At 75.1% G+C, this 43471-nt stretch carries 49 protein-coding genes; 25 read left to right on the top strand and 24 right to left on the bottom strand.

The features are described 5' to 3' along the window. The coding region (locus ACFQ80_RS15310; protein WP_430564258.1) for an alpha/beta fold hydrolase at positions 1-836 on the top strand (836 nt) is incomplete at its 5' end. Between the two features lie 19 nt (positions 837-855). Here ACFQ80_RS15310 and ACFQ80_RS15305 read toward each other — a convergent pair. Continuing rightward, entirely contained in the window at positions 856-1686 is an 831-nt protein-coding gene (locus ACFQ80_RS15305; RefSeq protein ID WP_430550487.1) for an ROK family protein, read from the bottom strand. 30 nt (positions 1687-1716) lie between these two features. Here ACFQ80_RS15305 and truA point away from each other — a divergent pair, with 30 nt between their 5' ends. Beyond that, complete coding sequence (gene truA, locus ACFQ80_RS15300) at positions 1717-2619, top strand: tRNA pseudouridine(38-40) synthase TruA (protein ID WP_430564257.1); 903 nt, start codon at positions 1717-1719, stop codon at positions 2617-2619. A gap of 32 nt (positions 2620-2651) precedes the next feature. Here truA and ACFQ80_RS15295 read toward each other — a convergent pair whose 3' ends face one another. Beyond that, positions 2652-3065 carry a DUF5709 domain-containing protein gene (locus tag ACFQ80_RS15295; RefSeq protein WP_430550485.1) on the bottom strand — a complete coding sequence of 138 codons (414 nt, stop codon included), beginning with the start codon at positions 3063-3065 and terminating at the stop codon, positions 2652-2654. Between the two features lie 136 nt (positions 3066-3201). Here ACFQ80_RS15295 and ACFQ80_RS15290 point away from each other — a divergent pair, with 136 nt between their 5' ends. From ACFQ80_RS15290 to ACFQ80_RS15265, 6 genes are all read left to right on the top strand, one after another. Next, positions 3202-3801 carry a DUF937 domain-containing protein gene (locus tag ACFQ80_RS15290; RefSeq protein ID WP_430550484.1) on the top strand — a complete coding sequence of 200 codons (600 nt, stop codon included), beginning with the start codon at positions 3202-3204 and terminating at the stop codon, positions 3799-3801. A gap of 244 nt (positions 3802-4045) precedes the next feature. Next, entirely contained in the window at positions 4046-4495 is a 450-nt protein-coding gene (gene rplM, locus ACFQ80_RS15285) for a 50S ribosomal protein L13 (protein WP_429764738.1), read from the top strand. Between the two features lie 32 nt (positions 4496-4527). Then, positions 4528-5016, top strand: coding sequence for a 30S ribosomal protein S9 (gene rpsI, locus ACFQ80_RS15280; protein ID WP_380243297.1), 489 nt, complete (start codon positions 4528-4530; stop codon positions 5014-5016). Between the two features lie 169 nt (positions 5017-5185). Next, complete coding sequence (glmM, locus tag ACFQ80_RS15275; protein ID WP_430550764.1) at positions 5186-6550, top strand: phosphoglucosamine mutase; 1365 nt, start codon at positions 5186-5188, stop codon at positions 6548-6550. Then, a complete protein-coding gene (locus ACFQ80_RS15270; protein WP_430564256.1) occupies positions 6547-7227 on the top strand; it encodes a peptide deformylase in 681 nt (226 codons plus the stop codon). Before glmM ends, ACFQ80_RS15270 begins: the two co-directional genes overlap by 4 nt. Before the next feature lie 144 nt (positions 7228-7371). Continuing rightward, positions 7372-8058, top strand: coding sequence for a DedA family protein (locus ACFQ80_RS15265; protein ID WP_430550482.1), 687 nt, complete (start codon positions 7372-7374; stop codon positions 8056-8058). Between the two features lie 13 nt (positions 8059-8071). On the opposite strand, the gene coaA is transcribed toward ACFQ80_RS15265, so the two are convergent. Next, positions 8072-9031: a type I pantothenate kinase gene (gene coaA, locus ACFQ80_RS15260; RefSeq protein WP_430547513.1), complete on the bottom strand. Its 960-nt coding sequence runs from the start codon at positions 9029-9031 to the stop codon at positions 8072-8074. Positions 9032-9230: 199 nt separating this feature from the next. On the opposite strand from coaA, the gene ACFQ80_RS15255 reads away from it, so the two are divergent. Continuing rightward, complete coding sequence (locus ACFQ80_RS15255) at positions 9231-9788, top strand: 2'-5' RNA ligase family protein (protein WP_430564255.1); 558 nt, start codon at positions 9231-9233, stop codon at positions 9786-9788. A 32-nt stretch (positions 9789-9820) separates the two neighbouring features. Next, positions 9821-10168 carry a pyrophosphatase gene (locus ACFQ80_RS15250; protein WP_430564254.1) on the top strand — a complete coding sequence of 116 codons (348 nt, stop codon included), beginning with the start codon at positions 9821-9823 and terminating at the stop codon, positions 10166-10168. Between the two features lie 19 nt (positions 10169-10187). On the opposite strand, the gene ACFQ80_RS15245 is transcribed toward ACFQ80_RS15250, so the two are convergent. Next, the gene (locus ACFQ80_RS15245; protein ID WP_430564253.1) at positions 10188-11009 is read right to left on the bottom strand and encodes an alpha/beta fold hydrolase; all 822 of its coding nucleotides are present in this window, start codon (positions 11007-11009) and stop codon (positions 10188-10190) included. Positions 11010-11090: 81 nt separating this feature from the next. On the opposite strand from ACFQ80_RS15245, the gene ACFQ80_RS15240 reads away from it, so the two are divergent. Then, positions 11091-11441 carry a holo-ACP synthase gene (locus tag ACFQ80_RS15240; RefSeq protein ID WP_429727874.1) on the top strand — a complete coding sequence of 117 codons (351 nt, stop codon included), beginning with the start codon at positions 11091-11093 and terminating at the stop codon, positions 11439-11441. Positions 11442-11448: 7 nt separating this feature from the next. Here the strand turns inward: ACFQ80_RS15240 and ACFQ80_RS15235 are convergent, their stop codons facing one another. Continuing rightward, entirely contained in the window at positions 11449-12282 is an 834-nt protein-coding gene (locus ACFQ80_RS15235; protein WP_430564252.1) for an alpha/beta fold hydrolase, read from the bottom strand. A gap of 3 nt (positions 12283-12285) precedes the next feature. Continuing rightward, a complete protein-coding gene (locus ACFQ80_RS15230; RefSeq protein WP_430550476.1) occupies positions 12286-13341 on the bottom strand; it encodes an LLM class F420-dependent oxidoreductase in 1056 nt (351 codons plus the stop codon). A 69-nt stretch (positions 13342-13410) separates the two neighbouring features. Between ACFQ80_RS15230 and ACFQ80_RS15225 the strand changes: the two genes are divergently transcribed. After that, positions 13411-14964 (top strand): NAD(P)H-hydrate epimerase, encoded by a 1554-nt coding sequence (locus tag ACFQ80_RS15225; protein ID WP_430564251.1) that lies wholly within the window; start codon positions 13411-13413, stop codon positions 14962-14964. Positions 14965-14984: 20 nt separating this feature from the next. On the opposite strand, the gene ACFQ80_RS15220 is transcribed toward ACFQ80_RS15225, so the two are convergent. Continuing rightward, positions 14985-15467, bottom strand: coding sequence for a glutathione peroxidase (locus ACFQ80_RS15220; RefSeq protein WP_430550474.1), 483 nt, complete (start codon positions 15465-15467; stop codon positions 14985-14987). A gap of 33 nt (positions 15468-15500) precedes the next feature. Here ACFQ80_RS15220 and ACFQ80_RS15215 point away from each other — a divergent pair, with 33 nt between their 5' ends. The 7 genes from ACFQ80_RS15215 (at position 15501) to ACFQ80_RS15185 (ending at position 21892) form a co-directional block, all read left to right on the top strand. Then, positions 15501-16559, top strand: coding sequence for a pseudouridine synthase (locus ACFQ80_RS15215; protein WP_430564250.1), 1059 nt, complete (start codon positions 15501-15503; stop codon positions 16557-16559). 8 nt (positions 16560-16567) lie between these two features. After that, a complete protein-coding gene (gene alr, locus ACFQ80_RS15210) occupies positions 16568-17902 on the top strand; it encodes an alanine racemase (RefSeq protein ID WP_430564249.1) in 1335 nt (444 codons plus the stop codon). Next, positions 17899-18453 (top strand): tRNA (adenosine(37)-N6)-threonylcarbamoyltransferase complex ATPase subunit type 1 TsaE, encoded by a 555-nt coding sequence (gene tsaE, locus ACFQ80_RS15205; protein ID WP_430564248.1) that lies wholly within the window; start codon positions 17899-17901, stop codon positions 18451-18453. Before alr ends, tsaE begins: the two co-directional genes overlap by 4 nt. A 69-nt stretch (positions 18454-18522) precedes the next feature. Next, positions 18523-19257 carry a tRNA (adenosine(37)-N6)-threonylcarbamoyltransferase complex dimerization subunit type 1 TsaB gene (gene tsaB / locus ACFQ80_RS15200; RefSeq protein ID WP_430550470.1) on the top strand — a complete coding sequence of 245 codons (735 nt, stop codon included), beginning with the start codon at positions 18523-18525 and terminating at the stop codon, positions 19255-19257. Further along, a complete protein-coding gene (gene rimI, locus ACFQ80_RS15195) occupies positions 19254-19862 on the top strand; it encodes a ribosomal protein S18-alanine N-acetyltransferase (RefSeq protein WP_430564247.1) in 609 nt (202 codons plus the stop codon). Before tsaB ends, rimI begins: the two co-directional genes overlap by 4 nt. Then, on the top strand, positions 19859-20761 hold the full coding sequence (locus ACFQ80_RS15190; RefSeq protein WP_430550468.1) for a sulfurtransferase: 903 nt from the start codon (positions 19859-19861) through the stop codon (positions 20759-20761). The genes rimI and ACFQ80_RS15190 overlap by 4 nt, the downstream gene beginning before the upstream one ends. A gap of 81 nt (positions 20762-20842) precedes the next feature. Further along, positions 20843-21892 (top strand): zinc-binding dehydrogenase, encoded by a 1050-nt coding sequence (locus tag ACFQ80_RS15185; RefSeq protein ID WP_430564246.1) that lies wholly within the window; start codon positions 20843-20845, stop codon positions 21890-21892. 69 nt (positions 21893-21961) lie between these two features. Here ACFQ80_RS15185 and ACFQ80_RS15180 read toward each other — a convergent pair whose 3' ends face one another. After that, positions 21962-22585: a malonic semialdehyde reductase gene (locus ACFQ80_RS15180; protein ID WP_430550466.1), complete on the bottom strand. Its 624-nt coding sequence runs from the start codon at positions 22583-22585 to the stop codon at positions 21962-21964. A 65-nt stretch (positions 22586-22650) separates the two neighbouring features. After that, positions 22651-23706, bottom strand: coding sequence for a substrate-binding domain-containing protein (locus ACFQ80_RS15175; RefSeq protein WP_430564245.1), 1056 nt, complete (start codon positions 23704-23706; stop codon positions 22651-22653). An 86-nt stretch (positions 23707-23792) separates the two neighbouring features. Here ACFQ80_RS15175 and ACFQ80_RS15170 point away from each other — a divergent pair, with 86 nt between their 5' ends. Beyond that, positions 23793-24212 carry a MarR family transcriptional regulator gene (locus tag ACFQ80_RS15170; protein WP_430564244.1) on the top strand — a complete coding sequence of 140 codons (420 nt, stop codon included), beginning with the start codon at positions 23793-23795 and terminating at the stop codon, positions 24210-24212. Here ACFQ80_RS15170 and ACFQ80_RS15165 read toward each other — a convergent pair. The 12 genes from ACFQ80_RS15165 to urtA are packed head-to-tail and all read right to left on the bottom strand — an operon-like array spanning position 24153 to position 34872. Then, on the bottom strand, positions 24153-25121 hold the full coding sequence (locus ACFQ80_RS15165) for a HoxN/HupN/NixA family nickel/cobalt transporter (protein WP_430564243.1): 969 nt from the start codon (positions 25119-25121) through the stop codon (positions 24153-24155). The two genes, ACFQ80_RS15170 and ACFQ80_RS15165, sit on opposite strands and share 60 nt — an antisense overlap. After that, positions 25118-25948, bottom strand: a complete 831-nt coding sequence (locus ACFQ80_RS15160; protein WP_430564242.1) for an urease accessory protein UreD — start codon at positions 25946-25948, stop codon at positions 25118-25120. The genes ACFQ80_RS15165 and ACFQ80_RS15160 overlap by 4 nt, the downstream gene beginning before the upstream one ends. Continuing rightward, positions 25926-26708 carry an urease accessory protein UreG gene (gene ureG, locus ACFQ80_RS15155; RefSeq protein WP_430550461.1) on the bottom strand — a complete coding sequence of 261 codons (783 nt, stop codon included), beginning with the start codon at positions 26706-26708 and terminating at the stop codon, positions 25926-25928. Before ureG ends, ACFQ80_RS15160 begins: the two co-directional genes overlap by 23 nt. Further along, positions 26701-27495: an urease accessory protein UreF gene (locus tag ACFQ80_RS15150; RefSeq protein WP_430564241.1), complete on the bottom strand. Its 795-nt coding sequence runs from the start codon at positions 27493-27495 to the stop codon at positions 26701-26703. Before ACFQ80_RS15150 ends, ureG begins: the two co-directional genes overlap by 8 nt. An 8-nt stretch (positions 27496-27503) precedes the next feature. Continuing rightward, positions 27504-29207, bottom strand: coding sequence for an urease subunit alpha (locus ACFQ80_RS15145; RefSeq protein ID WP_430564240.1), 1704 nt, complete (start codon positions 29205-29207; stop codon positions 27504-27506). After that, entirely contained in the window at positions 29207-29581 is a 375-nt protein-coding gene (gene ureB / locus ACFQ80_RS15140) for an urease subunit beta (protein ID WP_430564239.1), read from the bottom strand. Before ureB ends, ACFQ80_RS15145 begins: the two co-directional genes overlap by 1 nt. 22 nt (positions 29582-29603) lie before the next feature. Then, complete coding sequence (locus ACFQ80_RS15135) at positions 29604-29906, bottom strand: urease subunit gamma (protein WP_430550457.1); 303 nt, start codon at positions 29904-29906, stop codon at positions 29604-29606. Positions 29907-29961: 55 nt separating this feature from the next. Further along, positions 29962-30663: an ATP-binding cassette domain-containing protein gene (locus ACFQ80_RS15130; protein WP_430564238.1), complete on the bottom strand. Its 702-nt coding sequence runs from the start codon at positions 30661-30663 to the stop codon at positions 29962-29964. Beyond that, entirely contained in the window at positions 30660-31520 is an 861-nt protein-coding gene (gene urtD / locus ACFQ80_RS15125; RefSeq protein WP_430564237.1) for an urea ABC transporter ATP-binding protein UrtD, read from the bottom strand. Before urtD ends, ACFQ80_RS15130 begins: the two co-directional genes overlap by 4 nt. Further along, entirely contained in the window at positions 31517-32674 is a 1158-nt protein-coding gene (gene urtC / locus ACFQ80_RS15120; RefSeq protein ID WP_430550454.1) for an urea ABC transporter permease subunit UrtC, read from the bottom strand. The genes urtD and urtC overlap by 4 nt, the downstream gene beginning before the upstream one ends. Next, entirely contained in the window at positions 32671-33555 is an 885-nt protein-coding gene (gene urtB, locus ACFQ80_RS15115) for an urea ABC transporter permease subunit UrtB (protein ID WP_430564236.1), read from the bottom strand. Before urtB ends, urtC begins: the two co-directional genes overlap by 4 nt. A gap of 21 nt (positions 33556-33576) precedes the next feature. Then, positions 33577-34872 (bottom strand): urea ABC transporter substrate-binding protein, encoded by a 1296-nt coding sequence (urtA, locus tag ACFQ80_RS15110; RefSeq protein ID WP_430564235.1) that lies wholly within the window; start codon positions 34870-34872, stop codon positions 33577-33579. Between the two features lie 204 nt (positions 34873-35076). Here urtA and tsaD point away from each other — a divergent pair, with 204 nt between their 5' ends. Both tsaD and ACFQ80_RS15100 read left to right on the top strand, forming a co-directional pair. Next, on the top strand, positions 35077-36138 hold the full coding sequence (gene tsaD, locus ACFQ80_RS15105) for a tRNA (adenosine(37)-N6)-threonylcarbamoyltransferase complex transferase subunit TsaD (RefSeq protein WP_430564234.1): 1062 nt from the start codon (positions 35077-35079) through the stop codon (positions 36136-36138). Positions 36139-36205: 67 nt separating this feature from the next. Next, entirely contained in the window at positions 36206-37162 is a 957-nt protein-coding gene (locus tag ACFQ80_RS15100) for a class I SAM-dependent methyltransferase (RefSeq protein WP_430564233.1), read from the top strand. Here ACFQ80_RS15100 and ACFQ80_RS15095 read toward each other — a convergent pair whose 3' ends face one another. Next, positions 37163-38314, bottom strand: coding sequence for a glutamate--cysteine ligase (locus ACFQ80_RS15095; RefSeq protein WP_430564232.1), 1152 nt, complete (start codon positions 38312-38314; stop codon positions 37163-37165). A gap of 87 nt (positions 38315-38401) precedes the next feature. Further along, positions 38402-39637: an SAM-dependent methyltransferase gene (locus tag ACFQ80_RS15090; RefSeq protein WP_430564231.1), complete on the bottom strand. Its 1236-nt coding sequence runs from the start codon at positions 39635-39637 to the stop codon at positions 38402-38404. Positions 39638-39845: 208 nt separating this feature from the next. Between ACFQ80_RS15090 and groES the strand changes: the two genes are divergently transcribed. Then, a complete protein-coding gene (gene groES, locus ACFQ80_RS15085; RefSeq protein ID WP_079572552.1) occupies positions 39846-40142 on the top strand; it encodes a co-chaperone GroES in 297 nt (98 codons plus the stop codon). Between the two features lie 53 nt (positions 40143-40195). Here the strand turns inward: groES and ACFQ80_RS15080 are convergent, their stop codons facing one another. Continuing rightward, positions 40196-40486, bottom strand: a complete 291-nt coding sequence (locus ACFQ80_RS15080; RefSeq protein ID WP_166845770.1) for a WhiB family transcriptional regulator — start codon at positions 40484-40486, stop codon at positions 40196-40198. 203 nt (positions 40487-40689) lie between these two features. Here ACFQ80_RS15080 and ACFQ80_RS15075 point away from each other — a divergent pair, with 203 nt between their 5' ends. Beyond that, positions 40690-41811 (top strand): MerR family transcriptional regulator, encoded by a 1122-nt coding sequence (locus ACFQ80_RS15075; protein WP_430564230.1) that lies wholly within the window; start codon positions 40690-40692, stop codon positions 41809-41811. A gap of 97 nt (positions 41812-41908) precedes the next feature. Beyond that, positions 41909-43426 carry an IMP dehydrogenase gene (gene guaB / locus ACFQ80_RS15070; RefSeq protein ID WP_430550446.1) on the top strand — a complete coding sequence of 506 codons (1518 nt, stop codon included), beginning with the start codon at positions 41909-41911 and terminating at the stop codon, positions 43424-43426. The last annotated feature ends 45 nt before the right edge of the window (positions 43427-43471 follow it).

Here is a 43471-nt window from a genome sequence, read left to right as displayed (position 1 = left end):
CCACCCGAGAGGTGGCGCGGGGCCTCGTCGTTCCTAGGCTGGGGATCATGGTCGCCCGCCCCGAAGCGCCGTCCCGCTCCCTCCCGCCCGTGCCGGTGGTGCTCGTGCACGGCTCCCGCACGTCCGCGACCATGTGGCGGCGCCAGCTCGAGGCGCTGGGGCGCGCCGGGGTCCCCGCCGTCGCGACGGACCTGCCGGGCCACGGCACGCGCCGGGGCGAGCCGTTCACCCTCGACGGCGCGGTGGAGGCGGTGCGCCGCGACGTCGACGCGCTGGGCGGGCGCGCCATTGTGGCGGGCCTGTCCCTCGGCGGCTACGTCGCCATCGAGCACCGCGCACGTCGTCCCGGGCAGTGCGCCGGCCTCGTCGCCGCGTCCTGCTGCACGGTGTCGTCGTCGTCGCTGCGCCCTGCGTGGCTGTCGCTCGCCCGGTGGATCGAGGGCTGGCCCGACCACGGCGCCCGGCTGAACGACACGTTCGTCCGCCTCGCCCTCGACGGCGAAGGGGCGGAGGACCTGGGGGCCGGCGGGTACGCCCTGCGCGCCATGACCGAGGTGCTGCGGGAGCTGGGCCCGACCGACACGCTCGGCGCCCTCGCGGCCGCGAGCAGCCCCGTGTGGTTCGTCAACGGGCGCTACGACCACTTCCGCGGGCAGGAGCGCGCGTTCGTCGCCGCGGCCCGGGCCGGCGGCGCGCCGGCCCGGCTGGTCGTGGTGCCGCACGCCCGCCACCTCGTCAGCCTCGACGCCCCGGTCGCCTTCACCCGGGCCCTCCTCGAGGCCGAGGCGGTCGTGGCCGCGGCGGAGGTGGACCGCAACGCGGCACCCGTCGTCTGAGCGGGACCGCCGGCGCCGGTCAGGTGAGCGTCAGGTCCCACGCCCGCGCACCCCCGACGAGCGCGGCGGAGTTGGGGACGACCACGACGTCGTCGCCCAGGCGGTCGAGGGCGGCCGGCGTGATGCGGCGGGAGTTGCCGCCGCCCAGGTACAAGCGGTCCCAGCGGAACACCGGGCGCAGCCCGTCGACCGTCGCGACGACCCGCCGCGACCACAGCCCGTCGCCCAGCCGCCGTCGCTCCGGCTCGCCGACGTACTGGTCGTACGTCGCGCCGCGGCGCACGGGGGCGTGCGACCACTCCAGGTGCGGGGCGAGCAGACCGCCGTCGAACAGCGCCGACCCCAACCCGGTGCCGAGGGTGAGCACCAGCTCGACCCCGGAGCCCGCGACGACGCCGGCGCCGTGCACCTCGGCATCGTTGAGCACGAGGGCCGGCACGCCGAGCCGTCGGGCGAGCGCGCCGCGGACGTCGAAGCTGGCCCACGCCTCCACGAGCTCGGGCAGCACCCGCGAGCGGGGGCCCGAGCGGGTGACGTAGTGCGGGGTGTGGACGACCACGCCGTGGCGGATCATGCCCGGCATCCCGAGGGTGACCCGGTGCGCGGCGGGGAGACGCTCCGCGATGCCTGCCACGGTGTCCAGGAGCAGGCTCGGGGGCAGCGGGTAGGGGGTGGGGACGCGCACCGGCGACGCGTGCGCGGTGCCCGCGGAGTCCAGCACCGCCGCCTTGATGCCCCCGCCGCCGCAGTCGACGGCGAGGGTGAGCACGTCGGAGGGCGCGGGCGCTCGGGAGGTACCGCCGCCGGGGCCGGGTTCGGGGGTGCGCGCCGTGGCGCCTGGGTCGACCATCACGGGACATCATCCGGCCACAATGGGTCCGTGAGCACGCCGACACCTCCCGCCGACGCCCTCCGGGTGCGGCTCGACCTCGCCTACGACGGCACCCACTTCGCGGGCTGGGCCACCCAGCCGCGGCTGCGCACCGTGCAGGGGGTGCTGGAGGACGCCCTCGCGACCGTGCTGCGGACCGGACCCCTCGGCATGCCCCGCCCGCGGCTGACGGTGGCGGGGAGGACGGACGCGGGGGTGCACGCCCGCGGCCAGGTGGCGCACGTCGACGTGTCGCGCGAGCGCTGGGCGGAGATGCCCGGGCGGTCCGACCGGGAGCCCGGCGTCGCCCTCGCCGACCGGCTGGCCGGCGTCCTGCCGCCCGACGTCGTCGTGCACCGGGCCGCGGTGGCACCGGCGGGGTTCGACGCGCGGTTCTCCGCGCTGCACCGCCGCTACGCCTACCGGGTGGCCGACCGCCCGGACCTGCGCGACCCGCTGCGTCGTGACTGGGTGCTCTGGCACCGCCGCCCGCTCGACGTCGAGGCGATGCACCGGGCGATGCAGCCGTTGGTCGGGCTGCACGACTTCGCGGCCTTCTGCAAGCCCCGCGAGGGCGCCACGACCATCCGCGAGCTCACGCACCTGTCGTGGGACCGCCCCGCGGACGGGCCGGACGCCGGGCTCGTCGTCGCGACCGTGCAGGCCGACGCGTTCTGCCACTCGATGGTGCGCGCGCTGGTCGGCATGTCGCTGGCCGTGGGGGAGGGGCGCCGCGGCCCGGACGAGCCCGCCGCGGTGCTGGCGGGGCGGTCCCGCTCCGCGGCGTCCGGCGTCGTCGCGGCCCGGGGGCTGACTCTCGAGCGGGTCGCCTACCCGGACGACGACGCGCTCGCCGCGCGCGCCGAGCGCGTCCGCGCCCGGCGGGACCCGGGCGAGGTCGACGCCGGCTGAGCCCGAGGGGCCCCGGCGGCGGCTCGTCGACGCTACGGTTCCTCCACCCAGTGGACGGCGGCCTCCTCGGCGCTGGCACCCGCGCCGTCGATGCCGGCGTCCTCGCCGTAGACGTCGTTCTCGCGGTCGCCGTCCTCCCCGGGGTCGGCGAAGGGGTCCTCCGCGAGCCGACCGGCACGGGTCGTGTCCGGGCGATCCAGCGGGTCGCGTTCCCAGACGTCCGGCTGCTCCTCGGCGAGGCGCTGGTCCAGGGGCTCGCCGGCGGACTCCTCCCACGCCGTCTCGCCCCAGTGGTTCGACCGCGACCGCTCCAGCGGGGAGTAGCCCTCGTCGAGGACGTCGTCGAGGTCGGGATCGAGGAGCGTGTCCTCCTGGGGCAGCTGGTCCTCGTCGCCCTCGGCGCCGGTCTCGGGGTCCGGGGAGGTGCCGGGTGTCTCCTGGGTCATGTCACCACGGTGCACCCGCGGCGGTGCCGCTGCAACGAGGGCGGCCGGGCCGGACCGTGCGGTTGCGAGGCCGCCCGCGCCCGTTAGCGTGACCGGCAGGTGCGCCCGACGGGCGCGGCACGACGAGGAGCCCTCCATGCCTGCTTCCATGCCCGGTGCAGCGTCCGGTGGAGCGGCGGGCGCGTCCATCGACGACCTGCTCGCCGAGATCCCGATCGACCAGATCGCCGGACAGCTCGGCGTCGACGCCGAGCAGGCCCAGCGGGCCGTCGGCGGGGCGCTGCCCGCGCTCTTCGGCGGCCTCAAGGCGAACGCCGACGACCCGGCCGGCGCGGCGTCGCTGGCGGGTGCCCTCTCCCAGCACGACCCCGGCCTGGTCGAGGGCGGGATCGACGTCGCCCAGGTCGACACGGCGGACGGCGAGAAGATCGTGGACCACGTGTTCGGCGCGAACAAGGACCAGGTGGTCGCGCAGCTGTCCGGGGCGGCGGGCACGGACTCGGGGGTCCTGCAGAAGCTGCTCCCGATCCTCGCGCCGCTCGCGCTGTCCTTCCTGTCGAAGAAGCTCGGCGGCGGTCAGGCGACCGCGTCGGGCGAGCCTGCCGAGGGCTCGGCCGGCGGTGGCCTCGGCGACCTCCTCGGCGGGCTGCTCGGCGGCGGCGGGTCGGCCGGCGGTCTCGACGTCGGCGGGCTGCTCGGCAGCCTGGGCGGGCTGCTCGGCGGCGGGCGTCGCTGAGACCGTCCCCGGTGTCGTCGGACCCCGGTGCCGGCGTGACCGGCGTCGCTTTGACCCGTGTGCAGGGCGACCGCTAAACTGGCTCGTCGTTGTGCTATGCCTCCGGCGTCCCGCGTCGTCAGCGCGCCCACTCGCACCGACGATGCCTCGGCCAGGACGCCACCGGAGCACCCGCGCACAACACCTGACTCATCGGGCGCTGCTTCTCGCCCGACGACACCGAACACGAAAAGGTGACGCAACCGTGCGTACTTACACCCCCAAGCCCGGCGACGTCCAGCGCGACTGGTACGTCGTCGACGCGACCGACGTCGTCCTCGGCCGCCTGGCGAGCCAGGTCGCCACCCTCCTGCGCGGGAAGCACAAGCCGACCTTCGCCCCGCACGTCGACGGCGGTGACTTCGTCATCGTCATCAACGCGGACAAGGTCGCCCTGAGCGGCAACAAGCGGGAGACCAAGCTGGCCTACCGCCACTCCGGCTACCCGGGTGGTCTCCGCTCGGTCAACTACGGCGAGCTTCTCGAGAAGAACCCCGAGCGGGCAGTGGAGAAGGCCGTGCGCGGCATGCTCCCGAAGACGTCCCTCGGTCGCGACCAGCTGGGCAAGCTGAAGGTCTACCGCGGCGCGGAGCACCCGCACGCGGCGCAGCAGCCCAAGCAGTTCGAGATCACCCAGGTTTCGCAGCAGGCCTGAGCCGCTGCCGGATGCAAAGCGAAGGATTCACAGTGGCCGAGACCACCGTCGACACCGAGCTGGACGAGAACACGCCCAGCACCTACACCTCTGAGTCCGCCGCGCCCGTCGCGGACGGCGGCCAGTCCATCACCGCTCCCGGCGCGGCCGTCGGTCGCCGCAAGGAGGCCGTGGCGCGCGTGCGCCTCGTCCCCGGCACCGGGACGTGGAAGATCAACGGTCGCACCCTCGAGGACTACTTCCCGAACAAGGTGCACCAGCAGCTCGTGAACTCGCCGCTGAAGCTGGTCGAGGTCGAGGGCCGCTTCGACGTCATCGTCCGCATCACCGGCGGCGGCCCCTCGGGCCAGGCCGGTGCGGTGCGCCTGGGCATCGCCCGCGCGCTCAACGCGATCGACTCCGAGGCGAACCGCCCCGCGCTGAAGAAGGCCGGCTACCTCACGCGTGACCCGCGTGCGGTCGAGTCCAAGAAGGCCGGTCTCAAGAAGGCGCGCAAGGCGCCGCAGTACTCGAAGCGCTGATCGAGCGCTCCTGGCCTTCGGGCATCGACAGGAGCGTCAGCGTCACGGACGGCCCCGTCGGAACTCTTCCGGCGGGGCCGTCCTCATGTCCGGCTACGATCGGTGCGGCGTCCGCGGGGGCGCCGTGGGGTGTGCGTGCGGATCCACCGCCGCGCCCGGAGGAGGAGACATCGTGCGACTGTTCGGCACCGACGGGGTCCGTGGGCTCGCCAACCGGGACGTCACCGCGGACCTGGCCCTCGGGCTCGGCAGCGCGGCGGCCCACGTGCTCGGCACGTCGGGCGACTTCGCCGGCCACCGCCCGCGCGCCGTCGTGGGGCGAGACCCGCGCGTGTCCGGGGAGTTCCTGTCCGCCGCGGTCGGCGCCGGCCTCGCCAGCTCCGGCGTGGACGTGGTCAACCTGGGCGTGCTGCCCACCCCGGCGCTGGCCCACCTCGTGGGGGCGATGGACATGGACCTCGGCGTGATGATCTCCGCGTCCCACAACGCGATGCCGGACAACGGCATCAAGTTCTTCGCGCGCGGCGGCCTCAAGCTGGCCGACCACGTCGAGGACGAGATCGAGGCGCGTCTCGGCCAGGACTGGGAGCGGCCGATCGGCGCCGACGTCGGCCGCATGCGCTCCGACACCGGCATCGCCGCGCAGCAGTACGTCGAGCACCTCGTGGCGAGCATCGGGACCACCCCGGACGTCCGCCCGCTGGAGGGCCTGCGCATCGCCGTGGACGCCGCGAACGGCGCCGCGAGCCAGGTCGGTCCGGAGGCGCTGCGCGAGGCGGGGGCCGACGTCGTCGTCATCAACGCGAGCCCCGACGGCCGCAACATCAACGAGAAGGCCGGCTCCACCCACCCGGAGCAGCTGCAGGCCGTCGTCGTGGCCGCGGAGGCCGACTTCGGCGTCGCGTTCGACGGCGACGCCGACCGCTGCCTCGCCGTCGACCACGGGGGCGTGCTGGTGGACGGCGACCAGATCCTCGGGATCCTGGCCCGCGCGCTCAAGGACGAGGGCCGGCTGCCGTCGGACACGCTGGTGGTCACCGTGATGAGCAACCTGGGCCTCCTGCTCGCGATGCGCGAGTCAGGCATCACCACGATCCAGACGGGCGTGGGCGACCGGTACGTGCTCGAGGAGATGCGGGCGCACGGGTACGGGCTCGGCGGCGAGCAGTCGGGCCACATCATCCTCGCCGACCACGCCACGACCGGCGACGGCGTCCTCACCGCGCTGCACCTCGCCGCGCGCGTGAAGGCGACCGGTCGGCGCCTGGCCGACCTCGCCGCCGACGTCCCCCGCCTCCCGCAGACGCTCGTCAACGTCAAGGGCGTGGACAAGGCCCGCGCGGGCGACGACGAGGGCGTGCGCGCCGCGATCGAGAGCGCGGAGGCGCTGCTGGGGGAGACGGGCCGCGTGCTGCTGCGCCCGTCGGGCACCGAGCCCCTCGTGCGGGTCATGGTCGAGGCGGCCACCCAGACGCAGGCCGACGGCGTGGCGGACACGCTCGCCGCCGTCGTGCGCGACCGGCTGGCCCTGTGACCGACGGCGCCTCGGCCGACCGCCACGCGGCGGGCGCGGACGAGGGCCTGCGGGCCGCCGTCGTCGACCTGCTGGACCGGGCGGACGCGGCGGCGGACGGGCCGGGCACCGGCCTGCTGCCGATCGTGCAGGCCGGCACGCCGGTGCTGCGGGCCCCGGCGGCCCCGTACACGGGGCAGCTCGGCGACGTGCTGCCGCGGCTGCTCGAGGCGATGCGCCGCACCATGCACGCCGCGCCCGGCGTGGGGCTCGCCGCGCCGCAGGTCGGGATCGGGCTGGCGATCGCCGTGGTGGAGGACGCCGGCGCCGGCGCCGACGACCCGCGGGAGCGGTCGCCGCTGCCCTACCGGGTGCTGCTCGACCCGGCGTACGAGCCGCTGCCGGGCCCCGACGGGGAGCCGGAGCGGGCCGTGTTCCACGAGGGCTGCCTGTCGGTGCACGGCTGGCAGGCCGTCGTCGCGCGGCACCGGCGCGTGCGGCTCACCGGCCGCGACGAGGCCGGGGCGCCGATCGACGAGGTCCTGACGGGCTGGCCCGCTCGCATCGTGCAGCACGAGACGGACCACCTGGCGGGCGAGCTGTACCTGGACCACGCGCTGCTGCGGACGCTCACCTCGAACGAGAACCTGCTGCGGTACGGGAACGCCGTGGACCCGGGGTTCGTGGATCTCGGGTGAACATTCGGCGCTCAGGGTGGAACCGGGGGAATTCCCCATGCAGCCGGTGCCCTGGTTCTGCCTAGGCTGGTGCCGTGACGCCGCACGGCGTCGTGCGACCGCCGGAGGCCCACCTCCCGGCCGACGAACCGAGGGACCGACCTGGTGAACCTGTCGACGATGCTGGCACAGCTGGAGGGCTGGGTCCTCGACCTCGGCGCGTCCTTGTGGATCTACCCGGCCATGTACGTCTTCGCGACGATCGACGGGTTCTTCCCCCCGATCCCCAGCGAGTCGGTGGTCATCACCCTCACCGTGCTCGCGCACTCCGAGGGCGAGCCGTGGCTTCCCGGCGTCCTCGCCCTCGCCATCGCCGGCGCCTGGACGGGCGACCAGATCGCCTACCAGATCGGCCGTGCCGTCGGCACGGAGCGGTTCGCCTTCCTGCGCTCGGCCCGCGGGCGCAAGGCCGTCGACTGGGCGCGGCACGCGCTCGAGCACCGCGGCGCGTCGTTCATCCTCGCCGCGCGGTACGTGCCCATCGGGCGGGTGGCGGTCAACATGACCGCCGGCGCCGTGGGCTATCCGCGCCACCGGTTCATGCTGTACTCGGGGATCGCCGCCGTGACGTGGGGCATCTACTCGATGCTCATCGGCCTCGCCGCGGCCTCCTGGCTCGGGCACAACACGCTGCTCGCCATGGCCGTCGGCGTGGTCGCCGGCATCCTGCTCGGGGTCCTGGTCGACCAGGTCGTGCAGCGCGTCGCGGGCCCGCCGAAGGCGCAGCCGGTGCCCGCCGACGACGAGGCCGACGACGAGGCCGACGCCGAGCCGACGAGCCGGGCGGCCTGACCCGGACGGTCGGTCAGAGCTTGCGCAGCCGCACCCGCTGCACGGAGTGGTCCGACCCCTTGGTGAGCACGAGGGTGGCGCGCCCACGGGTGGGGAGCACGTTGTGCTCCAGGTTCGGCGCGTTGATCGACTCCCAGATGGACAGCGCCCGCTCCGTCGCCTCGGCGTCGGACAGGTCCGCATAGCGCCGGAAGTACGACTCCGGCCTGCTGAACGCCGTCCGGCGGAGCTGCAGGAAGCGCTCCACGTACCACTGGCGGATGTTGCGCGTGCGGGCGTCGACGTAGATGGAGAAGTCGAAGAAGTCGCTCACGGCCACGGTCGACTCGTCGATCGCGGAGGGCCTCGCCGGCTGCAGCACGTTGAGGCCCTCGACGATGAGCACGTCCGGCTTGCGCACCACCACCTCCTCGCCGGGCACGATGTCGTAGACGACGTGCGAGTACACAGGGGCGCGCACCTCGGCCTGCCCCGCCTTCACGCGCGACAGGAACCGGATGAGGGCCCGCCGGTCGTAGGACTCGGGGAAGCCCTTGCGATCCATGATGCCGCGCCGCTGCAGCTCCGCGTTCGGGTACAGGAAGCCGTCGGTCGTGATCAGCTCGACGTGCGGGGTGTCCGGCCAGCGCGCCATCATCTCGCGCAGGATGCGCGCCGTCGTCGACTTGCCCACGGCGACCGACCCCGCGACGCCGATGACGTACGGGGTGCGGGGCGGCTCCTCGTGCAGGAACGTCGACGTGGCGCGGTGCAGGCCCGCACTCGCCGCCACGTACAGGTTGAGCAGCCGCGACAGCGGGCGGAAGACGGCGTCCACCTCCGCGAGGTCGATCGGGTCGCCCAGGCCGCGCAGCCGCTCGACGTCGGCGTCCGTCAGCGGCAGCGGCGTCGACGCCGACAGGCGGCTCCACGCCGCGCGATCGAGGTCGACGTACGGGGACGCCGGCGCGAGGCGCGTGAGGTGCTCGCCCAGGGGTGGGGGAGCCGCGCCGGGGGCGGGGCTCGGCGTCGTGCCGGGTGCGGTGTCGGGGGACTGCGGTGCCACCTGCACGATTCTGCCCGAGCAACGGGTTCGACCTGCAAATCGGGCGACGCGGCACGTCCGCGCCGATAGGCTCGCCGCCCGGTGCGCCGCGGGCGGCGCGGTGCCGGCAGGGGGGAGCGCCGAGGCGATGAGCGACGGGTCCGACCGGTTCGCCGACGGGCAGACGGCGCTGGTCGTCGTGGTGCCCGAGGCCGAGCCCGTGGTCGGCGGGCTGCGGAGCGACCTCGACGTGGCCGCCGCGTACGGCGTGCCCGCGCACGTCACCGTGCTGTTCCCCTTCCTGCCCGTCGCGGCCCTCGACGACGCCGTGCTCGACGGCCTGCGCGACGTCGTGGGGGCCCACCCCGCGTTCGACGCGACGTTCGCCGGGTGCGGTCGCTTCCCCGGCGTGCTGTACCTCGTCCCGGGGCCGGACCCCGCGTGGCGGGCGCTGCTCGCCGTGGTGGCCGCGCGGTTCCCCGGGGCCCCGCCGTACGGCGGAGCGTTCGACGACGTCGTCCCGCACCTCACCGTCGCGGACGGCCAGGAGCCCGAGGTCCTCGACGAGGCCGAGGCCGCGGTGGCGCCCCGCCTGCCGGTCCGGACGACGGTGCGCGAGGTCTCGCTGCTGGTGTTCGACGGCGAGCGCTGGCGGCGGCGGGCGGCCTTCCCCCTGGCCCCCGATGCCGGGGCCGACGGAACCTGACGGCGCGCGGTCGTCGTCCCTAGGGTGGGGGCGTGGAACTCAGGGAGCTGGGCGACGAGGTCGAGATCATCTCGCGGGTGTACGAGCGGCGTTTCGGCGTCGCGCGCACCGACGACTGGCTGGTGCTCAAGCTGCACGAGGAGGTCGGGGAGCTCACGCAGGCGTACCTCGCGCGGTCCGGCCGGTCGCGCGACCGCGGGGCGGGTGCCGGCGAGGTGGACGCGGCGTTCCGTGCCGAGCTCGCCGACGTGCTCGCGCAGGTGCTGCTCGTCGCGCGCCGGTTCGACGTCGACCTCGAGGCGGAGATCGACCGCAAGTGGTTCCGGTGGCGGCACCTGGTGGAGCCGGCGGACGAGGCCGGGGTCCGCCCGGAGGTCTGACGCCCGGCCCTTCGCGGTCCTAGTCGCCCGACGCCGCCTCCTCGACCCGGTCGAGCCACTCGCCCACGAGGGCGTCGAACAGCGCGGGCTGCTCGATCTGCAGGTTGTGGCCGGCGCGGTCGAGCACGGCGAACGTCGCGCGCGGGTAGTGCTCGAGGACCCGCCAGGCGTCGCGGTAGCCGGTCGAGGAGTCCTGACGGCCGGTGAGGATCAGCGTGGGGCCGTCGTAGGGTCGCGGCTCGACCGGGAAGGTGCCGGCGTAGCGGGCCCCGACCCGTGCGACGGTCGCCGGGTCGGCGGCCTCCAGCCCGGGCGTCACCTCGGCCAGCGTGCGCCGCCAGGTCTCCGACGTCTGGACGACGCCGACGTCGTCGGCGTCGAGCGCCGCCGCTCCGACCTCCCGCAGCAGCGCGTCGTCGCGGACCAGCACGCGGTGCGGCGGGACGTCGCGCCGGTCGTGCTCCGGGACGATCAAGGGGCACAGGAGCGCGAGCCCGTGGACGCGCTCCGGCTCCGCGGCCACCAGGCCCCGCGCCAGGTAGCCGCCGTACGACTCGCCCACCACGACGTACGGGCCGGGGACGAGACGGTCGATCGCCTCCCGCACGACCGCGAGGACGTCGTCCGTGCTCGCCACGCCCGACGGCGGGCTCGCGCCCATCCCCGGGAGGTCCAGGTAGACGCGGCGCCAGCGCGGGCGCCCGTCGAGGGCGGACTCGAACGGCGTCAGCATGAGGCGGTGGTCCACGGGGAACCCGTGCAGCAGCACCATGGTGGGCGTGCCGGGCGCCGCGGGCGCGCCGCGCTCGACATGGTGCAGGGGTGCGGGGTGGTCGGGCATGGCGGGCACGCTAGGTCCCGGCACCGACACCGTCGTCCTGACACCGTCGCCCCTGACGCCGACGGACCTAGGCTGGGGGCCATGATCATCGGCGTGGGCATCGACGTGGTGGACGTCGCCCGGTTCATGGCGACGGTGGAGCGGGTGCCGCGCCTGCGCGAGAAGCTCTTCACCGAGGCCGAGCGCGACCTGCCGGCGTCGTCCCTCGCGGCGCGCTTCGCGGCCAAGGAGGCCATCGCCAAGGCGCTCGGGGCCCCGGGGAACCTGCACTGGCACGACGCGACGGTGCACCGCACCGTCGGCGGACCGCCCGAGGTCGAGCTGCGCGGCACCGTCCAGGCCCGCGCCGACGAGCTGGGCGTGAAGGCCTGGCACCTGTCCATCTCCCACGACGCCGGCATCGCGTCCGCGATGGTCGTGGCGGAGGGCTGACCGCCCCTCAGGCGGCGGAGCGCCACCAGTCGAACGCGACCGGCAGCGCGGTGAGCACGCTGACGTGGCCGTCCCGCGGGCGCAGCCACAGCTCCGCGGCGGGCAGGCCCTCGACCAGCAGGTCGGCGTGGTGCCGGGGCACCACCCGGTCGGCGCCACCCTGCACGACCAGGGCCGGCGCCGTGACGTCGCCGAGCGTCACGCCCCACGGCCGCACGAACGCGAGGTCGTCGTCGACCAGGCCGCCCGGCCACGCCTCGCCGGACCGGGAGGCGTCGGCGCCGAGCGACGCCCACGTCCCCGCGAGGGTCGCGTAGTCGTCGGCCGTGAAGCTCGACCCGTCGAACTCCGCGGTCTCGGCGTGCCGCTGGCGGGCGGACGGGCCGTCGAGGGCCGAGCGCAGGCCGCCGTCGTCGGCCATCCCGGCGAACCAGAGGGCGTCGCGGCCGGGGCCGGGGTACGGCGCGATGCCCGCAAGGGTGACCACGCCGGACACCACGTCGGGCCGGAGCGCGGCGAGGGCCAGGGCGTGCGGGGCACCGCCCGAGGCGCCGACGGCGAGGCACCGGGCCACGCCGAGGGCGTCCAGGGCGTACGCCACGTCCGACGCCGCCTCCGCGACGGTTCGTCCGGGCCGACGGGTGGACCCGCCGTACCCGGCGCGGGCCGCGGAGACCGCCCGCAGCCCGCGCGCCCGGGCGGCGGCGACGACCGGGGGCAGCAGCTCGCCGGACTGCGGCGAGCCGTGGTGCCAGACGACGGCGTCGGCGGCCGGCGGGCCGTCGTCGTGCACGACGAGCCGCCGGCCGTCGGGGAGGTCGAGCTCGTGCCGCGAGCCCACGTCTCAGTCCTGCAGGGCGGGGATGACCTGCCGCTGGAACAGCTCGATCTGGTCGCGGTCGCCGGCAGCGTTGGGGAAGTACGTGATGGCGTACGTCATGCCGAGGTCGCGCAGCGCCGCGAGCTTCTCGACGACCTGCTCGGGCGTGCCGACGACGGGGCTGTTGCGCCAGTTCGCGATCTCCTGCTCGCCGCGCTCGCCGGGGGCGTGCTTGCGGAAGTGCGACTCGATCCAGGCGAAGCGGTCGTCCACCTCCGCCTGGTTCTCCCCGATGACCACGTTGTAGTCGGACGAGCGGGTGATCTCCCCGAAGTCACGACCGACGTCGCGGCAGTGCTGCTCGAGGATCGACGACTTGTGGGCGAAGCCCTCGGGCGAGCCGTCGAAGTTCGTGTACTGCGCGAACCGCGCGGCGATGCGCAGCGTCTTCTTCTCGCCGCCGCCCGCCACCCACAGCGGGATGCTCGGCACCTCGGCGCCGCCGTCGCCCACCGGGAGCCGCTGCAGCGGCTGCGGGTAGCACAGCGCGCCGTCCACCTGGTAGCGCTCGCCGTCGAACTTTCCGGACGACCCGGTGCGCCACATCTGGGTGATGATCTGCAGACCCTCGTCCAGGGCGCGCAGGCGCTCGCCCGCGCGGGGGAAGCCGTACCCGTAGGCGCGCCACTCGTGCTCGTACCAGCCGGCGCCGATGCCGAGCTGGGCGCGGCCGCCGGAGATCGCGTCCACCGTCGAGGCGACCTTCGCCAGGTAGGCGGGGTTGCGGTACGACATGCACGTGCACATCTGGCCCAGCTTCACGCGCTGGGACGCCGCCGCGAACGCCGCCATCAGCGTCCACGCCTCGTGCGTCGCCTCGGTGCTGGGGATCGGAACCGTATGAAAATGGTCATACACCCAGACCGAGTCCCAGGCCCAGGGGCCGCCGGGGATCGGCTCGCCGGCCGCGGCGTTGTCGGCGTAGTGGAGCAGGGACAGCATCGTCTCCCAGTGCTGCTCCGGGGGGACGTCGGTGAGCGAGTGGCGCCAGCCCTGCGGGATGAAGAGTCCGAATCGCATGGGCCCGAGCCTATGCCCGGACCTGCGGCGACGCTGCGGGGCACGGCGGCCCGCGGGAGGATGCGTCCCATGATCTCCGCCTGGTCCGCCGCCGACGTCCGCGCCGCCGAGGAGCCCCTGCTCGCGGTGGGGGCACCCCTGATGGAGCGGGCGTCGTTCGCGCTCGCGACGCACGTGCTGCGCGACGTCGCCGCGCGCCGGGGCCCGGTGCGGGGCGCGCGCGTCGTGGTGCTCGCGGGGGCGGGCAACAACGGCGGCGACGCGCTGCACGCGGGCGCGGTGCTCGCCCGGCGCGGCCTGGCGGTGACCGCGGTGCTGGTCGCCGAGCGGTTCCACGCCGACGGCCGGGCGGCGCTGGAGCGCGCGGGCGGCCGGGTCGTGGAGCTGTTCGCGTCGCCCGGGGCCCTCGCCCCGGTGGTCGACGCCGCCGCCCGCGCCGACGTCGTCCTCGACGGACTGGTCGGGATCGGCGCGCACGGCCCCCTGCGGGGCCTCGCCGCGGACGTAGTGGATGCGCTGTCCGCCGGCCCGCGGCCGTGGATGGTGGCGGTGGACGTGCCGTCCGGCATCGGGGTGGACGACGGCGCGGTGGCCGGCCCGGTCCTGCCGGCGGACCGCACCGTGACGTTCGGCGCGGCCAAGCCGGGCCTGCTGCTGCCGCCGGCGGCGGGGCTCGCGGGCGACGTGAGCGTGGTCGACATCGGCCTGGATCTCGCCGGCCCGCCGGCCGTGCGGCGGCTGGGGACCGCCGACGTCGCGGCGTCGTGGCCGGTACCCGGCCCCGCGGACCACAAGTACACGCGCGGCGTGGTCGGCGTCGTCGCGGGCACGGCGACGTATCCCGGCGCGGCCGTGCTCACCACGACAGCGACGGTGCGCACTGGCGCCGGGATGGTGCGCTACCGCGGCTCCGAGGCGGTCGGTCGTGCGGTGCTGGCCGCGCGGCCCGAGGTCGTCACCGCGCCCGGCCGCGTGCAGTCGTGGGTGGTGGGGCCGGGAGTCCCCGGCGGGCCGGAGGCCGCCCACGAGGGGGAGGCCGACGGTCTCGACGACGGCCAGCACGAGCGGGGGCGGGCGGGCCTCGCGGCGGCGGCCGGGCGGCTCGCCGGGACGGCGGGAGGCCCCGTGCCCGCGGTCGTCGACGCCGGCGGGCTGGGCCTGCTCGACGAGCGCGTCCCGGCGTGGTTCGTGCTCACCCCGCACGCGGGCGAGCTGACGGCGCTGCTGCGCTCCCGCGGCGAGGACGTGCGCCGGCCCGACGTCGAGGCCGAGCCGCTGCGGTGGACGTGCAGGGCGCACGAGCTCACCGGCGCGACGGTGCTGCTCAAGGGCGGTGTGACCGTCGTCGTCGGCCCGGGCGGCGCGTGGGCGCAGGCCGACGGTCCCGGCTGGCTGGCCACCGCCGGCGCGGGCGACGTGCTCGCCGGGGTGCTCGGCGCGATGCTCGCGGCGCGGTCGCGCGACGTCGTCGAGGACCCGGCGCTCGCGGCCGAGGTCGCCGCCGCGGCGGCGCTGGTGCACGGCCGCGCCGCCCACCGCGCGAACCCGGGCGGGCCCGTGGCGGCGCTCGACGTCGCGACGGCGGTGCCCGGCGAGGTCGCCGCGCTGCTGGGGGCTCGATAGCCGGCCGCGACGGGCCCGGGCTACCTGGGCAGCGCCTTCTCGACGAGGCCGACGATCTCGGGGGAGTCGGGGACGGTCTGCGGGGAGAACCGGTGCACGTCGCCGCCGGGCAGCACGACGAACTTCTCGAAGTTCCACCGGATGCGGCCGTCGTGCCCGCCGGCGTCGGCCGTCTTCTTCAGCTCGGCGTACAGCGGGTGCGTGTGCCGGCCGTTCACGCGGATCCTGGAGACCACGGGGAACGTGACGCCGTAGGTGGTGGAGCAGAACTCGGCGATCTTCTCGTCGCTGGAGAGCTCCTGGAGGAACTGGTTGGACGGGAAGCCGATCACGGTGAAGCCGCGGTCGGCGTACGTCTTCTGCAGCTGCTCGAGCGCCTCGTACTGCGGGGTGAGCCCGCAGCGCGAGGCGACGTTGACCACCAGCACGACGTCGTCGCGGTGCTCCGCGAGCGTCGTCGTCGTGCCGTCCATGCTCTCGAACGGGATGTCGTAGAGGCTCATACGGGCCATCATGCCGCGCGCGACAATGGTCCGGTGCCACCCGGATCGCGCGAACACCGCCCGCGCAAGCACGTCCCGCCCCTGCCCGTGCGGGACGGCCTCAACCCCACGCGCCTGGTGCTGCCCCACGACGCGGCCGCCGTCGCCCGCTACGCGACGGCGGCGCAGTACCTGCTGGAGCGCTTCGGCCACGACGTCGCTGACGCCGCCCGACTGCGGGAGAAGCTCGCCGCGGGCGAGGTGGTGACGGGCGCGGGCGCCGTCGTCGATCACACCACCCCGTACGAGCCGCGCGGCTTCCTCTACCTGTACCGCGACCCGCCCGCCGACGAGCCGGAGGTGCCGGCCCTCGGAGAGATCGAGGTGCTGCACCGCGACGACGACCTCCTGGTGGTCGACAAGCCGCACCTCGTCGCGACGATGCCGCGCGGGCGGTGGGTGACCCGCACGGTCCTCGTGCACCTGCGCGCGACGCTCGACCTGCCCGAGCTGGTGCCCGCGCACCGGCTCGACCGGCCCACCGCCGGCGTGCTGGTGCTCACCGTGCGGCCCGAGGTGCGCGGGGCGTACCAGACGGCGTTCCAGGACCGCGCGGTGCGGAAGGTCTACGAGGCGGTCGCGCCCCTGCCGGCGCCCGGGTCGGTGCTGGAGTCGGAGCTGGACCGGGAGGGCACGACGACGGTCCGCTCGCGCATCGTCAAGCACCGGGGCGTGGTGCGCGCCCAGGAGGAGCCGGGGGAGCCGAACGCCGAGTCACGGGTGACGCTCGTCGCGCGCGACGACGCCCGCGGCCTCGGGCTCTACCGGCTCGAGCCGCGCACCGGCAAGACGCACCAGCTCCGCCTGCACATGGCCTCGCTCGGGCTACCGCTGCTGCACGACCCGTTCTGGCCGGTGCTGCGCGAGGACGCGCCCGACGACCCGGACCGGCCGCTGCAGCTGCTCGCCCGCTCGCTGGCGTTCGTCGACCCCCTCAGCGGCGAGCCCCGGGAGTTCCGCTCCCGGCGTCGTCTCGCGGCGTGGCCGGGCGATGGCATGGGCGACGGCAGGGGCGATGGCACGGGCGACGGCGGGGGAGACGGCCCGCGGTGAGAGAATCGATGACCGTGAGCACCGAGGTCCCGTCCGAGGTCCCGACCGACACCGTCCCCGCCGCGCCGGCCGACCTGCCGCATGCCGACAACGCCCCCGACGACTTCCCCGACCATGCGCTGGCGCGCGCCGTCGTCGACCTGTCCGCCGTGCGCGACAACGTGCGAGCCCTGGCCGGGCACGCGCCGGGCGCGGCGGTGATGGCGGTGGTGAAGGCCGACGGGTACGGGCACGGGATGCTGCCGGTGGCCCGGGCGGCGCTCGCGGGCGGTGCGACGTGGCTCGGGACGGCGGTGCCCGCCGAGGCGCTCGCGCTGCGCGCCGGGGGCGTGACGGCCGCGGACGCGCGCGTGCTCACCTGGCTCGCGACGCCGGGGGCGCCGTTCGACCGGCTCGTGGCCGCCGGCGTGGACGTCGGGGTCGCGGCCCCGTGGGCGCTCGACGAGGTGGCCGCGGGGGCGCGAGCCGCGGGCGAACCGGCGCGGGTGCACCTCAAGGTCGACACCGGCCTCGGCCGCAGCGGGATCATGCCCGCCGACCTGCCGGACGTCGTGCGCCGGGCGGCCGCGCTCGAGGCCGAGGGCGTGCTGCGGGTCGTGGGCGTGATGTCGCACCTGGCGTGCGCGGACGAGCCCGGGCACCCGTCGATCGCGCTCCAGGCGGCGGCGTTCGACGCCGCGGTGGCCGTCGTCGAGGCCTCCGGCGCGGCGCTCGAGGTGCGGCACCTCGCGAACTCGGCCGCCGTGCTCACGGACCCCCGGCTGCACTACGACCTCGTCCGCCCCGGCATCGCCGTCTACGGGCACTCGCCCGTGCCGCAGCTCGCCGCGCCCGGCGACCACGGGCTGCGCGGCGCGATGACGCTCCAGGCCAGGCTCGCCACGGTCAAGGACGTGCCGGCCGGGCACGGGGTGTCGTACGGGCACCACTTCACGACGCCGCGCGACACCCGGCTGGGGGTCGTGCCGCTGGGCTACGCGGACGGCATCCAGCGGCACGCGTCGGGCGGCAGCCTCGGCGTCGGTGGGCCGGTGTGCGTCGGGAGCGGGGCGTCCGCCCGGGTGCTGCGCGTGGCCGGGCGGGTGTGCATGGACCAGTTCGTGCTCGACCTCGGACCCGACGCGACCGAGCACGCCGGCGACGTCGTCACGCTGTTCGGCGCGTCCGACGGCGTGGAGCGCGGCGCCGCACGTGGCGTCACGCTGCCGAACGCCGAGGACTGGGCCCGCGCGGCGGGCACCATCAGCTACGAGATCGTCACGGGCATCGGGGCGCGCGCGGTGCGCGTGTACACGGGCCTGGACGCGACCGACACGGAGACCTGGAAGGAAGTGCAGCGGTGAGCGACGTCGTCGTGCGGACCGAGACGGACCTGCCGGACGCGGAGGCGACCCGCGCGCTGGGGGCCGCCCTGGCCGGGGTGCTCAGGGCGGGCGACCTGGTGATCCTCACGGGGGACCTGGGGGCGGGGAAGACGACGCTCACCCAGGGCCTGGGGGCCGCGCTGGGCATCCGGGGCCAGGTGGCGTCGCCCACGTTCATCGTGGCGCGCGAGCATCCGCCGCTGCCGCGCGAGGACGGCTCCCGCGGCCCGGCGCTGGTGCACGTGGACGCCTACCGGCTCGGCGGCCTGGGCGAGCTCGACGCGCTCGACCTGGACTCGTCGCTCGACGAGTCCGTCACCGTCGTCGAGTGGGGACGCGGGCTGGCCGAGGCGCTCACCGACGACCGGCTCGAGATCGACCTGGAGCGCCCACGCGGCACGGCGGCCTCCGCCGACGGCGACGACGCCGACGAGGAGGACGACCCCGGCGCCGGGACGCGCCACGCGACGCTGCGCGGCGTCGGCCCCCGCTGGGCCGACGTCGACCTGGCCGCCCTCACCGCGCGCTGACCCCGCCGGAGGGATCCAGCACGGACGGCGACTCCCCCGGCCGGGCCGCGGGAAACGTAGGCTGAGGCCGTGGCAGTTCTCGCATTGGACACCTCCGCAGCCGTCTCCGTCGCGCTCGTCGACCCCGGCGGCGCCCGGCTCGCCGCGCGCTCGGCCGACGAGCGCCGCCGGCACGCCGAGTCGCTGGCCCCGCTCGTCGACGCGGTGCTCGCCGACGCCGGCCTGGACCGCACGGACCTCACGGCCGTCGCCGTGGGCACCGGGCCCGCGCCCTTCACCGGCCTGCGCGTGGGACTGGTCACGGCGCGCACGCTGGCCCTGGCCCTGGGGATCGACGTGCTCGGCGTGCCGAGCGTCGACGCGGTCGCGGTACAGGCGGTCGCCGACCTGGGGCTGACGCCGGGCGACGAGGTGCTCGTCGCGACCGACGCCCGCCGCAAGGAGGTCTACTGGGCGCACTACCGCGTCGTCGCGCACGAGGGTCCGCACGGGGTCCCCGTCGTCGAGACCCTGGCCGGCCCGGGGGTGGACAAGGCCGCCGACGTCGCCGCGCGGCTCGCGGACGCGCCCGCCGACGGCGGCCGCCTGGTCGTCGTGGGGGAGGGCGCCACCCTGTACCCGGAGCACCTGCCCGCCGACGAGGACGCCCCGCTCGTCCCGGACGCCGCGGTGCTGGCACGGCTCGCGCTCGCCCGCCGCGCCGCCGGCGAGGAGCTGCCCACCGAGCCGCTGTACCTGCGCCGTCCCGACGTGCAGGAGCCCGCGCCGGCACGTCTCGTGCCCGCCACCGGGAGCCCGGCATGACCACCGAGCAGCCGACCACCGAGCCGGTCGCCGACGGGCCCGAGCGGCCCGCGCAGGAGGGGCTGCCCCGCACCGTGCAGCGGGTGTACGCGCCGTCGTGCCGGCTGCGCCCGCTGGCCAGCGCGGACTTCGACCGGGTGCTCCAGCTCGAGCGGGTGCTGTTCGGCGCGGGGGCGTGGACGTACGGGATGCTCGCCGACGAGCTGGCCGCCCTCGGCCGCTGGTACGTCGTCGCCGAGCCGGCGGGGCCGGACGCGGTCGCGGTGTACGGGGTCGGGCCGAAGCCGGTGGTCGGGTACGCCGGGCTGTGGTTCGACGGCGACGTCGCGCAGGTCATGACGATCGGTGTGGACCCGCACTACCAGCGGCACGGCGTGGGGCGCGCCCTGATGGAGGCGCTCGTCGAGCGCGCGCGCAAGCTCCGCGCGGAGGCTGTCCTGCTCGAGGTGCGCGTCGACAACGAGCCGGCGCTCGCGCTCTACGAGCGGCACGGCTTCGAGCGGATCGGGCTGCGCAAGAGGTACTACCAGCCGGAGGACAAGGACGCGTACACGATGCGCCTCGACCTGCGCGACCCGCACGCGCGACGAGGGGCGGCGTCGTGACCCGCGAGGACACGCCGCGCTCGCGGGTGCTGGTCTCGGTCGCGGAGCTCGCGGCGGACCTGCGGCTCAGCGCCGGGCCCGACCCCGCGGACGGCGCGCCGGTGCTGCTCGACGTGCGCTGGGCGCTGGGCATGACGGACGGCCGTGAGCGCTACCTCGAGGGCCACCTGCCCGACGCCGTCTACGTGGACCTGGAGTCCGAGCTCGCCGCGGAGGCGTCGCCGGAGGAGGGGCGCCACCCGCTGCCCTCGGCGTCCTCGTTCCAGCGCAGCGCGCGGGCGTGGGGGCTGCGGACCACGTCGCGCGTCGTCGTGTACGACACCGTGGGTGGCACGTCCGCGGCGCGGGCCTGGTGGTTGCTGCGCTTCTTCGGCGTGGACGACGTGCGCATCCTCGACGGCGGGCTGCCCGCCTGGGTGCGTGCGGGCCTGGCGCTGGAGAGCGGCGACGTCGTCCACGCGCCCGGCGACCTCGTCGTGCGACCGGGGCACCTGCCGGTGCTCGACGCCGACGACGCGGCGGAGCTGGCCGAGACCGGGACCCTGCTGGACGCGCGGGCCGCCGAGCGGTACCGGGGCGAGACCGAGCCGGTGGACCCGCGGGCGGGCCACGTGCCCGGCGCCGTGAGCGCGCCGACCGCGGAGAACCTGCGCGAGGACGGCACGTTCCTCGACGAGGAGGCGCTCCAGGGCCGGTTCGCCGACCTGGGCCTGAGCGCGACCGACGAGGGCGACGACGCCGTGCTCGCCGTCGGCGTCTACTGCGGGTCGGGCGTGACGGCGTCGCACGAGATCGCCGCGCTGGCGTGCGCGGGCATCCCCGCCGCCCTGTACCCGGGCTCCTGGTCGCAGTGGTCGAACGACCCGTCGCGCCCGGTGGCCACGGGCGGGCGGCCCTAGCGTCGTCGTCCTTCCCGGTGCTCCCCGGGAGCCGTGTTAGCGTCGCATGTATACCGATCTGTATACACGGGAGGTCGAGCGATGAGCACGCCCGAGACGATGCACGCGGTCAGGATCCACCGGCACGGGGGCCCGGAGGTCCTTCAGGTGGAAGAGGTCGCCGTCCCGGCGCCCGGACCGGGAGAAGCCCTGGTCCGTGTGACCGCGGTGGCGCTGAACAACACCGACCTGTGGACCCGGGAGGGCGCCTACGGCAGGCCGGGCGACCCGACGGCCCTGTCGGGCTGGCGCGGCCCCGTCGACTTCCCTCGGACGCAGGGAGCAGACGTGGCGGGGCAGGTCGTGGCCGTCGGCGCCGGGTCGGACGCGGGCCTCGTCGGGCGTCGGGTCGTGGTCGACCCGGCGAGCTACGACGCTGCCGGCCGGGACGCCCACCCGGTGGGCCTCATGGGCAGCGAACGGGACGGCGGGTACGCCCGGTACGTGACGGCGCCCGCCGACCAGGTGCACGACATGACGGGATCGCCCCTCACGGACGACCAGCTCGCGACCCTGCCCACCGCCTACGGCACCGCGCTCGGCATGATCGAGCGCGGCGGGCTGCGGGAGGGCGAGACCGCGCTGGTCACGGGAGCCTCCGGCGGCGTCGGGCTCGCGCTCGTCCAGCTCGCCCGCGCCCGCGGGGCGCGCGTGCTCGCCGTGAGCAGCGGCGCGAAGATCGACTCGGTGCGGGAGGCGGGCGCGCACGTCGTCGTGGACCGGGCGCAGGACGTCGTCGAGCAGGTCCGCGCGGCGGCCCCGGACGGCGTCGACGTCGCCCTCGACGTGGTCGCGGGCGACCTGCTGGGCGACGGTCTGCCGCTGCTGCGCGAGGGCGGCCGGTGGGTCGTCGCCGGGGCGCTCGGCGGGCACGAGGTGGCGTTCGACGTCCGCCGGCTGTACCTCCACAACGCCCAGGTCGTCGGTTCGTCGATGCACACGCGCGCGCACTTCGACCTGCTCATGGGCCTGGCGCGCGACGGCGCGATCGAGCCCGTGGTCGCGGCGACGTTCCCGCTGGAGCAGGCCGCGCGGGCGCAGGAGGAGCTGGCCCGCCGGGCGCACGTCGGGAAGATCGTGCTGCACCCGTAGGCGCGAGCCGGACGACGAACGGCCCGGTCCCCTGAGGGGCCGGGCCGTTCGTGCGTCGTGGGGTCGCGGTCAGAGGACCTGCGCGACCTCGTCGAAGGAGAGGCGCGGGCCGCGCGGGTAGGGCGAGCCCTCGCCCTCGGCGTGCCCGACGTTGATGACGAGGAACGACTTCCAGCCGGACTCGGCGAAGAACTCGGTGTCGACGCCGTCGAAGTCCATGCCGTTCATCGGGCCGGCGGCGAGACCGGCGGCCCGCAGGCCCACGATGAGGTACCCGGCCTGGATGAGGGCGTTGTTGCGGGCCATCTGCTCGCGGACCTCCGCGGCGGGCTCCAGCTGCTCCTTCATGCCCGGGTAGGCGGGGAAGAGGGTGTCGAGGTGCTGGTGGAAGGCCGGGTCCGCGGCCAGCACCAGGGAGACCGGCGCGCCGGCGACGCGGTCCTTGTTGCCGTCGCCCATGTGGGCCACGAGGCGCTCGCGGGCGTCGCCCGAGCGCAGCACCAGCACGCGCAGCGGCAGCGTGTTCATCGCCGTCGGCCCGAACTTCGCCAGGTCCCAGGCGGAGGTGAGCTGCTCGTCGGTGACGGGCTCGTCGGTGAAGAGCGAGGTGGTGCGGGCGGCGCGGAACAGGAGATCCGCCACGTCGTCGCCGACGGCGAGGGACGTGGAGGGGTGCGTGAGGGTCTCGGTCATGATTGCCGGAACACATAGATGCAGACGCATGATTCCGGCTCCGGCCGTGACGTGCCCCACAGGGGTCACAACGCCGTGAGCGGCTCGAAGTCGAACCCGTCGGCGCGTGCGAGGTAGAGCCGCTGCTCGGCGTGGTTGCCGTGGAACCGGACGAGGCCGCGCGGCCCCTCGTACGCGAGCCCGTCGACGGAGCGGTCGGTCGCGGCGACGGCGGCGCTGCCCGCCCGCTCGACGATCGACCGCAGCGCGAGGATCCCCTCGTAGCAGGCCTCCGCTGCGGCGCCGATCGCGGGCGCGTGCAGCCCGTGGTGCGCGGTGTAGCGGCCCACGAGGTCGAGGGCCTCGCCGGTCGCGAGGCTGCGGAACCAGCCGCCGGCCGAGTACAGGTTCGCCGTCGCGCCCGCGCCGCTGCCCATGAGCATGTTCTCCTCCATGAGGGTGCTGAGCCGCACCACCCGCTCGTGCAGGCCGCGCCGGGCGAACAGGCGGTTGAACCGCACCCCGTTCTGCCCCACCATCAGCAGCAGCACGCCCTCGGCGCCCGAGCGCTCCACCTCCTCGAGCGTGGCCGCCAGCTGCGCATGGCTCGCCCCCTGCTCCGGCAGGAAGCGCGCGCCCGCGAACCCCGCGCCGAGCCCGGCCAGCTGGGGCGCCAGCGCCGCGTACGTGCCCCGGGGCCAGGCGTAGTCGTCCCCGACGACGAACCACCGGCGCGTGCCCGCCTCGGCCCGCAGGCGCTCGATCGCGGGGAAGAGCTGCGCCGACGGCACCTCCCCGGTGACGTAGAGCCCGGGTCGCGTCTCCGCGCCCTCGTACGCCGCCGGGTAGACGTAGGGGACGCGGCGCTGCACGAGGGGGACGACGGCGCGCCGCACCGCCGACGTGTGCCAGCCCGTGAGCGCGTGCAGGCGCCCGCCGTCGAGCGCCGCCCCGAGGCGCCGGCGGAGCCGGTCGACCGGCTGGCCGGCGTCGAGCAGCTCGGCGCGCACCGGGCGACCGAGGATGCCGCCCGCGGCGTTGAGCTCGGCGACCGCGAGCTCCGTGACGGCCTGGCACGAGGGGCCGTAGATCCCGCCCGGCCCCTGGAAGTGCAGCAGGACGCCGACGACGAAGTCCGACATGACGTCCCGTCCGCGCGAGGGACCCTGGTCCGGGCCCCGGCCTGTGATGGCCGGTAGTGTACGAGGGCGAGGGAAGGCGGGTCAGCATGCGGACGTCGACGCGGTCGGAGAGCCCCACGGCGAGCCTCGGTGCGCACGCGTCCGGGGCGGGTCCCGCGGCCGAGCTGCGGGGCTCCGTGGTGGCCGGGCGACGCGCCGCGCGTCGCGCGTCCGACGCCCTCGCACCGGCGGGCTGCACCCTCGACGAGTGGCTCGTGCTGGACGCGCTGCGGCGCCGTCCGGGCGCGACGATGTCCGAGCTGCGCGCCGCCACGGTCATGGACAAGGCGACCCTCGGGCGCCGCGTGGACGCGCTCGTCACCCGCGCGCTGGTGTACCGCGAGGTGGACGCCTTCGACCGTCGCGTCGTCCGCGTCCACCTGTCGTCCCGGGGGCGGGACGTGCTGTCAGGCCTCGACGCGCGGCTGGCGGAGGCGGAGCAGGGCGACCAGCCACGCGACCAGTAGCACCCCGGCGAGCACCAGGCCGTACGGCTCGAGGCCGACCGACGCGCCCGGCACCCCGGCGAGCGCGGGCACGTGCTCCGCGGCCACCTGCAGCAGGGTCACGCCTCCGATGCCCACCGCGGCCGCCGCGGAGACGCCGGTGACCAGCACGTCGTAGCGCAGGCGGCCCCGCCCCGCGCCGACGCCTGCCTGGGCGTACGCGCGCCGGGCGGCGGAGCCCTGCACGGAGTCGAGCAGCGACATCCCCGCGGCGAACAGCACCGCCAGCGGCAGCGGCGCGTACCAGGGCACCTGACCGAGGGCCGTCGACGTCGTCATGGCGAGCAGGCCGATCTCCGTGGCGGTGTCGAAGCCGAGCCCGAACACGAGCCCCACGCCGTACATGCGGCCGGGCCGGTCGGTGGCCCAGGCGAACCGGCGCAGCGCCCACGAGACCGGGCCGCCCACGGCGTCGAGGTCGTGGTGGTGGTGGCCGGCGCCGCGGAGCGCGCGACGCAGCAGCAGCACGTTCACGACGGCGATCGTCAGCAGGAAGGTGCCCGACACCACGGGCCCCCACACGCCGGTGAACCGGCGCCAGGGCGACGACTCGTCCTCGAGGGCCGGGGCCAGCGCCTGCACGCCGACGGCGAGCAGCAGCGCGGCGCCCACGACCACCGTCGAGTGGCCGAGCGAGAACCACAGGCCTACCCCGCGGGCGTCGCGCCCCTCGCGCACGAGCCGCCGCGTCGTGTTGTCGATCGTGGCGATGTGGTCGGCGTCGAACGCGTGCCGCAGGCCGAGCCCGTACGCCGTGAGGGCCATGACGAGGGTGATCGCGCCGGACCCGCCGTCCAGCGCGAGGGTGGCGGCGAGGCCGCCGATCCCCACGACGTGCAGGGCGGCGACGACGAGGGCGGTCCGGGTCATACGTGCTCCAGACGTGCGACGGGCGGTACGGGCGGCTCCGGGACGTCACGGGCCGGTACGGGATGAGACCGGTGCAACGGGCTGAGATGAGCGGCGGGCCCGAGCCAGCGGGTCAGGGTGCCGCCGCGCTCCAGGCGCAGCGTCACGGCGCCGTCGGCCCCGGGCCCGCCGGCATCCGTGCCGGCGTCGGCACCGACATCGGCGTCACCGACGGGGTCGTCGTCGCCCGTGCCGCGCAGGTCGGTGACCGTGTCGACCACGCGCGTCCCGCCCAGCACCCCCGGCACGGGACGGTCACCCGCGGCCACGACCTCCTCGACGAGCAGGGGCCCCTCGTCGTCGCGCACGCAGGAGCGCAGCACCACGCGGCCGCCGCGCTCGCCGCCGCGTCCCAGCACGACGGTCTCGCGCAGCCGCAGCCGCGCGCCGGCGCCGAGGACGGCGTCCGTCGACCGGGTCACGTCCGCGCCCGTGGACACGACGAACGGCAGGCCCTCCCAGTCGAGCCGCGCGCCGGCCCCGAGGTGGACCTCGACGTCCCAGCGGCACGGGACGCCCTCGCCGTCGTACGCGACCGTGCCGCCGACGTCGGTGAGGGTCAGCGCGCACCCGTCGGCCACGCGCACCTGCACCGTCACGTGGTCGCCGCCGAGCAGCACCGCCCCGGTCGCGACCAGCGCCACCTCCGCGCGGGCCGCGGCGCGCGCGACGGTCCGCGCGGCGAGCAGGCCGTCCCGGGTGCGCACGCGCACGGGGGCGCCCGGCACGGCGCCCGGGAGGACCTCGACGAGCGTGCGGCGCGCCTCAGTGCGCGTGGGTGTGCGCATGCTCGTGCCCGTGCGACCGGTCGCCGTCGTCATGGCTGTGCAGGACGCCCCCGCCGTCGGGGTCGGCGTGGAAGTGCGGCGCCATCGGGCCGGGGTCCTGCGCCACGTGCTCGCCGCCGCGGAACCGCTCCAGGACGCCCAGGAGCCACGCGCGCAGCGCGGCGACGGAGGCGTCGTCGGTGCGCGACAGCGCGACGACGGCGCGGCCCTCGCGGGCGGCGGACGCGTCGGCGACCATCCGCTCGACGTCCACGCCCACGTACGGCGCGAGGTCGGTCTTGTTGACCACGAGCAGGTCGGCGCGGCCGATGCCGGGCCCGCCCTTGCGCGCGACGTCGCCGCCGCCCGCGACGTCGAGCACGAAGATCTGCGCGTCCACCAGCGCCGGGCTGAACGTGGCGGTGAGGTTGTCGCCGCCCGACTCGATGACCACGAGGTCGAGGGGCGCGAAGTCGCGCTCGAGGTCCTCCGCCGCGAGGAGGTTCGCCGTGACGTCGTCGCGGATGGCGGTGTGCGGGCAGGCGCCGGTCTCGACCGCGCGGATGCGCTCGGGGTCCAGGACGCCCGCGGAGCGCAGGAACCGCGCGTCCTCGTCGGTGTAGATGTCGTTGGTGATGACGCCGATCCGCAGCTCGTCGGCCAGCGCGCGGCACACGGTCGCGATCAGGGAGGACTTGCCGACGCCGACCGGGCCGGCGACGCCCAGGCGCAGGGCACGGGCGGGGGTCGCAGGGGTCGCGGGGGGAGTGGTCTCAGGCACGGAACAACCTCTGGGTCGTGAGGGCGTGGGCCTCGGCCCAGCCCTCGGTCAACGGGGCGCCGGAGGCCGGGATGTCCTCCGGGGTGGCGCACGCCGCGACGCGGAGCACGTGCTCCTCCGCGGCGGCGCACGCGTCCAGGACCCACCTCGCCGGGGCGAGCGGGTCCAACGGCTCGAGCTTGAGCAGGGCCGACGCCGCCGTCTGGGCGTCGTCGTAGACGGTCAGACGGACGACGTCCGCAGGCGGGAGACCGGCGGCCGCGCAGATCGCGCCGAGCACGACGGCGCGCGGCAGCGCGCCGGTGCCGTGCGGGACGACGTGCCCCGCGCTCTCCCGGCGACGGCTCGCGGCGTCGTGGCGGACGACGAGGCGCACCGCCGCGCTGTCCGGCCACAGCGTGCGCGCGACCCGCAGGTACCCGCGGCCCAGCAGGCGCGACGCGTCCCGCAGGGCGGGGGAGGGCGTCCGCGCCGCCCAGGCGCGCACCACCTCGTCGACCCGGACGTCCGTCGCGTCGACGGCCCCGGCGGCGGACCCGTCGTCGTCGACCGCGGTCGCGCGGGGCTCGGCGTCGGCAAGCAGCCGCGCGGTGACCACCGCCGTGCCGGCCTCCACGAGGCTCACCGTCGTCGCCCGCCCGACCATCCACGCGGGGACGTCGGCCGGCGGCATCCCGCCGCGCAGCGCCGGCTCCAGGCTCGCGGAGTGCGCGTGCCCGCCGCCGGGCAGGCGGGCGTCCGCGAGCAGCAGCGCGACCGTGGTGGGGTGCGGGGACAGGAACGACATGGGCGGCCCTAGAACATCGAGTAGAGCTGGGCCAGCGGCAGCCGGACCGCGGGCGCGGGCTCCACCAGGTCGCCGTCCACGCGGATCTCGAACGTGTCGGGGCGGATGTCGATCTCCGGCAGCGCGTCGTTGTTGCGCATGTCGGCCTTGGTGACGTCGCGGGTGGGGGCGACGGGGGCCAGGTCGCGGCGCAGGCCGAGCCGCCCGGCCAGGCCGTCCTCGATCGCCGCCGGCGCCACGAACGCGAGCGAGGTGTCCGCGCCGATCGCGTCGCCGAAGGCCGGCCGCTGCAGCACCGGCTGCGGGGTGGGGATGGACGCGTTCGGGTCGCCGAGCGCCGCCCACGCGATGACGCCGCCCTTGATCACGAGCTCGGGCCGGAACCCGAAGAACCGGGGGTCCCACAGCACGAGGTCGGCCAGCTTGCCCGGCTCCACCGAGCCGATGTGGGCGTCGACGCCGTGCGCGACGGCCGGGTTGATCGTGTACTTCGCGACGTACCGGCGGGCGCGCTCGTTGTCCGCCGGCTCGGCGCCCGACAGCGGCCCGCGGCGGTGCTTCATCACGTGCGCCACCTGCCAGGTGCGGGTGATCACCTCGCCGATGCGGCCCATCGCCTGGGCGTCGGAGGAGGTGATGGAGATGGCGCCCAGGTCGTGCAGCACGTCCTCGGCCGCGATCGTGGAGGCCCGGATGCGCGACTCGGCGAACGCCAGGTCCTCGGGGACGGCGGGGTTGAGGTGGTGGCAGACCATGAGCATGTCCAGGTGCTCCGCCACGGTGTTCACGGTGTGGGGGAGGGTCGGGTTGGTCGACCCCGGCAGCACGTGCGGCAGGCTCGCGATCGTGAGGATGTCGGGGGCGTGCCCGCCGCCCGCGCCCTCCACGTGGTACGCGTGGATGCCCCGGCCGTCGATCGCGTCGATCGTGGACTGCACGAACCCGGCCTCGTTGAGCGAGTCGGAGTGCAGCGCCACCTGCAGGCCCCACTCGTCCGCGGCCCGCAGCGCGGCGTCGAGGGCCGCGGGGGTGGAGCCCCAGTCCTCGTGCACCTTGTAGCTCGCCGCCCCGGCCAGGGCCTGCTCGGCCAGGGACGCGGCGCTGACGGTGTTGCCCTTGCCCAGCAGCAGCACGTTGAGCGGCAGGTGGTCCAGCGCCCGCAGCACCGAGCGCAGGTGCCAGGCGCCGGGCGTCACGGTGGTGGCCTTCGACCCCTCCGAGGGGCCGGTGCCGCCCCCGGCGACGGTGGTGATGCCGGTGGCCAGCGCCTCGTGCAGCGCCGACGGCGACAGCAGGTGCACGTGCGGGTCGAAGCCGCCGGCGGTGAGGATGCGGCCCTCTCCCGAGATCACGTCCGTGGACGGCCCGATCACCAGTTCGGGGTGCACGCCGTCCGCGACGTCCGGGTTGCCCGCGCGGCCGAGCGCGACGATCCGCCCGCCGCGCAGCCCGACGTCGGCCCGCACCACGCCCCACCAGTCGAGCACGACGACGCCGGTGATCACGGTGTCGGGGGCGCCCTCGGCGTGGGTGCGGGTGGACTGCGCCATCGACTCCCGGATGGACTTGCCGCCGCCGAACACCGCCTCCTCGCCGCCGACCGTGCGGTCCTCGGTGACCTCGATCCACAGGTCGGTGTCGCCGAGGCGCAGCTGGTCGCCGACGGTGGGCCCGTACAGGGCCGCGTAGCGCTCGCGGTCGATCCAGACCATCAGTCCTCCTGCTCGTCGTGCGCATCGGCCCGGACCGGGCCGAGCGCGCCGTCGTCGTGCTTGCCCCGCTGGATGCCCGGCACGCGCCGCGCCCCGCGGATCGTCACCAGGTCGACCTCCCGGCTCACGCCGGGCTCGAACCGCTGCGAGGTGCCGGACGGCACGTCGAGCCGGAACCCGTGCGCGGCGGTGCGGTCGAAGCGGAGCGCGTCGTTCGCGTCGGGCAGGTGCACGTGCGAGCCCACCTGCACCGGCCGGTCGCCGGTGTTCTCCACGACGAGGCGCAGCCGCTCGTGCGGGGGGCGCACGTTGAGCTCGAGGCGGCCGGGGGCGACGCGGGTGGCGCCGGGGCCGGCGGTGGCGTGTGCGGACACGGGTCCTCCAGTCGGGTCGGGGTCAGGGGATCGGGTGGTGCAGCGTGACGAGCTTGCGGCCGTCGGGGAAGGTGGCCTCGACCTGCACGTCGACGAGCATCTCGGGCACGCCGTCCATCACCTGCTCGCGGCCCAGCACCTCGCGCCCGTCCTGCATGAGCGTCGGGACGTCGGCGCCGTCGCGGGCCCGCTCGATCACCCAGCACGACAGCAGGGCGACCGTCTCGGGGTGGTTGAGCCGGACGCCGCGGGCGAGGCGGTCGCGCGCGACCATCCCCGCCACGGCGAGCAGCAGCTTCTCGGTGTCGGCGGGGGTCAGGTGCACGGTTCCTCCTCGGCTCGGACGGCGGCTCGCACGGCGGCTCGCACGGCAGGGCGGCTCACAGCGCCATCGCCTCGCGGGCGCCGGCGAGGGCGTCGACGCCGCCGCCCGCCCCCCGGTGGGTCACGCGCCCGGACGCCAGCACGGCGTACTCGGCCGCGTGCTCGACGGCGTAGCCGAGGTGCTGCTCGACGAGCAGCGCGGACAGCCCGCCCTCCGACGTCAGCGTGGTGATCGCCGCGTAGATCTCGCTCACGACGTTCGGCTGGATGCCCTCGGCGGGCTCGTCGAGCACCAGCAGCCGAGGGCCGGTGACGAGCGCGCGGGCGATGGCGAGCTGCTGGCGCTGGCCGCCGGACAGCAGCCCCGCCTGACGGCCGAGCAGCTCGCGCAGCGCGGGGAACAGGTCGAGCGCGTCGTCGGTGCGGCGGCGGCCGGCGGTCCCGTGGGCGTCCGCGACCACCTGCAGGTTCTCCCGGGCGGTGAGCTGGCCGAAGGACTGCTGGCCCTGCGGCACGTAGGCGATCCCCGCGCGCACCCGCCGGTGGGTCGGCCACCGCGTGACGTCGTCGCCGGCCAGGCGCACGGTCCCGACCCGTGCGGGCAGCAGGCCGAGCACGGCCTTGAGGAGCGTGGTCTTGCCCGCCCCGTTGTGGCCGAGGACGGCGGTCAGCGTGCCGTCCGCGACGGCGAGGTCGACGTCGTGCACGACGGCCGTGCGGCCGTATCCCGTGCTCACGCCGCTCAGCTCGAGCATCATGCGCGTCCCTCCGTGGTCGTGGCGTCGGCCGTGCCTCGGTCTCCGGCCGGGGAACCGAGGTACACCTCGACGACGGCCGGGTCCTGCTGCACCTCGGCCACCGTCCCCTCCGCGAGGACGCGGCCCTGGTGCATGACGGTCACGGAGTCGGCGTACGAGCGCAGGAACTCCATGTCGTGCTCCACGACCACCACGACGCGCTGCGAACCCACCCGGCGCAGCAGCTCGCCGGTCTCCTCGCGCTCCGCCTGGGTCATGCCCGCGACGGGCTCGTCGAGCAGCAGCAGGTGCGCGTCCTGCACCAGCAGCATCCCGATCTCGAGCCACTGCTTCTGGCCGTGCGCGAGGACGCCGGCCGGGACGTCGCGCAGCGCCGCGAGGCCGACCGTCTCCATCGCCTGCTCGACCGCCTCCGGGACGCCCCGGCGACGGCGCAGCATCGTCGTCGGCCGGCGGCGGGCGCCCGCGGCGATGTCGAGGTTCTGCAGCACGGTGAGCTGCTCGAACACGCTCGCGGTCTGGAACGTGCGGCCCACGCCCGCGCGGGCGACGCGGTGCGTGGCCCTCCCCAGCAGCTCCGTCCCGCCGAACCGGGCCGATCCGGCGGCGGCCCGCACGAGGCCGGTGACGGCGTCGATGAGCGTCGTCTTGCCCGCGCCGTTGGGCCCGATGAGGAACCGCAGGTCGCCCTGGGTGACGGTGAGGTCGACGTCGCGCACGGCGACGAACCCGCCGAACTCGACCCGCAGGCCGCGCACCTCGAGGTAGTCGTGGCGGAACCGGGCGGTGTCGTCCCCCAGCAGCGCGTCGGCGGCGGCGAGGTCGATCTGCTCGGTCTGCTCGGTCTGCTCGCTCATGCGCGGCTCCCTTCGGGCAGGAGGTCGGAGGCCGGGGCGTCGTCCGGCGCGGCCGGAGCGGCCGGCTCCGCCCCGCGGGCGGCGCGACGCCGGCGGCGCAGCATCGGCACGACCGACGCCAGGCCGCCGGGCAGGAACGCGACGACCAGGACGAACAGCGCCCCCTGGAGGTAGATCCAGCCGGAGGGGAACTGCTCGGACAGCGACGTCTGCGCCCAGCTCACGGCGACGGACCCGAGGACCGGGCCGAGCAGGGTCGCCCGGCCGCCGATGGCGACGCCGACGAGGAAGGCGATGGACGGCACGACGCCGACGTCGGCGGGGGAGACGATCCCCACGATCGGCACGAAGAGCGCCCCGCCGACGGCCGCCATCACGGCCGCGACCACGTAGACGACGGTCTTCACGGCGGCCGGGTCGTAGCCGAGGAACCGGACCCGGTCCTCCTGGTCGCGGACGGCGACGAGGACCTCGCCGAACCGCGACACCATGAGCTGGCGGGCGACGACGACCATGACGAGCAGCACCCCGGCGGCGATCAGGTAGAGCATCCGCTGGTTGACCGGGTCGGCGAGGTCGTAGCCGAAGAACGACCGGAACCCGTTCAGCCCGTTGGTGCCGCCCGTCGTCTGCTGCTGGCCGATCAGGAGGATGGCGAACGCGGCGGCGAGGGCCTGCGACAGGATCGCGAAGTACGCGCCCCGCACGCGCCGCGTGAAGACGGCCCAGCCGAGGGCCGCGGCGAGCGCGGCGGGCACGAGCACCACCAGGGCGAGGGCGACGACCGGCGAGCGCAGGGGCTCCCACCAGCCGGGCACCTCGCCGGTGCCGTACAGCAGCATGAAGTCGGGGACGCCGCCGGGGCCGGCGTCGGCCAGCTTGAGGTGCATCGCCATGACGTAGGCGCCCAGGCCGAAGTACACCCCCTGGCCGAGGGTGAGCAGTCCGCCGCGGCCCCAGGCAAGGCCGATGCCGACGGCCACCATGGCCAGGCACAGGAACTTGCCGAGCAGGCCGAGCCGGAACGGGCTGAGCAGCACCGGCGCGACGGCGAGGAGCAGGACGGCGGCGAGGCCGAACCCGGCCAGGGCGCGCGCCCGGCCCGGGCGGAGGAGAGCGGACAGCCGTGCGGTGCGGGTGCTCGTGCCCGTCATGCGAGGCTCCTCGTCCGGACCGAGACCAGGCCCTGGGGTCGTACCTGCAGGAACGCGACGATGATGACGAACACGAGGACCTTCGCGACGGACGCCGTGGTGGAGTATTCGAAGAACGCCTGCATCAGGCCGAGCGCCGTCGCGGCGATCACCGTGCCCTTGATCTGCCCGATGCCGCCGGCCACGACGACGAGGAACGCGTCGACGATGTAGCCGGTGCCGAGCGTCGGTCCGACCGAGCCGAGCAGGGTCAGCGCGACGCCGGCGATCCCGGCGAGGCCGGAGCCGACGAAGAAGGTGAGCCGGTCGGTGGCCCGCGACGAGATGCCGGAGGCCTCCGCCAGGTCACGGTGCTGCACGACGGCCCGGATCCGGCGCCCGAGCGGGGTGGCCCGCAGCACGAGGGCCAGCACGACGACGCACGTCACCGCCAGCGCGAGGATGAAGAGGCGCGTCTTCGGCAGCGCGAGGCCGCCGACGGTGACCGCGCCCGACAGCCAGCCGGGCGCGGCCACGTCCACGTTGGGGGCGCCGAACACGTCCCGCGCCACCTGCTGCAGCAGCAGGGCGACGCCCCAGGTGACGAGCAGCGTGTCGAGCGGCCGCCGGTACATGCGGTGGATGAGCGTGGCCTCGAGCAGCAGCCCGAGCGCCCCGCCGACGAGGAAGCCGAGCGGCAGCGACACGAGCAGGCTCGCGCCGGGGTCGCCGAGGAGCCCCTGGATCACGAACGCCGTGTAGGCGCCCGCCATCATGAACTCGCCGTGGGCCATGTTGATCACGCCCATCTGACCGAACGTCAGGGCGAGGCCCAGGGCCGCGAGCAGCAGCACCGAGCCGAGGCTCAGGCCCGCGAAGAGCTGGGAGAGGAGGGTGTCCATGTCGTGTCCGCCGCCCCCGGCTCAGGAGAGCCCGTCGGCCCAGTCGTAGCCCTCGAGGAACGGGTCCGGCTCGATGGGCTCCTCGGAGCTCCACTCGGTGTGGATGAGCCCGTCCGCGCCGATGCGCCCGACGAGCGCCGTCTTGGCGACGTGGTGGTTGTCGCCGTCCACGACGACGGTGCCCTCGGGGGCGTCGAAGGTGACGCCGTCCGCGGCCGCCTGCACGTCCGCGACGTCGAAGGACTCCGCCTTCTCGACCATCGCCTTCCACAGGTACAGCGAGGTGTAGGCCGCCTCCATCGGGTCGGACGTCACGCGGTCGTCGCCGTACTCGGCCTGGAACGCCTCGACGAACGCGTCGTTCTCGGGGCTGTCGACCGTCTGGTAGTAGTTCCAGGCGGTGAGCTGGCCCTCGATGTTGTCCACGCCGATGCCACCCACCTCCTCCTCCGCGATCGAGACGGAGACGACGGGCATGTCCTCGGCGGACAGGCCGGCGTTGTTGTACTCCTTGAAGAACGCGACGTTGGAGTCGCCGTTGAGGGTGTTGAACACCGCGTCGGCCCCGGCGGCCTTCACCTTGTTGACGATGGTGGAGAAGTCCGTGTGGCCCAGCGGCGCGTACTCCTCGCCGACGATCTCGATGCCGTGCGCCTCGGCGTACGCGTTGATGATCTTGTTCGCGGTGCGCGGGAACACGTAGTCGGAGCCCACGAGGAACAGGGACTTCGTGCCCTGCTCGGCGAGGTAGTCCAGGGCCGGCACGATCTGCTGGTTGGTCGTGGCGCCCGTGTAGAAGATGTTCTCGGAGGCCTCGAGCCCCTCGTACTGGACGGGGTAGAACAGCAGCGAGTCGTTCGCCTCGAAGACCGGCAGCATGGCCTTGCGCGACGCCGACGTCCAGCCGCCGAACACGGCCGCGACGCAGTCGCTGGTGATGAGCTTGGTCGCCTTCTCCGCGAAGACCGTGGGCTCCGACTGGCCGTCCTCGGAGACGACCTCGAGCTGCTTGCCGAGCACCCCGCCGTCCGCGTTGATCTCGGCAGCGGCCAGCTGGAGCGCGTCGTGCACGGTCTGCTCGGAGATCGCCATCGTGCCCGACAGCGAGTTGAGGAAGCCGATCTGGACCGTGTCGCCCGAGGTGTCGACGCAGCCCGCGGCCGCGGAGGCCGAGGCGTCGCCGCTCGCCGCGTCCACCCGTGCCCCGCAGGCCGAGAGGGCCGCGACGGCGACGACGGCGAGCGAGGCGACGACAGGTCGGGTGGTGCCGGTACGCGTGCCGGTACGCGTGGTGCCCGTGCTGCTTCGAGGACGCATGGTGCTCCTTCGTGGCCGTGGCCCGTGGGCCCGATGAGGTGCGGACGAACCCGGTGGGCCAGGCCCGGTTAGGTTCAGATGAACCCAAGTACGCCCACGTGTCCCCGCGGTGAGTTCGGTGTCACCATCGTGTTACGGCTGGTCCGGGCGGTGCCGGAGAGGTGGCCGGAGCGGTCGCCGTGGTGCCGGTGCGATCATGGGGCCATGGCATCCGCGCACGGGGTCGGCGACCCCCTCGTCCTCGGCATCGAGACCTCCTGCGACGAGACGGGCGTCGCGCTCGTCCGCGGCGACGAGCTCCTGGTCGACGCCGTCGCCAGCTCCATGGACGAGCACGCGCGCTACGGCGGGATCATCCCGGAGGTCGCGAGCCGCGCCCACCTGGAGGCGATGGTCCCGACGATCCGGCGTGCGCTCGGCGAGGCCGACGTCGACCTGTCCGAGGTGGACGCGATCGCCGTCACCGCCGGCCCCGGGCTCGTGGGTCCGCTGACGATCGGCGCGTCCGCGGCGAAGGCGCTCGCGATCGGCCTGAACAAGCCGCTGTACGGCGTCAACCACGTCATCGGGCACGCCGCGGTGAACCAGCTCGTCGACGGCCCGTTCGACGGCCGCACGATGGCGCTGGTGGTCTCGGGCGGCCACAGCACGCTGATGCTCGTGGACGACGTCGCGACCGACGTCACCGAGCTCGGATCCACGCTCGACGACGCGGCGGGGGAGGCCTTCGACAAGGTCGGCCGCCTGCTCGGCCTGCCGTACCCCGGCGGCCCGCACGTGGACCGGCTCGCCCGCGAGGGCGACCCGGAGGCCATCCGCTTCCCGCGCGGCCTGACCGCCGCGAAGGACCAGGCCGAGCACGCCTACGACTTCTCCTTCTCCGGCCTCAAGACGGCCGTCGCGCGCTGGATCGAGGCCTGCGTCGACGCCGGGCGCGAGGTGCCCGAGGCCGACGTCGCCGCGTCGTTCGCCGCCGCCGTCGCCGACGTGCTCACGGCCAAGACGATCGCCGCGTGCCGGCGGCACGACGTCGAGACCCTGGTCGTGGGCGGCGGCTTCTCCGCGAACAGCCAGCTGCGCGACATGGCGGCGAAGCGGTGCGCGGAGGCGGGCATCGACCTGCGTATCCCGCCCATCCGCTACTGCACCGACAACGGCGCGATGATCGCCGCGCTGGGCTCCGCCGTCGTGCGTGCCGGGGCGGCACCGTCGAGCTTCGACTTCCCGGTCGACTCGTCGATGCCGATGACCACGATCACCGTCTGAGCCCGCCGCGTCGGGCCTGGCGGAAAAGGCCTCGGCACGCCGCCCGGGCCTCGGTAGCGTCCCGGGCGTGGACACCGACCGCCCCGCCATCTATCAGCACCCGCTCGCGTACCTCGTCGGGCTGGAGGGCGTGGCGCTGATGCGCGCGTTCGCCGGGGAGCACGACCGGGCGTTCGTCGAGGCGCGGCTGGCCGACGTCCGCGCGCTGCTCGACGCGGCCGACAGGTTCGGTGACGGCCGCGACGTCCCGCCGATCACCACCCGCGACGGGTACCGGCACTGGGCGCCCCGCTACGACGGCCCGAACGGGTTCTGGGGCATGGAGGAGCCGCTCGTCCGGCCGCTCATGGAGGGGCTGCCCCGCGGCGTGGCGATCGACGCCGCGTGCGGCACGGGCCGGCACACGGAGTGGCTGGTCGAGCAGGGGCACGACGTGCTCGGCGTCGACTCGTCGCCCGACATGCTCGCGGTCGCCCGCACCAAGGTCCCGGGGGCGCGGTTCGCCGAGGGGGACCTGCGCGACCTGCCGGTCCCCGACGCCTCCGCCGACCTGGTCCTGGTCACCCTCGCGCTGTGCCACGTGCGGGACCTGGGACCGGTGTTCGCCGAGCTCTCGCGCGTGCTGCGGCCGGGCGGGCGCCTCGTCGTCTCCGACACGCGCGGCTACTTCGTCGGCTCCCCCCTCTACCCGCTGGTCGAGGGGGCGGACGGCGAGTTCGGGTACATGCCGAACTGGCAGCACGCCACCAGCGAGTACCTGCAGGCGGCACTGCCCGTGGGCCTGGCGCCGCGGTTCTGCCGCGAGTACGCGGGCGGGGGCGCGGACGAGGACGACGGCGGCCGGGAGTACACCGCGGCCGCGCACGCCGGGAACGGCGCGTTCGACCCCGGCGCGGACCTGGAGCTCGAGGACCCGACCAGGCCGCCCGACATCTGGCAGATGATGCCGTGGGTCGAGGCGGCCGCCCACGCGGCGTACGCCCGGACGCCCACCCTCATCGTGTGGGACTTCGAGAAGGAGTAGTCAGCCCGCCGCGGGCAGCGGTCGCCCGGCGTGCAGCTCGGCGACGAGCGACGCGACCACGGCCTCCAGCGCCGCGGGACCCCCGCCGTGCGCGCGCGCCACCTCGCGCTGGCGCTGGTACGACGCACCGCGGCGCACGATGTCCCGCACGCCGTCGAGCGCGGCGGCGCAGCCGAGCCGGTCTGCCACGGGCTCGAGGGTCGTGAGCAGGCGGGGGAGGGCGTCGGTGACGAGCTCCTCCTCGCCCGCGTCGTCGAGGATGATGATCGCGTCGGTGCCGTAGCGGGCCGCGCGCCACTTGTTCTCGTGCACGAACCACGGCGGCATCGTGGGCAGCGGGCGTCCCTCGTCGAGCAGGGTCGACAGGTGCTCGACCAGGCAGTGCACGAGGGCGCCGAGGGCGGCGAGCTCGAACGTGTTCGACGTGCCGTCGCAGATCCGCATCTCGACCGTGCCGAAGTGCGGCGCGGGCCGCACGTCCCAGCGCACCTCCGTGAAGTCGTCGATGACGCCGGTGTGCAGCATGTCGGCGGTGTACCGCTCCAGCTCGGACCAGGCCCCGAACTGGTACGGCAGCCCTGCGGTGGGCAGCTGCTGGAAGATCATGGTGCGCATCGAGGCGTAGCCGGTGTCGTCGCCGCCGAAGAACGGCGACGACGCGGACAGCACCTGCAGGTACGGCAGGTACACCAGCAGCGAGTTGACGATGGGCAGCACCTTGGCGCGGTCCTCGATGCCCACGTGCGCGTGCACACCGTAGACGATCTGCTGGCGCCCCACGACCTGCGCCCGGTCGACGACGGTGGCGTACCGCTTCTTGTCGGTCACCTTCTGCTGCGACCAGTGCGCGAACGGGTGCGTGCCGGCGCCCATGAGGTCGACGCGCATGGGACCGGTGGCGTCGTGGATGGCGGCGATGCCGCGCTCGAGGTCGGCGATCGCCTCGGGGACCGTACGGCGCACGTCGCTGATCACCTCGACCGTGTTCCGCAGGAACTCGGGCTTCACGTAGCGGTGCCGGACGTCGTCGGCCACCGCCTCGATGACGGCCGGCGCCACCTGCCGCAGGTTGCCCGAGTCGGCGTCGACCAGCGCGAGCTCCCACTCGAGCCCGACGCTCGACCGCTCGGAGGCGGCGAATTCCAGCACCATGCGGGCCATGCTTCCACGCGGGGACGCCGGGCCGCGCGTCGGTCCGGCCGCGTCTCGTCGGACGGGCCGCCGCGGGCCCGGCGCGCGTCAGCGCAGCGGCTCGACGACGAGCACGTGCTGCGCGCCGGCGACGCGCGTGAGCACGAGGGTCGCCTCCGCGTCGCCCTTCGGCGAGAGCTGGGCGCGCAGCTGCTCGGGCGTCACGGCGGTGCCGCGCTTCTTGATCGTGAGGCGGCCCACGCCGCGCTCGCGCAGGTAGGCCTTGAGCCGCTTGAGGTTGAACGGCATGACGTCGAGCACGCGGTAGCCGGCGGCCAGCGGCGCCGTGCCGTCCGTGGGCGGCGGGGCGGGCTGGTCGGTCGTGACGTAGGCGATGGTGCGGTCCAGCAGCCGCCCGCCCAGCTCGGCGGCGGCGTGCGCCACGAGCCCGGCGCGGATGACGGCGCCGTCCGGTTCGTACAGGTAGGCGCCGACGGGGCCGACGTCGGGCACGAGCTCGGCGCCGTCGCCGTCCGCGCGCCGGTCGGCGCGCAGGGTGCGCGACGTCGTCGTCCCGCCGGACGTCGCGAGCACGAGCGCGGACCGTCCCGGCCCCGCGGGGGCGAGCGGCCCGAACCAGAGCCCCGCCTCGACGACGTCGCCGTCCACCGAGACCCACTGCGTCTCCGCGTCCTCGGGCAGCCCCTGGTGCGGGATGCCGGGCCCCACCTTGATCCCGAGGGCGGGGACCTGCGCGCGCAGGTCCCACACGGCGTCGAGCGGGGGAGCGTAGGCGGCCGGGTCGAACACCCGCCGGCCCCCGCGCGTGCGGCGGGCCGGGTCGGCGTAGACGCCGTCCACGCCCTCGGCGGCGAGGTCGAGCGCGAGGCCGTCGGCGTGCCGTACCTCGGCCTCGGGGAAGTACCGCAGGTTCACGGTGGCGAGCGCGGCGGTGACCTCGTCGACGTCGGTCGCGAGCACGTGCAGGCCGACGCCCGCGAACGCGAGCGCGTCGGCGCCGATCCCGCTGGTGAGGTCCGCGACCTTGGTGACGCCGGCGGCGAGGTAGCGGCGGGCGTGCAGGGCCGCGACCACGAGCCGGGTGGCCTGCTCGACGCCGTCGGGCGTGAAGAGCATCCCGTCCGCGAAGTCGCCGAGCTTGGCGCGGGCCTTGGCCCGCAGCCGCGACTGGGTGAGCGCGGCCGCCGCGAGGTCGGGGTCGACGCCGTCGGCCCGCAGCCGGGTGGCCAGGGACATGGCCTGCTTCTCGTCGTAGGGCGGCAGCGAGTTGACCAGCGCCCACCCGTCCGGGCTCAGCAGCTTGCTCACGGAGGAGGGGTCCATCGGGCCATCGTCTCAGGCGCGCGGGTGACGCTCTGGGCGAACGACCCGCCGACCTCTGGCACTCGACTTGTCAGAGTGCTAACGCCTGCCTAGATTTGTCGTCAGCGACCGCAAGGCTGTACCGGCACCCGCGACGACGGCCAGCCCTCGGACGCGACCTGGTCAATCAGCTAGTCCATCCACGCATCGCGAATCAAGGAGGTCCGACGTGTCGGTCCCCATCAAGCCGCTCGAGGACCGGATCGTCGTCAAGGCCATCGAGGCCGAGACCACGACCGCTTCCGGCCTGGTCATCCCGGACACCGCCAAGGAGAAGCCCCAGGAGGGCGAGGTCCTGGCCGTGGGCGAGGGTCGCTTCGACGACAAGGGCAACCGCGTCCCCGTCGACGTAAAGGTCGGTGACAAGGTCATCTACAGCAAGTACGGCGGCACCGAGGTCAAGTACGCCGGGGAGGACTACCTCGTCCTCTCCGCCCGCGACATCCTCGCGGTCGTCGTCGCCTGACGACGCCCAGCACGCAGAAGGCCTCGCACCGTCGGTGCGGGGCCTTCGTGCTGTCAGCCGGTCTTGCGGGCGCTTCCGGCGAGGATCGCGGAGCGCTCGTCCTCGCTGAGGCCGCCCCACACCCCGTAGGGCTCCCGGACCCGGAGCGACTGCTCCCGGCACTGCATCATCACGGGGCACGAGCGGCAGATCGCCTTGGCCGCCTCGGCCCGGCGTCGACGCGTCGAACCGCGCTCACCCTCGGGGTGGAAGAACAACGTGTCGTCCGCGTCGCGGCAGGAGCCCTGGTACTGCCACTCCCACAGCTCCATCACCGGACCGGGAAGCCTCGAGATCTCCGTCATGGCGAACAACCTACAAGTTGTGCAGAAGTTGTTCAAGGTCCGATTTCGTGACCGGATTCGATGATTCAGTGTTCAACTTCACGGCCGTGGCTGAATGGGTTCGCCTGGCATCTGAACGGCTTTGACCTGCGCCGTCGACCATTACGGCGGCGCGCCCGGGGGAGCAGTGGCGACCCTCCGGTCCTCTCGGCAGAATCGACGCCATGACCTCATCCCGACCCGCTCCTCACGGGGGCGGGTCTCGCGCGTCGAGCGCGGGCCTCGCCGTCGCGGCGGTCGCCAGGCGCCTGGGGGTCGCTCCGGCGACCCTGCGCACGTGGGACCGTCGCTACGGGCTCGGCCCGTCCGCCCGCACCGCGGGATCGCACCGCCGCTACACGCCCGAGGACGTGGCGCGCCTGCTCGTCATGCGCCGGCTCACGCTCGAGGGCGTCGCGCCGGTCGACGCCGCGAAGGCCGCCCTCGAGGCGGGCGTCGAGGAGCTCGAGGAGGCGACCGAGGAGGCCGCGAGCGTCGGTGCCGAGGCGGACGACGGCGACGACGCAGAGCCCGACCCGGAGCGACCGGCGCCCGCCGCCGACGGCGACGCCCCGCGCGGGCGAGGCCACCTCCGCGCCCTGCCCGGGGGCGGCGAAGGAGCCTCCGCGGCTCCCGGTCACGTGCCCGGTGGGAGCGCTTCCGGCCGGGTGTCGGCCGTGGTGGACGCCGCACTCGCCTACGACCAGGCCGGGTGCGACGACCTGCTCGCCATCCCGGCGCAGGGCGACCCCGCCGCCTGGTGGACCGAGATCGCGGAACCGGCCTGGCAGCGCGTCGCCCAGCGGACGGTGCTCGCCGGCCCGGGCGCGGTGCCCGAGGTGGTGCTCGCCACGGCGGCCCTGCGCGCGCTGCGCGACTTCACCGAGGCGTTCGAGCGCGCCATGGTCGCGGGTGGGGCCCCGCCGGCCAACCACCCGAGCCGGATGCGCAAGATCGTGCTCATCTTCGCCGCCCCCGACGAGGTGGTGCCGCTGTCCGCGCACGCCCTCGCCGCCGCCCTGACGGCGAAGGGGGCGACGGCGCGCATCGTGACCGGCCCCGCGAGCACGCACCGCTCGCTCGAGCTGGTGACGATGGTGCGGCCGGCGGCGCTCGTCCTCGCGACGGCGCAGCGGCGTCCCGACCTGGACCTCATCCACGCGGTGCACGAGGGCTTCGCCGAGCTCCCGGTCATCGTGAGCCTGCGGCGGGACGACGCCGCGAGCGAGCTGCCGCTGGCAGCCACCGTGCAGCGGGTGCGGTCGTTCACCGCGATGCTGCACGAGGCGCTCGCCGTCGTGACGTGATCCGTGAGGCGAGCCGTGACGTGAGGTCCGCCACGGCGGGGCCCCGAAGGCCGGACGGGCCGGAATAACGGGGCCGCCCAGAACGTAGACTCCTGTCATGACGGACTCGACCTCGCCCGCGCACGACCCGTTCGGATTCCTCGGCCTCACCTACGACGACGTCCTGCTGCTGCCGGGGTACTCCGACCTCGCCCCGTCGGACATCGACACCACCTCGCGCCTCACCCGCGAGATCTCCCTGCGCGTGCCGCTCGTCTCGGCCGCGATGGACACCGTCACCGAGTCGCGGATGGCGATCGCGATGGCCCGTCAGGGCGGCATCGGCGTGCTGCACCGCAACCTGTCGATCGAGGACCAGGCGTACCAGGTGGACCTGGTCAAGCGGACGCAGACCGGCATCATCTCCAACCCGGTGACGATCGGGCCGGACGCGACCCTCGAGGAGCTCGACAAGCGGGCGGGGGAGTACCGCATCTCCGGCTTCCCCGTGGTCGACGCGGGCGGCCACCTCACCGGCATCGTCACCAACCGCGACCTGCGCTTCACCCCGGTCGCCGAGTGGGCCACGACCAAGGTCTCCGAGGTCATGACGCCCGCTCCGCTCATCACCGGGCAGGCCGGCATCTCGCGCGAGGACGCCACGCTGCTGCTGCGCAAGCACAAGCTGGAGCGGCTGCCGCTGGTCGACGCGGAGGGCCGTCTCGCCGGCCTCATCACCGTCAAGGACTTCGTGAAGTCCGAGCAGTTCCCGAACGCGTCGAAGGACGGCCAGGGCCGCCTGCTCGTCGGCGCGGCGATCGGCTACTTCGGCGACGCGTGGGAGCGCGCGACGACGCTGGTCGACGCCGGCGTCGACGTGCTCGTCGCGGACACCGCGCACGGCAACGTGCGGATGCTCGTCGACATGGTCCGCAAGCTCAAGACCGACCCCGCCACCCGCCACGTGCAGGTGATCGGCGGCAACGTCGGGACGAAGGAGGGCGCGCAGACCTTCGTGGACGCGGGCGCGGACGCGATCAAGGTGGGTGTCGGCCCGGGCTCCATCTGCACCACGCGCATCGTGACCGGCGTCGGCGTCCCGCAGATCACCGCCGTGTACGAGGCGTCCCTGGCCGCGCGCGCCGCCGGTGTCCCGGTCATCGCCGACGGCGGCATGCGGCACTCGGGCGAGATCGGCAAGGCGCTCGTCGCGGGCGCGGAGACCGTCATGCTCGGCTCGATGCTGGCCGGCACCGAGGAGGCGCCGGGCGAGACGATCCTCGTCAACGGCAAGCAGTACAAGGCGTACCGCGGCATGGGCTCGATGGGCGCGATGTCGTCGCGCGGCAAGAAGTCCTACTCGAAGGACCGCTACTTCCAGGCCGAGGTCACCAGCGACGACATGATCGTGCCGGAGGGCATCGAGGGGCAGGTGCCGTACAAGGGCACGCTGAACACCGTCGCGCACCAGCTCGTCGGCGGGCTGCACCAGTCGATGTTCTACGTCGGCGCCAGCACCATCCCCGAGCTCCAGGCCAAGGGCCGGTTCGTGCGCATCACCTCCGCGTCGCTCAAGGAGAGCCACCCCCACGACGTGCAGATGACGGTCGAGGCGCCGAACTACGCCGGGTTCTGAGCCGACCCGCACGACGGTCACGACGGAGGCCCGGCACCCCAGGGG

The sequence above is a fragment of the Isoptericola sp. NPDC056578 genome (assembly GCF_042793275.1).
GTDB lineage: Bacteria > Actinomycetota > Actinomycetes > Actinomycetales > Cellulomonadaceae > Isoptericola.
The sequence above is the reverse complement of the archived record's forward strand: the minus strand, read 5'-3'. Positions and strand labels throughout refer to the sequence as shown.

Bases quoted from the DNA above. Each gene is read 5' to 3' on its own strand.
- ACFQ80_RS15305 (WP_430550487.1), bottom strand. From the start codon at position 1,686: ATGGTCGACCCAGGCGCCACGGCGCGCACCCCCGAACCCGGCCCCGGC.
- ACFQ80_RS15295 (WP_430550485.1), bottom strand. From the start codon at position 3,065: ATGACCCAGGAGACACCCGGCACCTCCCCGGACCCCGAGACCGGCGCC.
- ACFQ80_RS15290 (WP_430550484.1), top strand. From the start codon at position 3,202: ATGCCTGCTTCCATGCCCGGTGCAGCGTCCGGTGGAGCGGCGGGCGCG.
- ACFQ80_RS15255 (WP_430564255.1), top strand. From the start codon at position 9,231: ATGAGCGACGGGTCCGACCGGTTCGCCGACGGGCAGACGGCGCTGGTC.
- ACFQ80_RS15245 (WP_430564253.1), bottom strand. From the start codon at position 11,009: ATGCCCGACCACCCCGCACCCCTGCACCATGTCGAGCGCGGCGCGCCC.
- ACFQ80_RS15240 (WP_429727874.1), top strand. From the start codon at position 11,091: ATGATCATCGGCGTGGGCATCGACGTGGTGGACGTCGCCCGGTTCATG.
- ACFQ80_RS15230 (WP_430550476.1), bottom strand. From the start codon at position 13,341: ATGCGATTCGGACTCTTCATCCCGCAGGGCTGGCGCCACTCGCTCACC.
- ACFQ80_RS15225 (WP_430564251.1), top strand. From the start codon at position 13,411: ATGATCTCCGCCTGGTCCGCCGCCGACGTCCGCGCCGCCGAGGAGCCC.
- ACFQ80_RS15220 (WP_430550474.1), bottom strand. From the start codon at position 15,467: ATGAGCCTCTACGACATCCCGTTCGAGAGCATGGACGGCACGACGACG.
- alr (WP_430564249.1), top strand. From the start codon at position 16,568: ATGACCGTGAGCACCGAGGTCCCGTCCGAGGTCCCGACCGACACCGTC.
- rimI (WP_430564247.1), top strand. From the start codon at position 19,254: ATGACCACCGAGCAGCCGACCACCGAGCCGGTCGCCGACGGGCCCGAG.
- ACFQ80_RS15185 (WP_430564246.1), top strand. From the start codon at position 20,843: ATGAGCACGCCCGAGACGATGCACGCGGTCAGGATCCACCGGCACGGG.
- ACFQ80_RS15180 (WP_430550466.1), bottom strand. From the start codon at position 22,585: ATGACCGAGACCCTCACGCACCCCTCCACGTCCCTCGCCGTCGGCGAC.
- ACFQ80_RS15175 (WP_430564245.1), bottom strand. From the start codon at position 23,706: ATGTCGGACTTCGTCGTCGGCGTCCTGCTGCACTTCCAGGGGCCGGGC.
- ACFQ80_RS15170 (WP_430564244.1), top strand. From the start codon at position 23,793: ATGCGGACGTCGACGCGGTCGGAGAGCCCCACGGCGAGCCTCGGTGCG.
- ACFQ80_RS15165 (WP_430564243.1), bottom strand. From the start codon at position 25,121: ATGACCCGGACCGCCCTCGTCGTCGCCGCCCTGCACGTCGTGGGGATC.
- ACFQ80_RS15160 (WP_430564242.1), bottom strand. From the start codon at position 25,948: ATGCGCACACCCACGCGCACTGAGGCGCGCCGCACGCTCGTCGAGGTC.
- ACFQ80_RS15150 (WP_430564241.1), bottom strand. From the start codon at position 27,495: ATGTCGTTCCTGTCCCCGCACCCCACCACGGTCGCGCTGCTGCTCGCG.
- ACFQ80_RS15145 (WP_430564240.1), bottom strand. From the start codon at position 29,207: ATGGTCTGGATCGACCGCGAGCGCTACGCGGCCCTGTACGGGCCCACC.
- ACFQ80_RS15130 (WP_430564238.1), bottom strand. From the start codon at position 30,663: ATGATGCTCGAGCTGAGCGGCGTGAGCACGGGATACGGCCGCACGGCC.
- urtD (WP_430564237.1), bottom strand. From the start codon at position 31,520: ATGAGCGAGCAGACCGAGCAGACCGAGCAGATCGACCTCGCCGCCGCC.
- urtC (WP_430550454.1), bottom strand. From the start codon at position 32,674: ATGACGGGCACGAGCACCCGCACCGCACGGCTGTCCGCTCTCCTCCGC.
- urtB (WP_430564236.1), bottom strand. From the start codon at position 33,555: ATGGACACCCTCCTCTCCCAGCTCTTCGCGGGCCTGAGCCTCGGCTCG.
- urtA (WP_430564235.1), bottom strand. From the start codon at position 34,872: ATGCGTCCTCGAAGCAGCACGGGCACCACGCGTACCGGCACGCGTACC.
- tsaD (WP_430564234.1), top strand. From the start codon at position 35,077: ATGGCATCCGCGCACGGGGTCGGCGACCCCCTCGTCCTCGGCATCGAG.
- ACFQ80_RS15095 (WP_430564232.1), bottom strand. From the start codon at position 38,314: ATGGTGCTGGAATTCGCCGCCTCCGAGCGGTCGAGCGTCGGGCTCGAG.
- ACFQ80_RS15090 (WP_430564231.1), bottom strand. From the start codon at position 39,637: ATGGACCCCTCCTCCGTGAGCAAGCTGCTGAGCCCGGACGGGTGGGCG.
- ACFQ80_RS15080 (WP_166845770.1), bottom strand. From the start codon at position 40,486: ATGACGGAGATCTCGAGGCTTCCCGGTCCGGTGATGGAGCTGTGGGAG.
- ACFQ80_RS15075 (WP_430564230.1), top strand. From the start codon at position 40,690: ATGACCTCATCCCGACCCGCTCCTCACGGGGGCGGGTCTCGCGCGTCG.
- guaB (WP_430550446.1), top strand. From the start codon at position 41,909: ATGACGGACTCGACCTCGCCCGCGCACGACCCGTTCGGATTCCTCGGC.